This is a genomic window from Streptomyces sp. NPDC048442 (genome assembly GCF_040651475.1).
GTDB lineage: Bacteria > Actinomycetota > Actinomycetes > Streptomycetales > Streptomycetaceae > Streptomyces.
On sequence record NZ_JBEZKB010000002.1, the window covers coordinates 167,441 to 222,969 of the forward strand.

Below are 55,529 nucleotides of genomic sequence, written 5' to 3' on the forward strand. Positions count from 1 at the left end.
ACGGGCAGCCGACCCACGCCGCATTGACACCAGGCCCAATCTCCAGGACTGAAAACGCAACGCTGGGGAAGGCGCGTCAGCAGAGCACCGGACATCACGGGGGACGTCAGGTGTACGACAGAGACGGGTGGTGCGGACGGTGCATACGGTGCGTACGGTGCGGGAAGCAGCCGCGGCCATGACGGTGACCATTCCTTTCAGCGCCAGTGCGACGTACGACGGCGCACCCGGCACGATCGGTGAGGCACGGGATTTTGCCGCCGATTTCCTGGAGCGGGCACAGGCCCTGTACGGAATCCCGGTGACGCCGCGAATGTCCGGCACGCTGAAGCTCGTGGTCAGCGAGCTCGTCACCAACGCGGCGAAGTACGCGCCGGGCCCCTGCCTCCTCGACCTGTCGGTAGACCGGGACGGCCCAGACCGGGGCAGCCTCCAGGTCACCGTCTGGGACACCGACGACAGCCTCCCGCAGCCCGGCGCCCCCGACCCGGAACGGATCGGCGGCCACGGCCTGGAGCTGGTGCTCGCACTCTGCAGCAAGTACGACATCCAGCGCCTGGCGGGCGGCAAGCGGCTGCGGGTCCACCTGCCGCTGGACTGAGGCCCCCCGTCCCGACAGGCATGACCGGGACGGGTCGGGTAGTCGTAGAAGAACCACTCCCTCAACCGGAGGTGTTTCTTCCGTGCCGAACCCGCAGATCAAGGACGAGAAGACCTACCAGGCGCTGCGCCGCGAAGGCGCGGGCAAGGAAAAGGCCGCCCGCATCGCGAACAGCGCGGCCGCCACGTCCCGCAGCACTGTCGGGAAGCGTGGCGGAAAGTCCGGAAAGTACGAGGACCGCTCTAAGGAGGACCTCTACACGGAAGCCAAGAAGATCGGCATCGAGGGCCGCTCCCGCATGACAAAGGCAGAACTCATCAAGGCCCTACGAAGCCGCTGACCCGCCGCCCCACCGAGACCCAAGGCCGACCCACCGGACCGCCCACACGCGTACGACGGGGCGATACGGGACGGGGCCGCGCGCTGCGGCCCGGGGGCCGCGAGCCGCCGAGCCGGACGCCGCAGGCCGGGGCCGGGCGCCGCAAGCCGGGCACCGCGAGCTGCGGGCCGGACACCGCGAGCTGCGGGCCGGACACCGCAGGCCGCGGGCCGGACGACGCCGGGCCGGGCACCGCGGGCCGGACGCCGTACGCCGCAAGCCGCCGGACCGGACACCGCAGGCCGGGGGCCGGACGCCGCGGGCCGCAAGCTGCGGGCCGGGCGCTGCGAGCCGCCGAGCCGGGCACCGCAAGCCGCAGGCCGGGCGCCGGGCGCCGCCGGGCCGGGCGGGCCGAGGACCGGGCACCGCGAGCCGCCGGGCCGGACGCCGCAGGCCCTGCGCCGGACGCCACAGGCCAGGCGCCGCAAGCCGGACGCCGCAAGCCGCCGGGCCGGACACCGCAAGCCGGGGGGGCCGGGCACCGCAAGCCAGACGCCGCAAGCCGGGCGCCGCGCGCCGCCGGGCCGGACGCCGCAGGCCAGGCGCCGCAAGCCGGGCACCGGACGCCGCGAGTCGGGCGCCCGCGAGCCGGGCGCCGGGCGCCGCGAGCCGGGGTGGCTGTCGTCCGCGTCCTCGCCGAGCTACCGCGCCCTCGCCCAGCTACCGCCCGCTCACCCGCAGCCGTACCTCCTGTTCCTGGTCGCCCGATGCCGATCCCTCGTCGGAGATCCCGAAGGCCGCGCCGAGTACCTCCCGCACGCGGGTCACCTCGTGCGGCACGCCCTGGACGGTGACCGTCGCGGGGCCCGACAGCGGTGTCGGCGCGGGCAGCTTGCCGTTCCCGTCCGAGCCGTCCGCCTCGAAGACCGACGTCCACACCGTCGGCCCCGCCCCGGGCACCTCCCGCGGTACGTCGTCCGGCCCCCGGTCCGTATCACCGAACCCGGCGGCCAGGACCTCGAAGACGGCTCGGGCGTCCTGCGCCGGGCAGTCGGTGACAGTAACGGTTACCTGCATGATTCCTCGTTCCTGGTGGTCGGTCGGGTCCACCTCGTGGAGCCGGTTCACGCCCTGCGGATCGCTTCTCCGGGCAGCCGATGCCGAAACACGCGAACCGTCATACCTGCACCTACCTGCACGGTTCGTATCACCGTATACCTGCGCAAACCACCCCACCTCTGCGCGGAGTAGGGTAATGGAAAGTTAAAGTTGATCAGAATTGCCCGTTGAACCGCGCCCTTTTTGCCCGCGTATTCGAGCTTCCATGGAGGCCCTCATGGGAACCCGCCGCTCCACCCTCCCCGGCATAGGCACCCAGTACGACTTCACCACCGAAGGCGGGCGGCACCTCTCCGTCGTCGTGCACAACGACGGACGCCGGTTCATCGGCTTCTACGACCGGGACGACCCGGACGCGTGCCAGCAGGCGATTCCGCTCTCCCAGGACGAGGCCACCGCGCTCGCGCACCTCCTCGACGCCGCCCCGATCGACGCGGTACGCACCGACGGCATCGACCTCGTCACCGAGCACATCCCGGTGACGTCCAGGTCCCCGTACGGCGGCAAGCTGCTCGGCGACACCAAGGCCCGCTCCCGTACCGGCGCCTCGATCGTGGCCGTACTGCGCAGGACCAGCGCGCACCCGTCCCCCGAGCCCGGCTTCCGGCTCGCCATCGGGGACACCCTGGTGGCGGTCGGCACCCGCGAGGGCGTGGACGCACTCGCCGACATCATCGCGGGGACCGCCTCCGGCGCCACCGCCGACGAGGACTGAGGGCGTAGAGAACCGTGCACGACACCACCGCCCTCCTCATCGAACTCGGCGCCGTCATCCTCGCGCTGGGGATCATCGGGCGCCTGGCGGGCCGTATAGGCCTGTCCCCCATCCCCCTCTACCTTCTCGCCGGACTCGCCTTCGGCCACGGCGGGCTGATACCCCTCGACGCGAGCGAGGACTTCACCGCCGTCGGCGCCGAGATCGGCGTCATCCTGCTGCTGCTCCTGCTCGGCCTGGAGTACAGCGCGAGTGAGCTGGTCAGCAGCCTGAAGACGCAATACCCATCGGGAATCGTCGACTTCCTCCTCAACGCGGTGCCCGGCGCGGTCGCCGCCCTCGTCCTGGGCTGGGGCGCGGTCGGCGCGGTCGCCCTCGCGGGCGTCACCTGGATCTCGTCGTCCGGCGTCATCGCCAAGGTCATGACAGACCTGGGGCGCCTCGGCAACCGCGAAACCCCTGTCATCCTCGGCGTCCTCGTCATGGAGGACCTCGCGATGGCGGTCTACCTGCCGCTGTTGACCGCCATGCTGGCGGGCGTCGGACTGGCGGGCGGCAGCGTCACCCTCCTCATCTCGCTCGGCACGGTCGGCCTCGTCCTGTACGCGGCGCTGCGGCACGGCCGCCTGATCAGCCGGGCGGTCTCGTCCGACAACCCGGAGATGCTGCTCCTGGTGGTGCTCGGCCTCACCGTCCTGGTCGCGGGCCTCGCCCAGCAGCTCCAGGTGTCGGCGGCGGTCGGCGCGTTCCTGGTCGGTATCGCACTGTCGGGCGAGGTCGCGGAGGGCGCGCACAAGCTGCTCGCCCCGCTCCGGGACCTCTTCGCCGCCGTCTTCTTCGTCTTCTTCGGCCTGTCGACGGACCCGGCGGACATCCCGCCCGTACTCCTCCCTGCGCTCCTCCTCGCGGTCGTCACCACGCTCACCAAGATCGGCACGGGCTGGTACGCGGCCCGGCGCGCGGGCATCGGCAGGCGCGGACGGCTGCGGGCGGGCGGCACGCTGGTCGCGCGCGGCGAGTTCTCGATCGTGATCGCGGGCCTGGCGGTGGCCACCGAACCCAGGATCGGACCGATCGCGACCGCGTACGTACTGATCCTGGTCATCATCGGCCCACTGGCCGCCCGCTGGACGGAACCCCTGGTCACGCGGGCGCAGGGCCGCCGCAAGCCGCCGGTCGCGGGGCCGCCGACGCTGGAGGACATGATCGCGGCGGAATCGGCGGAATCGGCGAAGTCGGCGGGACAGGCGCAGCAGACGTCGCGGTCCTGACGTACGCGGCCGTCGCCTCCCGGCCCCGCATCCCTCGATCAGACGCATTCGCGTAACCGCTCGTACAACCGAAAATTCCTTAGAACTCCAAGGTCACAGAGCTGCTCGCCACCCGGTGGGCAGCTCTGTCCACTTGCGCTCCGTAGTCGAAATATTGCGATAAGTGATCAGCCTTCGGACGGTGGAGGTGAGCACTCCGCTCCCTTCGCACCTCCGAAAGGACCCTCTTCATGCGCATGTCCCGGAAAGCCGGCCTCCTCGTCTCGACCGCAGTGTGCGGCGCCCTCGCCCTGGGCACCGCGGGCCCGGCATTCTCGGCCGTCAACAACCTGTCGGTGGCCACGGAGGCCGCCGCACCCGAACCCGTACCCGCCGCACCCGTGCCCGGCGCGGAGGCGCTCCTCGCACAGGCGAAGACGCTGGGCGACGCCGGCGGCGTCCTCAAGCCGGTCACCGACCTGGTGAACGCCGTGCTCAAGGCGAAGGACGGCAAGCTGCCCCCCGCCGAAGCGACCAAGCTCGGCGCGGCGGTCAAGGAAGCGCTGGACAAGCTCGCCAAGGCCGCTCCCGCGCCCAAGGCCCATGCCGCACCCGACCTGAAGGCACAGGCGGCCAAGGACCTCCAGGCCAAGGTCACCGCGCTCCTGGCAGCGGTCGCGAAGGGTGACCTGAAGGCGGTCGCCGCCGGGGTCAAGGAGGTCCTCACCGGCACCGTGAACGTCCTGGTCGCCATCGTGCTCGGCGGCGGCCTTCCGGCCCCGGACCTCAAGGGCCTGCCGAAGCTCCCGACGCTGCCGGGCGTACCGGCGCTGCCTGCTGCGCCCGCGCTGCCTGCCGCACCGGCCGTGCCCGGCGTGGCCGCGGCGCCGGCACTGCCTGCCGCGCCCGCGGTACCGGCCGCGCCGGCGGTACCGGCCGCACCGGCTGCCGTACCTGCCGCACCTGCCGTACCTGCGGCACCTGCGCTGCCCGCAGCACCTGCGGTGCCGGCCGCGCCTGCCGTGCCGGCCCTCTAGGACCGACCGGCTCGGCAACGCAGCAGCGACAACAACGACGAGGGCCCACGCGGACGACCGCGCGGGCCTTCGCCGTTCCGGCTCTTAGGGCGCCTTTAGCTCACTCCCTGTTAGGTTCTACAAGTCTGTAGATTTTACAGCTACACCCCTGATGTACGCCCCTGACGACGGAGACACTTCATGGCCCTGTGGGACCGCCTCAAGGAAACCGCCTCGACGATGCAGACCCAGCTGGAGTCGAAGAAGAACGAGCTGAAGAGCGGCTCGTTCCGCGACGCGAGCATGGCCATGTGCGCGCTGGTGGCGGCGGCCGACGGCACCATCGACCCCTCCGAGCGCCAGCGCGTGGCGAATCTGATCGCCACCAACGACGTCCTGAAGAACTTCCCCGCCGACGACCTCCAGCGCCGCTTCAACGACTACGTCGGCAAGCTGACGGCGGACTTCGCGTTCGGCAAGGTGAGCATCCTGCAGGAGATCGCCAAGGCGAAGAAGAAGCCGGCGGAGGCGCGTGCGGTCGTCCAGATCGGCATCGTGATCGGCGGCGCGGACGGCGACTTCGACAAGACGGAGCAGGCGGTCGTCCGAGAGGCGTGCTTCGCACTGGACCTGCCGCCGCACGAGTTCGACCTGTAACCGCTCCCTCATCTTCGACCTGTAACCGCTTCCCTCATCCTTCGCGGTACGTACACGGAGGCCGGGCCCCTTCCCAGGGACCCGGCCTCCTCCTGCTGTGCGGCCTCAGCCTCCTGCTGTGCCTCAGCCTCCTGCTGTACGGCCTCAGCGCGGAGCAACCGCCTCCAGTTCGTCCACGCTCCCGGCCATGATCACCCGCACGTGCTCGGTCAGGTGCTCGACGGGCCAGTCCCACCAGGCGAGCGCCAGCAGCCGCTCGATGTCCTCGTCGCCGAACCGCTTGCGGATCAGCCGGGCAGGATTCCCGCCGACGATCGCGTAGTCCGGCACGTCGGAGGTGACGACGGCCCCGGTGGCGATGATCGCGCCATTCCCGATCCGTACGCCGGGCATGACGGTGACCCCGTTCCCGATCCAGACGTCGTGGCCGACGACGGTGTCACCGCTCACCGGAAGGTCCATCAGCAGGTCGACGTGCGGCGCCCAGGCCCCGCCGAGCGACGGGAACGGGAAGGTGGACGGGCCGTCCATCCGGTGGTTGGCACCGTTCATGATGAACCGCACGCCGGTGGCCAGCGCACAGAACTTCCCGATCCGAAGCCGCTCGGGCCCGTAGTGATAGAGCACGTTCCGCGTCTCGAAGCCGGTCGCGTCGTCCGGGTCGTCGTAGTACGAGTAGTCCCCGACCTCGATGAGCGGCGAGGTCACCAACGGCTTGAGCAGCACGACACGCGGCTGACCGGCCATGGGGTGGAGCGTGCCGGGGTCGGTGGGCGGGAGTGCGCCGGTGGGGCCGGCAGGGGTGGGGGAGTCGATCACGGGGTGGCTCCTTGCTCAAAGGTCGTACGGGTGGATCGGTGAATCGGCGAATCGGTACTGCGGGGTCGAGTCGGATCGGCTCGTGCCCGGGGCCGGACTCAGGGCCGGACTCAGGGCCCGAGGCAGCGCCGGACTCGGCACCGGCATCCCCTACACCTCCGGACGTGGGCTGATGTCCCGGGCCTCGCCCGGCGCACGGCCGCGCCGCGCGTCCTCAAACGCCGGACGGACTGAAGACGCCTGCCTTGAGGGGGCACCGCCCCGACAGCCGCGCTCGGCACCGCACCAACCCCCGGCGCAGTCCTCATTCGGCGGCTCCCCCTTCAACTCCCGGCGCGGCATAACAATGCACGCCGACGAGCTCCCCCGCACCCCAGTTCTGCTCGCCCGAACCGATCCTTCGCCACCCGATCCGCTCGTAGAACGCGACAGCGCCCGTGTCAGCGGCCACCACATCCAGCACGGGCCATACCCCCAACTCCCGTGCTGCACCAGCCACTTCGCGCGTCAGCGCGCGCCCTGCGCCGGTCCCCCGCCCCTCCGGCGAAACGAACAGCCGCCCCACCACCGCGACCTCCCCCTCGCCGTCCCAGAGCCCGGGGGCGACATCGCCCTCCCCCGCCCGCGCCAGTACGGCGTGCCCCACCACGCGACCGTCCGCCGCCGACCGGGCCACCCAGGCCCCGAGCTCCCCCTCCACCACCAGCCAACCCGCCGCGTCCACCGGCCAGTTGCGCGGGTACCCGCTCGCCTCGTGCACCGCACGCAACACCCGTACGCACGCACCGAGATCGGCATCCGTCCGACCCCGCACCACCACATCAGTCACATCAGCCACGTCAGCGCTCATCCAGCCCATGGAATCACCCGCACCGCACACCTCAGAGGGCCACCCCGTGTTCCCGCAGCCACGGAAGCGGGTCGATGCCCGACCCCAACTGCGGTGTCACGCGCACCTCGAAGTGCAGATGCGGCCCGGACACGTTGCCCGTACGCCCGCTCAGCCCGATCACCTCCCCCGCCGCCACCCGCCGCCCGGTCCGCACCCCGAACACCGACAGGTGCGCGTACTGCGTGAAGTAGCCGTTCGGGTGCCGCAGGATCACTTGGTTGCCGAAGCCGTCCCCGCACCCGAGGAAATAGACCGTTCCGGCCCCCACGGCCCGCACGGGCTCCCCGTCGAAGACGGCGAAGTCCTGACCGGTGTGCCGGTGCTTCCAGCGCCCTCCCGACTCCGCGAACCCCGACGACATCGGCGCGGGATCAACGGGCTTCACCCACTGCCGCGCAGCAGCCCGGCCGCGCGACGACGACGGGGACGGGGACGACGGCGAGGACGGCGGCGGCCCGAGGGGCTCCACCTCCACCCCGCTCCCGCACGCGGGCCCGGGGGCCCCACCGGCCGGCGCCCACCCGCCGCCCGTCTTCCCCGCCCGTCCGGAAGCGGCAGCCGCAGCCGCAAATGCCGTCCGCCGAGCCGCCTCCGCCGCCCGCAAACGCTCCTGCGCCTCCTCCAGCTTCCCTTCGATCCGCTCCCGCGCCCCCGCCTGCCGGGCCAGTTCGCCCTTCAGCGTCCAGAGCACCCGCGCCGACTCCACCCGGTCCCGCGCGAGCCGCGCCCGGGACTCCCGTACACGCGTCATCAACGAAGCGGTCGCGTGCCCGCCCCGCTGCGCCAGTGCCACCCGTTCCATCAGCTGCTCGGGCGATTCAGCGGTCAGAAACCGCAGGGTGTACCCCGTCCCACCCTCACTCCCGCCCCCACCACCCCGGTACTGACTGCGCGCCAACGCGCCTACGACTCCCCGGAGTTGACCCAGCCGCACCGCCTCCGCGGCCTCCGCGTCCCGCAACCGCCGGACCTTCCCCCGCCCCCGCTCCACGGCCTTCCGTGAAGCCTCGTGCGCCTTCACGGCCACGGCCGCCTCCCGGTACAACCGCTGCACCTCGGCCGCCTCGGGCACAGGCTCGCCGCCGTACCCGCTCCCACTCGCCGCCACCACGAGAGCGCCCGCAACCGCCACCGACACCGCACACCTGCGTGTGAATTCGACTCGTCGCATTGACCGACCTTGACCACCAGGCACCCAATCAGCCCCGCACCGGCCCGAAAGACGCGCACGACGGTCACTCCGGTGCAGCAACGGAAGCGCGGACCGATGCCCCGCGACCGCCCTACGGCAAGGCCGCCCAGCCGCCGGACGGATCGTCGAGCCACACCCGCTCGCCCTCGGAAGTCACCGTGAGCCCGAAGCGCTCATGCCCCGGCCTGCCCGCCCCCTCCCACCACGCATACGCGCTCTCCACCTCGTCCCACAGCCGACGCGGCCCGTACTGCCACACACGTGCGCTCCGCCCCCTACGGAACTGAACGCACGCCCACGAGCGACTCCCTTCGGTGCCGTACCACCACACCGCCTGGTTTCCCTCCTCGTCCGCCCGGTCGACAGTGCGCAGAAAGTGCGGCACTCGCACCCCCAGCACGAAGGCCCACGGATCGAACTGTGCGCTGAGCACGGCAAGTTCACGCGGCAGGTCGCTCCCCGACTCGTCGCCGTCCGTGACGCCGCCGCCGACAAACTCGTCGTGCACCACCGCCGGCTGCCGCTGAGCCCTGAGCTTCATGAATTCGACGGGCCCCATGAAGGGCCCGGAAGCACTCGCACCGTCGTCGGCGACCACGAGGCGGACCACGGCGTCTCCGTTGGCGTAGTTCACCCCCCAGGGCGCCACGACCACACCCCCGGGCAGGGTCTGCCGTACCCACGCCCAGGGAACACTCCGCACTCCCACGGTCGCCACGACCCGGTCGTAGCCGGCACCGGATCCGTCCGGGTCGCCCTCCGCCCCGTCACCGCACACCACCCGCACCGGCATCCCGAACCTTCCCAGCGTCCCCCGCGCAACCTCCGCGACCTCCTGGTCCACCTCCACCGAGACGACGTTCGCGGCTCCGAGGCGATGGGCGAGCAGGGCCGCGTTCCACCCCGTACCCGTACCGATCTCCAGCACCCGGTCACCACGTCGTACGCCCAGATACTGGAGCATCCGGAACACCACCGACGGCATGGAGGCGGAAGAGGTGGCCACCTCGCCCGGCTCACGGCCACCGTGCCGGCCGTCGTCCCACTGCGTGACGATCGGTACGTCCGCCCCGGCATACGCCTGCCACGGCCCCGGCTGCTCGGCCCGGCTCACGGGGATGCTCCTGCCCGTCGCCATGTCCCAGGGCCAGATGAGCTCGGGGAGGAAGGCGGAGCGGGGCACGGCCTCGAAAGCGGGGGCCCAGTCGGGGCTGAGCACCCCGGCCGACACGAGGGCACGCTCCAGCTCGCCCATCTCCTCAACCGCCCTTCGGCGTCTGGGGGTTGGGCACTCCAGGGCCTCCGTCAGGAGTCGGCCCCGGATTCGGCGGCGGATTCCACGGTGTGCCCGGCAGCTTGTCTCCGCCGTCACTCTGCACGACTGCCACTTCTCGCTCCCTGTGCTCGCATGCCATATGCACTCGTACGGTCTTACCGCCTGCCGCGTCCGTTCGCAGGAACCAGCTCAACTCACCCAATCTGCCCACCAGACGGAGCCCCCGCCCGCACTCGCCGCTCTTGCCCGGCGGTACATCCGCGCCCTTGCCCCTCAGGAACCCGGCCACCGGGTCGGAGACGTCCACCAGCAGCCCGCCGTCCTCCAGCACCGCAAGCCGCAGCCAGGCGACACGATTTCGGACACGGGCGTGCCGGACGGCGTTCGTGACCAGCTCGGAGACGACGAGGACCGCATCGTCGATGTCGCCCGTCCAGCCGAGGACGGTCAGGCAGGTGCGGACCCGGGTACGGGCGAGGGCCACCGCGCGCGGCTTCAGTGCGCACTCGGTGGACCACTCGCGCACGACCGGCGGGAGGAGGGTGGGGGCAGGGGCGGGGGCCGGGGCAGGGGCGGGGGCAGGGGTGGCGGGTGAGTGGAGCACGTTCCGGACCTCGTGTTCGTGGGGGTGGGGGCGGAGCGAGGGTCAGGCTTGTTCGTCCGTACGGAGAACTCCGTATCGGGTGACGGCGCAGGCCACCCTGTGGAGGACCTGCGCGTCGACGAACACGCTGTCCCGGGCGGGGCGGGCCAGCCACGACACAGGAGCCGTGTTCCCGGACCAGGCGGGGACCTTGACGAAGTCGCCCGCCCGCCCGTCCAGCCGCTTGACGCCGGGCGGCCAGCGCAGGCCCGTACCGGCGCCCGGCTCGGTGAGGAAGTGCACGACTCCGTACGGGCCCGGGTCGCCGACGATCGCACCGGGCGCGTTGCCCGTCGCCACGAGCAACGCGTCGACGATCTCGAAGGCGAGCTGCCCGATGACACGGACCGCACCGAGATACACCCCCACCTTCGCGGGTGCATGTCCGAACACCGGTGCCCATGGCGGAACGAAGGGTGTTCGGTCTGCTCTCAACTCGGCCTGGGTAGCGGTGAGTTCAATACCGGCAGGTTCGCTCATCATGGGTGAAAGCGTGTCAGCGGCCGACTACCGTCGGTACTCCAGCCGACCCGTAGAAGTGAACTTGCGGCTCGGAGAGGAATCCGATGCGGCCCGGGTGGGGAGCCTTGAGACCCCGTTGCGGGTTTGGTGAGGCGCACTGTGGGAGGGCGGAGACACATGGGAGATCAGAGCAACGGCAATCGCGGGAAGCCGCTCATCTGGAAGGTGTTCGGGCTTCAGCAGAAGGCACTGCGTGTCCATCGCGGGGTGACCCAGGAGCAGTTGGCGGCACTGACGGAGCGGAAGTACTCCCTGTCGACCGTACAGAAGGTGGAGTCGGGAACGCTGCGGCCCCAGCCGGACTACGTCGCGGACGTGGACAAGGCGCTGGGCGCGGACGGAATGCTCATCGCGCTGAGCGAGGAGCTGACGAAGCCGGGCTATCCGGAGTTCTTTCAGGAGTACGCGGACACAGAGGCGCGGGTACAGCGGCTCTATACGTACGGCGCGCACACCATCCACGGACTGTTGCAGTCCGAGCAGCACGCCAGGTCGGTACTCACCGCCCGCGTTCCCTTGCTGGACGAGGACGACATCGAGACTCGTGTCAGCGGGCGTCTCGAACGACAGGCCCTGCTCACTCGAAAGCCTGCGGCGACGCTGTGCTTCGTCATCGAAGAGCATGTGCTCCGCCGTCCGATCGGGGGGCCGACCGTCCACAAGGAGCAGTTGGACCACTTGGCGGCCTGCGCCCGCATGCGCAACATCTCCATCCACGTTCTACCGACCGATGTAGACACCCACGTTGGTCTCGACGGGCCCATGACCCTGTTGACAACCGACGAAGGTCGGTCCGTGGTCTACGTGGAGTACCAAGGCGGCGGGTCCACCTTCTACGCCAGCCCCAAGGAGGTGGACGCACTGGAGCAGCGGTATGCAATGATCCGATCGCAGGCCCTTCGGGCACCGGAGAGCGTGAAGTTCATCGAGGAACTGGCAGGAGCGCTATGAGCAACGTGCCCCCGAACTCGGCTTGGTGGAAGTCGAGTTACAGCGGCAACGAAGGCGGCGAGTGCGTCGAAATCGCCCACGGCTGGCACAAGTCCAGTTACAGCGGCAACGCGGGCGGCGAGTGCATCGAAATCGCCACCTGCACCTGCGCCGACGTCCACGTCCGTGACAGCAAGCTGGGCGACGCCTCCCCCACCTTCGACGTGAAGCCCACCACCTGGGCGGCATTCGCGTCCTTCGCGGCGGCCCACGCCGTCTGACCCGTACCGCCCCCGCAGCAACGAGGACCCGACAGGAGCGCCATGACTGATTTCACGCCCCACTCAGCCTGGTTCAAGTCGAGTTACAGCGGCAACGAGGGTGGCGACTGCGTCGAGGTCGCCCACGGCTGGCACAAGTCCAGCTACAGCGGCAACCAGGGCGGCGACTGCATCGAAATCGCCACCTGCACCTGCGCCGACGTCCACGTCCGTGACAGCAAGCTGGGCGACGCCTCCCCCACCTTCGACGTGAAGCCGACCACCTGGGCGTCGTTCGCGTCCTTCGCGGCGGCCCACACCGTCTGACCCGTACCGCGTACGAACGGGGTCCCGCCAATGTTGGTGGCGGGACCCCGTCGCGCACTCACGGTAGCGAAGACCTTCTCCCCGCCGGGGGACATGACCGAAAGCAGGTTGCCCCACATGGCATGCCGTATCAGTGAGCTCGTGCTCGAATGCCGCGACCCCGAGGCGCTGGCGCGCTTCTGGTGCGAGGTCCTGGACTTCGTCGTACTCGATCGCGAGGAGGGGGCCATCGAGATCGGACCGCGCGAAGGGTTCGGCAACGCGCAGCCGACGATCGTACTCAGCCCCCACGACGAGCCGAAGAACGAGAAGCAGCGCCTGCACATCGACGTCAGCGCCACCGACCGCGACCAGGACGCCGAACTCGAACGCCTCCTGGCCGCCGGAGCCGTGCCCGCCGACGTCGGCCAGACCGGCGAGGAGTCCTGGCACGTGCTCGCCGACCCCGAGGGCAACGAGTTCTGTCTGCTCAGGGCCCGCATCGCCCAACTCTGACGGGGCTACGCGAAAGTCCCTGGTCAGCGGCCCGGAAATGCATTGCCCGTACGGAAGAACGGTTGTTACTCTCACGCCGACGCGAGAGGCGCGTGATCAGCGGGACAGGGAGGTTGATGAATATGGCTGCCGTCGCCCGTCATCAGCATGCCCTCGTCCGGCCCGCGCGATAACCGCGATAACAGAGCGCGGCCCGGGTCGGTCCCCATCGACCAGGAGAATCACATGACTTCCTCTTCCGCTCCTTCCTCCTCCGCGCCTGCCTCCTCCGCGCCTGCCCATGCCGACCTTTCCACCGAGCGTCTGATCCTCCGGTCCTGGTCCGCGAGCGAGGCCGCCGCGGTCCTCGACGGCACCAGGTCCAAGTCCTGGGCGGACGACTTTCCCGCCGACGGCGACCGTGTGATCGCGGGCCTCTTCGCCCGCTTCCCGGACTGGCTCGGCGAGTACGGCCACCGTCTGATCATCGAGCGTGAGAGCGGCGCGGTGGTCGGCTCGATCGGCCTGTTCTGGCCGCCCAGCGAGGGCGTACTGGAGATCGGCTACGGCATCGTCGCCTCCCGCCGCGGCCGGGGCTACGCCCCCGAGGCCACCCGGGCCATGACGGAGCTCGCCCTCGGCGCGCCGGGCGTCCACACCCTGTGCGCCAACGTGGAACTGTCGAACCCGCCCTCGGCCCGAGTGCTGGAGAAGGCCGGATTCCAGCGCTGGACCTCCGACGAGACCACGGCCCGGTTCAGGATCACGAACCAGGACCAGTAGCAGGGCGACCCCCGCCCCGGGGGGCAGCCCTCAGAAGGGCGGTTCGGGGTACGAGGTCGGGGCGGCGGGCGCCCACCCACCGCCGCCCTGTTCCTGCTGGAGGTGGGCTTCCAGCTGGGGGTACGCGCGGCGGCAGGAGCCGCAGAGGGTTTCGTCGGCGACGGGCCGGAAGGCGTGGGTGCCGGGGCCGTCGCACTCGACGAGAGCTCTACCGGGGGCGGCGGGGGCGCCAGGTGGGACGGCCGACGGAGCAGGGGCGGCGGCACGTGCCGCGTCGGCGGCGGCGAGTCCGGCCACGTCCGGGACGTTCCTGCGCAACCGGGTGGTGACGAATCCGGCGGCGTTGAGGATCGGCCCGTCCGGGAGGTCGTGGCTCAGGGCGTGGTGGATCTCCCAGGCGGGAATGCCGCTCTTGAGGCGTTCGGCGATGTTCCCGGCGAGGTAGCGGACGTTGCGGAAGGTCATCCGGAGGTCGGAGCGCTCGCTCTGGAGCTCCCGCAGAATCCGCTCGGCAAGCGCGAATTGAGGCTCTTTCTCGATCTGCGGAGTGCTTGCTTCCGGTTGCTCCGCCCGCACGGTCTTCTGGGGCGGGCGGGTGGGAGATGTCTTGCTGTTCGTCTTGGTAGTACCGGTAGAACCGCCGAGGCGCCGAACAGTCGGTCCACCGACCGTCGGTTTCGATGCACCCGGAGAGGCGCCCTGAGATGCACCCGGAGATGCACCCGGAGAGGCGTCACCCCGGCGCAGGGCCGCGAACTGCTCGTCCGTAAGAGGGACGTTGCTCACCCACTGCTCGGTGTACCAGCGCCCCTTCGCCCCCTGCGCACGGTGGTCGTGGACGTACCCGAACTGGACCATTTCCTTCTTGATCCGCTTGTACGTCCCGGGCTTGATGCCCAACTTGGCCGCGTAGGCACTGAGGGACTTGTACTCGTCGCACGGCCGCAGCCCGCCCACATACCCGAGGAGCAACCGTGCGACGGGATCCATGGCGGTATGCAGGGTGAGGGAGTGCGCAACCTTGTTGAACGCGCGATCGGGCGAGATAGCATGCAGAAACATCGCGGGGGCTCCTTGCGCCTCGGTGGTGAGGCCCTCGCCCGGTGTTTGCCGCACCGACGGGGGCCGCTCTACGCGCCGTACCGCACGCGGAGAGTGATGACCCGGTCACCGTACCGCACCAACTCCACTCTCTGTGACGGAACTTGACATCCCCGCCCGCCCGCGTCGGGCGAGCACGCCGAGTCGACCTTGAGACCGGTGCGTGCCGACCTCGACGGCTACGTCTGGGGCCTGAAGTGGCACTGCCTGTATCCGGGCGCGCAGGTTCTGCCGGAGTTGGAGTCCACCCGGCGCTGGTCCCGGGAGGTCGGGATCGACTTCCACGAAGTACTCATCGAGACCAACGCGCACCGGCTCCACCTGACCTTCTCCGACCTTCAGGTGAGTGAACTCCCGGTCGGGTACGCCCCGTTCACGACGGACTGAGCGGTCGGGTGCGCTGTTCTGCGAGATCAAGGTGCTGCGGCGGATGATCGGAAATGTGGGGGCGATGTGGGGTTCGCTGCGTAGCGGCAGGTCGTAGTGGCAGAGCGGCGTCCGAATGCCGCCGGTCTTCGTCGGCCTGCTTGGTCATGCTGGCGGCATGACCCATGTGGAAGCTTCCTCACCTACGGACTCGGTGTCCGTCCTCAACGGCATGTACGCGGCCGAGGCCGAGTACCTCTCGGCCGGAGGCCCCGGGAAGGCCTCGTTCAGGGTGCTGGCGCCCTTCTTCTCGCCCGACGTGGTGCTGCATCAGGCCGATTCGCTCCCGTACGGAGGGATCTGGCGCGGACACCGGGGCATGGAGCAGTTCTTCCTCGCGATGAGTCGCGCGTGGGAGTCGTTCGACATCGCGGAGCGGCAGTTCCTCGCCACCGGCGACACGACGGTGGTGCTCCTCCAGGTACGGGCGCGGGCTCGGGCCACCGGGCGCGAGCTTGCCTTCCCGCTGCTGCAGACGAGCAGGGTCGAGGACGGGCAGATCGTCGAGGTCCACCCGTTCTACTGGGACGCCGCCGCCATCGCCGACGCCTGCCAGACCAGCGTGTAGCGCCAGAACAGACGGCGGCGCAGCCGGGCGCCTGGCAGGGCGCTGCGGGCGCCCCTGGCGATCTCCGCGAAGCTCATGCCCGCCGGGCGTACGGGGGCCGTCATCGACGGCGGGCGCGGCACTTTGCGGCCCTTGTTCTTGAGGTACGCCATCACGACGTTCGCGGGCACGGCAGCCGTGCCGATGAGATGGTCGACGAGCGACTCCGGGCGCGCGACACCCACGACGATCAGCGTTCCGCCGGGGGCGAGGTGGTCGCGGAAGCGGGCGAGCGCTTCGGTGAAGGGGAGGTGGTGCAGGACGGCGACGCAGGTGATGACGTCGTACGGGCCGGGCGGAATACCGTCGGCCATCGCGTCCCCGACGGTGAACGTCAGCGAGGCACCCGCCCGGGTGAGCTCCCGTGCACGGGTGACCATCGCCGGATCGGCATCCAGCCCCACCACCGGACCCTCGGCACGTACGGCCAGCCGCCGGGCCAGGTCACCGCTGCCCGAGCCGACGTCCAGGGCCCGGTCGAAGCGCTGGGGGAGCCGGCGCAGGATCCACCGGTGGTAGTGGGCGTTGTGGTCCCACGGCCGGGCGACGTGAAAGCGGTCCAGGGCTTGAAGGAGGCGGGGCGGCAGGGTGGGCAGGGTGGGCGTCATGACCATGCACCGTATAGAGGGTGGTCGTGCGCCACCGCGTAGCCGTACGAGGACGACCGTGTAGCCGTACGAGCGATGATGGCTCATACGGCTACACGGTCCGCCGCGTTTCCCGAGCTCCCCTACGCCCCGGCCAGCCGGTCCCGTACCCGCTCCGCCGCTGCCCGCAGCAGCTCTGCGATCCGGGGGTCCCGGAGGCCTGAGCGCCTTCAATGCGCCACCTTTGTCAAGTCCGCTTGTAGGGGACCCGGGCTTGTGCGCATCCTGGGGTCCGGTGAAGGAAACGCTGTTCAGAAGTGATGGGGCATGGCCGTGTACAGGCACGGGGAACTGACGGCACTGATCGACTCGTTGAATCCCGACGGGCCCGGACCTTCGCCGCGCTGGACCGCTCACTGCGCCGAACTGCTCGACCTGGACGGGGTGTCCGTCTCCACGCGGAGCCACTCCTCCGAACTGCTCTGGTACAGCAATGAGTTGAGCGCCCGGCTCGACGATCTTCAGTTCACTCTGGGGGAAGGGCCGAGTGTCGAGTCCACCAGGGACGGGGCTCTGTGCCTGGTCACCGACGTGCGGCGCACACCGCACACCTGCTGGCCGGCCTTTGTCCCCGCCGCCACCGAACTCGGTGTGCAGTCAGTGTTCGCCTTTCCGCTGCGGCTCGGTGCCATCCGGGTCGGGTCCATGACCGGGCACCGGCGGGAGGCCAGAGGGCTCTCGGAGGAGTGCGTCGACGCCGCGCTGAGGATCTGTGACGCGCTCACGGTGTTCCTGCTGTCCGCCGTACGTCCACATGACCGCGAGCCTCCGTATGACGGCGGGGCCGCGCCCGTGCCCGTCGGGGGCGGGCACCCGGGCGGACACCCGGGCGAACGTCCGAGCGGACATCCGGGCGGACATCCAGGCGGTCTGCACCGGGCCGTCGTGCACCAGGCGACCGGAATGCTGAGTGTCGACCTTGGCGTGGAACTCACCACCGCCCTCGACCGGTTGCGCGCCTATGCATTCGCGCAGGACAGGCCTATCGTCTCCGTCTCCCGCGACATCGTCGCCAGAAGACTCAGGCTGCCCGACGACCGGCCCCGGCCCCGGCCGCGCGGAGGCCGGGGCGGGGACTGACTGAAGGGCGACGGCCGGGGCACAAGAAAATCGGGGGAGCCGGAAACTCTGGGGCACCGTGGGAACTGTGGCAATCGAGGAAGCCGAAAATGAGCCGGGAACATGAAATGACGCTCGCCGACACCTTCGTAGAACTGGCGGACACCCTCGTCGAAGAATTCGACATCATCGACTTCCTTCAGCAACTCTCCGTACGCTGCCGCCAGTTACTCGACGTCTCCGCCGCCGTGGTACTGCTCGCCCCGGAGGGCGAACCGCTGCGGCCCGTCGCACCCTGCGACCCCGGAGACGAACTCGCCGAACTCCTCGACATCACCGCCGACGAGGGGCCCGCCCTCGACTGCCACCTTGGGGTCGCCCCGCCCCCGCCCGGCAACTTGACGCGCGTCGACCTCTCCCGGGCGCCGGACGACCGATGGGCCGTCTTCGTGCCGCTCGCCCGGCGGGCCGGGTACACCTGGGCGAGCGCGCTGCCGCTGCGGCTGCGCGGGGAGCGGCTGGGCAGCCTGCTGCTGCTCCGTACCGGCCCCGGGCCGCTCACCTCCGCCGACGTACGGATCGGGCAGGCGCTCGCCGACGCCGCCGCCATCGGCCTCGTACACGAGCAGACCCTGCGCGCGCACCGTGCCACCGGCATCCAACTGCGCACCGCCCTGCACAGCCGCATCCTCATCGAGCAGGCCAAAGGGGTACTCGCCGCCCGGCTGGAGGTCGGGGTCGACGAGGCGTTCACGGTGCTGCGCAGTCATGCGCGCAGTAACAGCCGACGACTGACGGCGGTGGCGCGCGAGGTCATCGACGACGGGTTGGTGCCGGTGGCACAGGGGCGGTGAGGCCGTGAGGGTGCGGGGATGCGGGGATGCGGGCCGGGGGCAGCAGGAGCGGGTTCAGGAGAAGCGGCGCAGGTGTTCTTCGGTGGGGCGGAAGCGTTTCGAGCAGTTGCCGCACCACCAGCGCCAATGGTGCTCGTCCGTCTCGCGGATCTCGGCCCGGGTGTCCTTCCAGAGCAGTCCCTGACGGCAGTTGGGGCAGGTCGGCGGGATCGGCGGCGGGGACGGGACGGTGCGGGCGTTGACGCGGGCTTCGGTACGGGCGTCGGTGCGGGCGTCCGTGCGGGCGTCGGTTCGTGTGGACATCCCGGCAGAGTGCACCTCCGTGAGGGTCCCGTGGGGTGGATTCGTGAAGGGGTCACCCCTTCGGGGACGGCGCGCGCGGCCCGGCTTCGATTAATCGCTCGACAGTTGCCACCGGCACGGGGACCATTCCGCTCGATGACAACTGAGCAGACAGACCCGAAGGCAACCGCCCGTACCAACAAGCCCGTTGCCTGGGACGAGCGTTCCACTCTGACGAACCATCTCGACTATGCCCGGCGCACCGCCTGGGAGAAGTGCGCGGGCGTCTCCGCCGAGCACGCGGTGGCCGCCCCGCTGCCCGGCTCGCCGCTGATGTCCCTGTGGGGGCTGATCAGCCACCTGCGCTGGGTCGAGCACTGGTGGTTCGACGTGATCTTCCTCGGCAACGAGGACGAGGGCCCGTGGACCGACGAGGACCCCGACCGCGAGATGCGGGTGGTGGACGGGGTGCCGATCGACGCGGTGATCGCCGAGTACGCGGAGAAGTGCGTCGCGTGGGACGCGCTCGTCGCCCGGACCGACCTGGACGCCCTCGCCGTACGGCCGCTCGGGGACGGCCGGCAGCCGACCATGCGCTGGGTGCTGATGCACCTCGTCGAGGAGATTGCCCGGCACAACGGGCACCTGGACATCCTGCGGGAGCTGGCGGACGGGACGACCGGGGACTGATCGAACGGGGGTTGACCGGCCCGGGACTGATCACGTACTGGCGAGGGCTTCCGTCGGTGGGAGCCTGGCCGCCCGTACGGACGGATAGACGCCCGCCACCACTCCCACCAGCACCGCGCCGCCGATGCCGCCCGCGACGCCGGCCGGCGGGACGACCGGGGGCCAGCCCTGGTAGAGGGCGTAACCGAGGGTCGCGGCGACGCCCAGGATCGTGCCGGCCAGGCCGCCGAGGGCGGAGAGCGCGACCGACTCGGTGAGGAACTGCCCTCGGATCTGGCCCCTGTTGGCGCCGAGCGCGCGGCGCAGCCCGATCTCCTTCCTGCGTTCCAGGACTGAGATGACCATGGTGTTGGCGACGCCGATGCCGCCGACGAGGAGCGCCACTCCGGCGAGGCCGAGGAAGAGCGCCGAGAACGTCGACTCCGTGGCGCGCTTGGCCAGCAGGGCGTCCGAGGGGCGGCTGACCTGGATCAGGCCCGGGGTCTGGGGGTTGAGGGTCGGCGCGAGTACCGCTCGTACGTCTTCGAGTGCCTCCTCGCGGACCTGCGCGTACAGGACGGTCGGGTGGCCGTCGAAGCCGAGCCTCGCCTTCGCCGCGTCCCAGCCGACCAGTACCGAGCGCTCGACCTCGGGTGACAGCGGCATCGCTTCGAGGACGCCGACGACCGTGAACCACGTGTCGTTGATACGGACTTGGGGTGCGGCGCCAGGCGGTACGGCGGGGATCCCGAGGCGGGCCGCGGCCGCGTGGCCGAGTACGGCGGTCGGGAACTTCTGCGTCGTCGCGTCGAGGAAACGGCCGGACTGGACGCTGCCCCTGAGGGTGGTGAGGAGGTTCAGTCTGGTGGCGAGGACGGTCAGTCCTGAGGTGTCGTTCTCGCTGGTCCGGTCCGAACGGCGCACCAGGGCATGGGTGTTGGCGACGGCGCTCGACGACTCGACCGGGCCGATCCGGTCCGTCATGCCGACGGCCTGCTCGGGGAGCTTGACCGGCGGCTCCTGGTCGGGCATCGGCTCGGCGCGCAGGGTGTTGGTGCCGAGTGCGGACAACTCCGCCATGAGGGCCTTCTGGCTGGACGCCGGAATGCCGACCACGACGATCATCGTGGCGATGCCGATGGAGATGCCGAGGGCGGACAGCGCGGCACGCATCTTGCGCGTACGGATGCCGAGCAGTCCGAGGCGGAGAAGGTCGCCGGGGGAGAGGCGGACGGGCTTGGTGCGGGCCTTGGGACTGATGCGGGACTTGGGACTGATGCGGGATGCGGACTTCGGCTTCATCGGAGCGGGCTTCCCGTGTCTGCGATCAGGCGGCCGTCGAGGATCTCCACGCGGCGCGGCAGCGAGGCCGCGATGTCGCGGTCGTGGGTGATGACCGCGATGGTCGTGCCCTCGGCGTTGAGGGCCCGCAGGAGGTCCATGACGGCACAGCCGTTGGTGGTGTCGAGCGCGCCGGTCGGCTCGTCGGCGAGGACCAGGGCGGGGTTGTTGACCAGCGCACGGGCGATGGCAACGCGCTGGCGTTCGCCGCCGGAGAGCTGGTGCGAGAGGTGGCGGGTGCGGTGGCCGAGGCCCACGCGCTGGAGTGCCTCGGCGGCGAGGGCGTTGCGCCTGCGGCGGGGGACGCCGCCGTAGAGGAGACCGGTCGCGACGTTCTCGGTGGCGGAGAGGCCGTCGGTGAGGTGGAACTGCTGGAAGACGAAGCCGAGTTGGCGGGCGCGGAGGGTGGAGAGGGCACGGTCGGAGAGGGCGGCGGCGTCCACTCCTTCGATCTCGACGGTGCCGGTGGTGGGGAGGTCCAGGGTGCCCATGATGTTGAGCAGCGTGGACTTGCCGGAGCCGGAGGGGCCGAGGATGGCGAGGAGTTCGCCCTTGTTGATGGTGAGGGAGACGTCGGCGAGGGCGGTCACACCGCCGGGGTAGGACTTGGTGGCGTTACGGACCTGGAGGACCGGGGGACCGCTGGGGAGGGGGACCGCCGGGGCAACGAAGGCGAGGGTGTCGTCGTCGGCGGACGGTCGGGAGGCCCCGCTCGCTCTGGCGGAACGATTGTCCACAGCTGGGCGGGAGGGAGCGCTCGTGGCGGGTGGAGCACTGCCCGCAGCGAGGGGTTCCGCGCAGTTCGGCGGCGACTCGCTCACGACGCAGTCACCACCTTGGTGCCCTCGGAGAGGGTGGCGGACTTTATCTCGACCAGGCCGCGCGAGAACATGCCCGTCTCCACCGCCACCAGCTTGTTGGTGGCGGCCAGTTGGACCGCGTAGCCGCCCTCGCGGAGGGCCGTCAGAGCGCCCACCGGGACCGTCAGGACATTCTTGTGGGTCTGGGTGGTGAAGCGGACCGTGACCGATGCCGCGTCCAGGTCGTCGACCTTCGTGCGGTCGGAGAGGAGGACGGTGACGTCGAGCTTCTGGGGCGCGTTCGGCGTGCCCGCGCCGCCCGCCCCGCCCGCTCCCTTTTCCTGGGTGGCCGCGCGGCCGATTTTGTCGACCCGGCCCTCCGCCTCCGTACCGTTCGGGAGTACGACCGTGACCTTGGCGCCCTTCCTCACCTGGCCCGCCTCCGTCGCGTCGACCGGGACCGTGACGGCCTTCGCCATCGAGGAGACGGTGAGGACGGGTTCGGTCGCCTCGTCGCCGAGGCCGGCGGTGACCGCGCCGATGCGGACCTCGCCCGGGAGGACCTGTACGTCACCGACGGCCAGGGTGCCGGTCGGAGCCATGCCGATGTACTTCTGCCAGCGCTTGAGGGCGGCGGAGAGGGACGGGGTGAACTCGCCCTCGTCGTCCGCCGTGCGGCCCCCGGCCGTCGGGGAGACCGCCGAGTACCCCGGCTTCGGCTGGGCCCCGATGTCGTAACCCAGGGCCCGCAGGTTGTCCGCGACCATCTTCACGTCGCGCCCGCGCAACGGCTTCGACTTGGCGTCCTTGGGCGGGGTCAGCGTGCGGTAGAGCGGGGTGGCGCCGGTGAAGGCGATCACCGGGCGGTCGTCGACCCAGAAGAGGGGCTTGCCGCGCTTGATCGTGTCGCCCTCTGCGGGGAGCTTGGTGATCAGGCCCTTCTTGCCGCTCTTCAGCGTCTTCTCGGCGCCGAAACCGAGGGTGCCGGGGAGCTCTTTGGTGTCGGTCAGGTCTGCGCGGGAGACCGCGGCCGTCTGCACCTTCGGGGTGTTGGCCTTGGCCGTGCCGTCGGCCTTTCCGCTGCCGCCGAGCACGAACGCACCGACGGCGACGGCCGCCACCGCGACGACGGCGACGGTGATCAGGAGGGGCTTGCGGCGGGAGGGGCGAAGCTCGGGACCGAGGTCGGGGGCAGGGCCGGGGTCAGTGACGGGGCCGAGGTCAGCGCCAGGGCCGAGGTCAGCGCCGGGGCCGAGGTCAGCGCCGGGGCCGAGGTCAGCGCCGGGACCGGGGTCAGCGCCGGGGCCGAGGTCAGGGCCGCGGCCGAGGTCACCGCCGGGGCCGAGGTCACCGCCGGGGCCGAGGTCAGGGCCGGGGCCGGGCTCGTAGCCGGGCCGGCTCCCCGTCCCGCCGTCAGTTCTTGTCACCGAAGGCCTTCAACTTGCAGTCGTTCTCGACCTTGCGGGACTGCTCCGGCGGCATTTTCGGCTGGGCCGTGTAGGTCCAGCCGGTGTTGCCCGGCAGGGCCTTCACCGGGACGCCGTTCTTGTTGATGCAGCGCACCCACTCGGTGAAGTTGTCCTGGTAGCGGGGGTTGGTCTTCGGGTCCAACTCCGGCGCCATCAGCGGCATCTTGATCAGACACTTGTCGTACGCGGCCTTGGGCTTGGGCGGGCCCTCCTCGGGGACCTCCCCGCTGCCGACCACCATGCCCTGCCGCATCTTGACGCCGTTGTCCTTGAGACAGGCGTTGTACGTGTTCCACATGCGCTGGTCCTCCTCGTCGGAGGTGTCCAGGCGGCGCTGCGGGCGGCCGGACTCGGCGGCGTCGCGCTTCGCCTGCTCGGGCGACTTCGCCTCCTCGGAGGCACCACCGCCTTCACCGGCACCGGCGTCCTTGCCCTTGTCCCCCTTATCCCCCTTGTCCAAGGACGCGACGTCGGACTTGCCCTCCGCACCCTTGGCACTGTCGCCCGTACCCCCGCCCCCTCCCCCGCAGCCGGTCAGCAACGACAGGGACACAAGGACGGTGGCGGCGAGGAGCGAACTCTTCCCGGAACTCAGCGAAGTCGGCATGGGCGCCATGCTCCGTACTCCGTATGAAGAAGTTGTCAGGCCCGGATAGCGATCGCGTTGTCCTCGCGCCCGAGGAGCCCCCGACGGCAGCGGAACCGGCGGCGACCTGCCTACGATCACGCAGTGAGCGCATATGTCCTGGTCGCGGAGGACGACGAGAAGCAGGCCGAGCTGGTACGCCGCTACCTGGAGCACGAGGGTCACACCGCCGCAGTCGTGCACGACGGGCGGGCCGCCCTCGAGTCCGTCCGGTCGCACCCGCCCGACCTGCTGATCCTCGACGTGATGATGCCGTCCGTGGACGGCCTCGACGTGCTGCGCATCCTGCGCCGGGAGACGGGCACGCCGGAACTGGCCGAGCTGCCGGTGCTGATGCTGACGGCCCGTTCGACCGAGGACGACCTGCTCCTCGGGCTCGATCTCGGGGCGGACGACTACCTGACGAAGCCGTACAGCCCGCGCGAACTGATGGCCAGGACCCGCACCCTGCTGCGCCGCGCCCGCGTCCGGGCGGCCGCGACACCCGTCCCGGACCCGAACCCGGAGCCGGAAGTCCTGCGGGTCGGGAACGTATCGGTGGATCCGGTACGGCACGAGGTGCGGGTCGGCGGGCAGGTCGTCGAGGTCACCCCCGGCGAGTTCCAGCTGCTGGCCGCGATGGCGGCGGAACCGGACCGGGTGTTCACGCGGCAGCAACTACTGGGGACCATTCACGGTTCGCCGCGCTACATCACGGAGCGGATCGTGGACGTGCACGTGATGAACCTACGAAAGAAAATCGAACCCGAACCCCGCAAACCGGCCCACCTCCTAACGGTATTCGGCGTCGGCTACAAACTCACGGCGGCCGGACACGGGGGCAGCAAGCAGGCGGACGACGACCCGACCAACGCCAGGCACGCGGACGGCAGGCAGACGGGTGCCAGGCTTGCGGACGGCAGGCAGGCGGGTGCCAGGCTCGCGGACGGCAGACCTACGCGCGGCGGCCCCACCGACAGCAGGCACGCGGACGGCAGCCCCACGGACGGCAGGCTCGCGGACGGAGGCCCAACCGGCAGCAGGCTCGCGGACGGCAGGGCCACGGACGGCGGCCCAACCGGCAGCAGACTCGCAGACGGCGAAGCCGCTGGCGGCAGCCTCACCGACGGCAAACTCACGGACGGTAAACCCGCCGCCGGCCGCCCCACCGACAGCAGGCCCACACAAGCCAGGCCCACGGGCAGCAGGCTCACCGACCCCAGCCCCACCCCCGGCAATCCCACTCACCCCAGCCCGACCGACCCCAGCCCCACCGACAGTCGGCCCACTCACCCCAGCCCGACCGACCCCACCCCCACCAGCCCCCTCCATGCCCCCTGACCCGAAACGGCTGCCCCTTCGCAGTCGACTCCTGGCTCGTCTGCTCGCCGTCTCCTTCCTCGTCGCCGTCTGTTCCATCGCCGCCACCGCGTGGCTGGCCGTGCAGGCCACCACCGGGGCGATCCGTCAGGAGCGTGGGCAGGCGCTCGCCGAGGATGCGCGGATCTACGACACCCTCCTCGGCATCGCCGCGCGCGGCCCCCGCTGGGCCGGTGCGGCGGGCGCGGTGCGTACGCTCGCCGCGTCCAGCGGTCACCGGATCGCGCTCACCTCCCACGACGGCAGGGTCATCGCCGACTCCGCCCCCGGCCGGCCCCTCCCCGACCGGCCGTCCGCCGTGGTCGACCCGCTCGCCGTGGACCGTGCCCTGACCCCGGACGGCACCGCGCCCGGCACCGCGCCCGGCGCCGGGACGACGAACCCCGGGGGCGTGGGCGACCGGCCCACCGGCCCCCGACCTACCCTCCCGAGCCCCGTGACCGGCACCCCCGGAGTCGTCCACCCCGGCGGCACCAACGGCAGAGCCGCCGCCCCCGTCCCCGACACCCGTATCGACCCCCGCGCCGCCGGACCGTACACACTGCCCCGCAAGGAGCACGACGCCCTGCGGCAGTACGCCGGAAGCCGCGCCGCCTGCCTGCGCCGGGCCGGTTTCGACGCGGTCGTCGACGAGAGCCCGGCGGGCCGGCCGTACGTCCGCGTCCCGCACGACCCGAACCTCGCCAGCGCCCAGACCTGCGAAGCCCCCCTGCTGAACGCCGCCACCCCCACCGAACGCAAGGCCCTCGACGCCCTGTCCGCGACGATCGGCGCCTGCATGCAGCGGCGCGGCCTGAGCGGCGGGATCATCATCCGTCCCGACTTCACCTGGGACCCCACGCTGCCGCACGGCGCCGCCTCCCAGCAGACGATCTCCGAGTGCGTGGCCGCCGGCCGCAAGGAGCAGCTCACGCCGTACGTCTCGCCCGCCGCCGTCCTCTACCTCAGCGACCCCGCCGACGACCGCACCGCGGGCCCCGGCTTCGCACTCTCCTCCGGCGGTACGTGGCGGATGGCCGGCGCCGCCGCCCTGGTCCTGCTGGTCACGGTCGCCGTGACAGCGCTGGCCGCGTCCCGTCTCGTACGGCCGCTGCGGGCCCTGACCGCGGCCGCACAGCGCATGACGTCGGGCGATACTCCAGGTGCTCCAGGTGCTCCCGACACCCCCGGCGCCCCCGGGCACGCACCTCTCCCGCCCGCCTCCACCAGCGGCGAAATCGGTCAACTCACCGATGCCTTCAACGAGTTGAACGCCCACCGGGCCGCCCTGGAAACCCAGCGCAAGGCCATGGTCGGTGACGTCGCGCACGAGCTGCGCACCCCGCTCGCCAACATCAGGGGCTGGCTGGAGGCCGCCCAGGACGGTGTCGCCGACGTCGACGCCGCCCTCATTTCCTCCCTCCACGAGGAGGCACTCCAGCTCCAGCACATCATCGACGACCTCCAGGACCTGTCGGCGGCCGACGCGGGCACCCTCCGCATGCACCCCGAACCGCTGGACCTCGCGGTCCTCCTCGACCAGGTGGCGTCCGCGCACGGGGCGCGGACCGAGGCGGCGGGCGTACATCTCTCCGTACGGACCCAAGGGCCGACGGAGTGGACGGCCGACCCGGTCCGGATGCGCCAGGCCCTCGGCAACCTGGTCTCCAACGCGGTGCGGCACACCCCGGCGGGCGGCTCGGTCACTCTGCACGCACGTCAGTCACCGGCCGACGGCGTGCACCTCTCGGTCTCCGACACCGGCGTCGGCATCGCCCCCGACCAGCTCCCGCACGTCTTCGACCGGTTCTGGCGGGCGGAGAAGTCCCGCAGCCGGTCGACGGGCGGCAGCGGGCTGGGGCTGGCGATCGTACGGAAGCTGGTGGAGGCGCACGGGGGGAGGGTGGGCGTGACCAGCGAGGTCGGGCGGGGGACGACGTTCGCCATCGACTTCCCGGCGGGCGGTCCTGAGCTGCAAAAGCTGCGGGAATAGTTCACCGGGGCCACCCGTTGACGGGTTTGTTCAACATTCAACAGACTCACGCGGAGGTGGCCCCCATGGGCGCGATGCAGTTCGGAATCTTCACCGTCGGCGACGTGACCCCCGACCCGACGACCGGCCGCACCCCGACCGAGTACGAGCGGATCAAGGCGATGGTCGCGATCGCGCAGAAGACGGAAGAGGTCGGCCTGGACGTCTTCGCGACCGGCGAGCACCACAACCCGCCGTTCGTCCCCTCCTCCCCCACCACCATGCTCGGCTACATCGCCGCCCGCACCGAGCGCCTCATCCTCTCCACCTCCACCACCCTCATCACCACCAACGACCCGGTGAAGATCGCCGAGGACTACGCGATGCTCCAGCACCTGGCCGACGGGCGGGTGGACCTGATGATGGGGCGCGGCAACACCGGCCCGGTCTACCCGTGGTTCGGCAAGGACATCCGCCAGGGCATCCCGCTCGCCGTCGAGAACTACGCGCTCCTGCACGAGCTGTGGCGCAAGGAGGTCGTCAACTGGGAGGGCAAGTTCCGCACGCCGCTCCAGTCCTTCACCTCCACCCCGCGCCCTCTCGACGGCGTCCCGCCCTTCGTCTGGCACGGCTCCATCCGCTCCCCGGAGATCGCCGAACAGGCCGCGTACTACGGCGACGGCTTCTTCGCGAACAACATCTTCTGGCCCAAGAACCACTTCCAGAAGCTGATCAACTTCTACCGGGAGCGGTACGCGCACTACGGCCACGGCACCCCGGAACAGGCGGTCGTCGGGCTCGGCGGGCACGGCTTCATCCGGAAGAACTCGCAGGACGCCAAGCGCGAGTTCCGCCCCTACTTCGACAACGCGCCGGTCATCGGACACGGGCCGTCGATGGAGGAGTTCATGGCGGAGACACCCCTCGCCGTCGGCTCCCCGCAGGAGTTCATCGAGAAGACCCTCACCTTCCGGGAGAGCTTCGGCGACTACCAGCGCCAGCTCTTCCTCGTGGACCACGCAGGCCTGCCCCTGAAGACGGTCCTGGAACAGCTCGACATCCTCGGCGAGGAGGTCGTACCCGTACTGCGCAAGGAAATGGCGAAGGACCGCCCGGCCGGCGTCCCGGACGGCCCGACGCACGCAGCCCGTGTCGCGCAGTCCCTCACCGCACTCACCGACAACCAGGAGGAGGCCAAGACCTCATGACCACGAACCTGACCGTCGTCTCCGCGGGCCTGAGCGTCCCCTCGTCCACCCGGCTCCTCGCCGACCGCCTGACGGAAGCGGTACGGACCGAACTCCCGGACATATCAGTCCAGTTCATCGAGGTCCGCGAACTCGCCACCGCCATCGCGAACCACCTCGTCACCGGCTTCCCGAACGCCGCCCTGCGCAAGGCGATCGACGCGGTGACCGAGGCGGACGGTCTGATCGCGGTCACTCCGGTCTTCTCCGCCTCCTACAGCGGCCTCTTCAAGTCCTTCTTCGACCTGATCGACCCGGACGCACTGACCGGCACCCCGGTCCTGATCGCGGCAACCGGCGGGACCGCCCGCCACTCGCTCGCCCTGGACCACGCGGTCCGCCCGCTCTTCGCGTACCTGCGGGCCGTCGTGCTCCCGACGGCCGTGTTCGCGGCCTCGGAGGACTGGGGCGCCACCGGCGACAGCTTCACGGAGCACCTGCCGGGACGCATCACCCGGGCGGCGTCGGAGCTGGCGGTGCAGCTCCGGCAGCGGGCGGACCAGTCGGGCTCCGTAACGGACTCGGACTCCGTAACGGACGAGGTCGTGCCGTTCGCCCAACAGCTCGCCGACCTCCGGATCAATTAATCCCCTCATGCCCCTCTTCACGTAGATTTGCCGCAATGGTCGGCTCTTCTGGGAGGCAGTCATGGCAACAGGCAGGATCGTCGTCGGCGTGGACGGCTCGGAGCAGTCCGTACGGGCGTTGCAGTGGGCCGCCACGCAGGCGGGACTGACCGGCGCGGAACTGGACGTCGTCACGGCCTGGGAGTTCCCGACCTGGGGCGGTCTGATCCCGGAGAACGCGACGTACGACCCGGAGAAGCAGGCCGCCCACATCCTCGCCGCCACCGTGAACAAGGCACTCGCCGTGCACGCGGCCACCTCCGCCACGTGCCACACGGTGAAGGGCAACGCGGCCGAGGCACTGCTGAACCGCTCGAAGGGCGCCGACCTGCTGGTAATCGGCGCCCGCGGCCACACGGGCCTGCGGGCAACGGTGATGGGCTCGGTGTCACTGCACGTGGTGCAGCACTCGTCGGTGCCGGTGACGGTGGTACGGGGCACCGAGCCAGGTCAACTCGGGGCACAGCCACAGGCGTCCGCCTCCGCTACCACTACCGCTTCTCCTTCCGCTTCCGCTTCCGGGGGCTGACCGGCGGTGCGGGCCACGGGACGCGGGGCGGGTGCGCAGCAGCCCCTGCCCTGCCAGGCGTCGCGGACCGCACTCGGCCACGACCGCGTCTACCCCTCCGACCCCTGGGCCTTGGCCCCCGCCGATCCCTCCGTCCCCCGCCCGAACGAGATCTCCACCCGTCGGTTCTTCTTCCGGCCCTCCTCGGTGGAGTTGGACGCGAGGGGATCGTCTTCGCTCTTGCCTGCCACCTCGTAGACGATCCCTGACGCGCCCAACTGCGCGGCGAGCGCCTTGTGTACGGCTGCGGCGCGCTGCGTGGAGAGGGTCTTGCCGTGGGCGTACGTACCCAGGTTGTCGGTGAAGCCGTGGACCGTGACCTTCCGCGGGCCGTTCTCCTTGATCTCCGCGGCGACCTCGGCGATCCGGGCGCCGGCGCGGCTGCTCAGCGCCGCGCTGTCCTTGGCGAAGAGGACCTCGGACTGGAGGGTCAGCTTGATGTCGTCGTTCGACTCCTCGCGCCCCGAATCGCCGGACAGATCCTCGGAGACCGAGAGGATGTCGACCACGACCGGAGGGGCCAGCTTCGCGCCGTCCTTCAGCTCCAGGACCGCGGCGTTCGGATCGACGGGGACGGGCGGCGGCTCGGGCGATGCGCTGGGCGAGGGTTCGGCGCGGGCCGCAGGCGCGTCGTACAGACCGAGAACAGTCGTCAGGCATACGACACTGAGCGCGCAGGCCGCGATCCGGGCGGCAGCGGTGCGTGCCGTCGTCACCGGCCTCACTGCGCGGCCGCGATCTTGACGGGGACGGTACCGAAGGTCGGCATGGCGAAGTCGACGTTCGTGGTGCCCTCCGGCGGCGCCGGGAACTGGACGTAGACCGGGGCCTTGGCGCCGGGCTGGAAGACCGTGTGGAACTGGTTGCACAGGCAGTTGCCCTGGGTGTCCCGCAGCGGGTAGTAGCGCTTCTTGCCCTTGAGGTCCGCCAGGGAGGCACCCGAGGAGGAGTAGCCGTTCTTCAGCGACAGGTCGTTGCCGCCGGTCCAGTGGTCGGTGTTCAGGGCCTCCTTGCCGTCGTTGCGCATCTCGCCGCGGACGGTCACCACACCGCCCTCGTACCGCTGCACGGAGTTGATGGTGAGCACGGCGCCGTTCGCGCCCTTCATCTCCAGACCCATGCCCTTGGGGTCTGCAGCGGCGGGCTTTCCGGCACCCGGCTTCTCGGCGGCGGCCGGCGACTTGCCGTCCGGCCCACCACCCGAGCCGGCACCCCCGCACCCACTCAACGAAAGCGTTACGATCGCAATGGCTCCAACGGCAGCCACCTTCGCCCCGACGTGTGCCATTCCGTGCCGACTTCGGCGCCCAATACCGGTACGACCCCGCACTTCACGCATCGCGCTTCCCCCTCATTCCCGTCCACTGCAACGCGTTGCACAGTAGCGCATGCGAACGCTGCATCCTGGTGGCATACATCGCGCACATGAAACCTCCACAGCAGCCCGGGATGAAGACTTCTCGCCCTGGGAGCACGGCAGTTGCCCCAGAACCGGCGAACAGGCCTCCAGGAGGACCCGAAGACGCCGGCGTCCCGCCACTGGCGGAAAAGTTTGCGGACGGTGGGCCACAGCAGGCCGTGCCGGACGGCGGCCACGGCGGCCACGGGGGCTCGCCGCAGCGTCGTAGCATCGTTCGGCATGAGTGAGGAAGCTATGCGGTTCGTACGGTTTCAGGGCACGGAGGCCCACCCCAGGGGGCACTTTCCGGGAGTGTTCGCGCTGGTCAACGGGCTTGCGCGGGAGGGGAAGCTGACGACGGACCAAGAGCCGTTCCGGCGTGCGAACAACGACTGGTACGACGCGGCGTACGCCGAGCCGTCGAGCGTTGATCCGACCGTCTACGACCATGCGGTCAACCCCGGCGCGGTCGCCTGGTTCAAGAGCACTTCGACGGAGCTGATCGGGCGCGTACCCGGCTACCTGGAGATCCTGGACGCCCACGGCGTGGAGTGCGTCGAGGTCCGTTCGGCCGCCGCGCCGGGGCGAGTTGTGTACGAGGACGAGTGGCAGGTCGTCGTGGTGCCGGACCGCGTCGGCGAGTAGCGCGCTACGCCGAGCGTTGGGCATACGCGGCCCGTATGCCCAACTCGACTGCACCTGAAGGGACTTGGGGGATTCCGACCAATCTTCTTCCGCCGGGTGTCAGGGCGTGTGCGAGTAGAAGGCGTAGTGCGCCGTCACGAGCATTCCCGCGAAGAGGACCAGGGCGTACACCACCGAGGTGAGGACGCTGGCGCCGCCGAGGCTGAAGAGGAAGCCCATCCCAGCGCCGAAGGGGACGGCGAACGCTAGCGCGCGCTGACCGGGGCCGAGGTACTTGCCGGCCTTGCCGACGCCGTACGCGATCGCGGCCATGATCACCCCGCACAGGACGCCGAGCCCTACGTTCGCCCAGGTCAGGGGGGAGCTTCCGCGTGCCATGAAGGCGATGTAGATGCCGTAGGCGACGCCCAGGGTGAGGGGGATGGCCCAGCTTGCACGCGAGGCATGCGAGGCGTGCGAGGCGTGTGCGGTGTTTCCTGATGTTCCGGTGACGGCGCCCCCTGCGCCCCGTCCCGGCATCGCTGCGTGTGCGCCCATCTCGACGACTCCTCGGTCCTCGAAGCGACCCCCTGCTCCCTCCAGGTCACACCCGCCGGCCGGGACCGGCAAGTGGATCAAGCGGGAGGGGGCGGGGGGGCGGGGGGGCGGGGGTGACCTGTGCGGGGGCGGTCGGAGGGACCGTCCCCCCGGGGCGGATGCCTCCCCGCCCCCCGCCGTTCGCCTCGCCGCCTCCCGGGGCGGATGCCTCGCCGACCCCGTTCCCCTCACCATTCCGGCGGCGTCCCGCTCGCGGGGCGTACCGTGCTGGCCTTGGCTGGGGCTATGCGCCGATTCCTTCCTCCCCTGCTGCTCGCCCTCGTCGCGCTGCTCGTGCCGGTGAACGCGGTCGCGGTGTGGGCGGATGCCGGGGTCGGGGACACCGGGCGGTACGTCGCCACCATGGCGCCGCTGGCCGACGACCCCGACGTACAGAGAGCGGTCACGGACCGGCTGACCGGCGAGATCATGAAGCAGATCGACCTCGGCCCGCTGCAGAACGGTGCCGAGCGGCTGCTCGGCGAGACGGCCCGTTCCTTCGCCGGTACGGACGCGTACGACAAGGCCTGGAACACGGTCAGCCGTATCACCCACGACGCCCTCCGCGACGCCCTCGAAGCCGACAAGGGCTCCGGTGACACCGTCACCCTCGACCTGGCGCCCGTCACCGCCGAGCTGAAACAGCGGCTCACGGACGACGGCGTACCGCTCGCCGGGCGCCTCCCGGTCGTCCACACCGACATCACCCTCCTCAGGACCGACCAGCTCGACACCTGGCGCACCGGCTACCACATCCTTGTTCCCGCCGCCCGTTGGCTTCCGCCGGTGACCGCGCTGCTGGTGGTGGGCGCGATCCTGCTCGCCGTACGGGGGCGCCGGCTGCTCACCACCGCGCTGGCCGGTCTCGCGCTGGTGGCCGGGGCGCTGCTGCTGGCACTCCTCCTCGCCGTCGCCCACAACCTGGCCCTGACGGACCTCCCCCAGGACGTCGACCGCGCGGCGGCCGAAGCCGTGTACTCGGCGCTCACCGGGACACTGCGTACGACGGCGTGGACGGTGGGAGTGGTGGGGTCGGTGGTGGCGGTGGTGGCCGGGGGCGCTTGGTGGCTGACGGGGCGGCGGGGTGGGAAGAGTGGGCCCGATCGCTGGGACGGCTGGGACAGCCGGGAGGAGGAACCGTTGGCCCGTTCGGCCCACCCGCCTCGCGATGCGGCCGGCAGCGGCAAAGGGTGGCCTGCATGAAGATCACACGTGCAGCCGGTGCTGCCCTTCTCGCCTCCGTCCTGGCCCTGTCCGTCTCCGCCTGCAGCGAAGACGACAAGTCGAAGACCGGGGACGCCGTCTCCAATGCCACCCAGAAGGCCGGGGAGGCCGCGGCGAGCGCCACCGCCAAGGCCGGAGAGGCCAAGGAGAAGGCCAAGGAGGCGTACGCGTCCGCCTCTGCCTCCGCCTCCGCCAAGCTCGCCGAGGTCAAGGACGGCACCGACGCCAAGGGCGACGTCAAGGCCGGTGACGTGAAGGCCGACGGCGACCGCTCGGCCGCCGAGATCACCGCCACCAACAAGACGGACAAGAGCGCGAGTTACACGGTCCAGGTGAGCTTCCGCGACGCGGACGGCAACCTCCTGGACACCGTCGTCGTCAGCCTCAAGGACGTCGCGGCAGGCAAGGACGCCACCGCCACCGCGCGCAGCAACCGCACGCTCCAGGGCGACGTCAAGGCGGAGATCGGGAAGGCACTGCGGCACTGAGCCGATCTTGCGGCACTGAGCCGATTTGCCGCCGCTCGTCCGGCCTCCGTCCGTTCATGGGTCTGATCCCCGTCCGACCCCGGACCGGCGCCTGTTGAGGGACACTGCGGTCGTCGGCGTACGCGAGACGTGGTGAGGGGAATTCCTTGGACACCCGAGAGGCACGCCTCGATCCGGACTCCATGGGCGGCCCGCCCCGGCCCGCCGTCACCCACCCGTGGCGGCGGGCCGCCGCATGGGCCGCCGGGCTGCTGCTCGCCGGTACGGGGACGGTCCTCGCATGCCGGGCCGCCGACGTCGACGGCATCACGCCGATTCCCCAACTCCTGGCGTTTCTCCCGTGGTTGCTGGTCCCGGCGGGTGCCGCCCTGCTGCTCGGCGCGTTCGCCCGGCGACCGGCGCTGGTCGGCCTCGCGCTCGTACTGGCGGCCGTGAACGGCTGGTTCCTGCGGCCGTACGGGGACCAGGACGAGCCGGACGCGGGCCGGGGGGCGGTCGTCGTGCAGCTGCGCGTACTCACCGCGAACGTCGAGTTCGGCGGGGCGACGGACCCACTGATCGCCGCCGTACGCCGCGAGAAGCCGGACCTCGTGTACGTCCAGGAGTGCAACTACCGCTGCTCGCGCGCCCTCGCCCGGGAGCTCCCGGCGGCCTCGTACCCGTACCGCAAGGTCGTCGAGGCGGGCGGCGCGGAGGGATCCGCGATCCTCAGCACCCACCCGCTGCGTCCGGCCCCCGGGATCGTCTCCACGCTGGCGATGCCGGGCGCGGTCGCCGTCGTCGGTGGCCGGCAGGTGCGACTCCAGCTCGCGCACCCGCTGCCGCCGGTGCCGCGGCACGTGAACCAGTGGGAGAGCGAACTGGAGGCGATCCGGGCGTACGTCGCCGCGGGGAGCGGGCCGACGATCGTGGCGGGGGACTTCAACGCGTCGCAGGACCACGCGGCGTTCCGACGCGTGCTCGACGCGGGGGCGGGGCTGCGTGACGGGGCCGCGCTCGCGGGGGCGTCGCGCACGCCGACCTGGCCCGCGAAGACGGCGCCGCCGCTGGGGGCGCAGATCGACCATGTGCTGGTCAGTGAGGAATTCGGGGTGCGGGGGGCGCGCTTTTTGGACTTTGCGGGGACGGATCACCGGGCGCTTCTGGTGGAGCTGGAATTGCGTGGGGGCGCTTCGCTGGAGGGGCGGTGAGGCGCCGCCCGAGGGGGGCGTTGGTGATCTGCGGCTGCGTCGTGGCTGGTCGCGCCCGCGCGGCGGAGCGTACATCCCGTACAGTCCGCGCCTCTCAGGGGGCGCGTCCGTGCGGGGCCGTTGAGCAGCTGCGGCGGCGTCGTGGCTGGTCGCGCAGTTCCCCGCGCCCCTATGGGGCGCTCCCGTGAGGGGCGCTCCTGTGAGGGGCGCTCCTGTGAGGGGCGCTCCTGTGAGGGGCGCTCCTGTGAGGGGCGCTCCCTTGTGGGGTGTAGTCCGTCCGGATGCGGGGAGTCGTATTCTCGATCACTCTGGAGGGACGCGAGCGAGAGGTGGGCGATCGTATGGATACCCCCGGGATCATCGGGCGGATCGACGAACTGGTGGCGGAGGAGCGGGAGTTGCGGGGGCGCGCCTCGGGGGATCCGGGTCTCGGTGCCGACGGGGCGGCCCGGTTGAAGGCCCTCGAAGTCCAGCTCGACCAGTGCTGGGACCTGCTGCGCCAACGCCGTGCCAAGTCGGAGTTCGGCGAGAACCCCGACGAGGCGGCAGTCCGGCCGCCCGGCGAGGTCGAGGGTTACCTCAGCTGACCGGAAGCCCGGACGGCACGCCGCACACGCCCCGCACGCCCCGCGCCGCCCGCCTCGCCCCGCCACCCTGGCTCCTCACCGGTCTGCGTCCGCTTCCGTCGCCCGGCACCCCCTGGGCCGCCCTGGTGCGGGCCTCGCTCGCGCTCGCGATTCCTCTTGCCGTCGGGCTGGCCGCCGGGCAGCCCGCGTACGGGGCGCTCGCCGCCATGGGCGGGCTCAGCGGTGTCATCGGCGACACCGCCGACGCGTACCGGATGCGGATCCTCAACATCGCCGTGCCGCAGCTCTTCGGCGCCGTCGGCGTCACCCTCGGGACGCTCGTGTACGGGCACGGCTGGGTGGCGGTCGCCGCCCTGACCGCCCTCGCCCTGATCTCCGGAATGATCTCCTCCGTCGGGGCGGTGGCCTCGGTCTCCGGCCTCCTGCTGATCCTCAACGCCGTCGTCGGCGCCGGCCTCCCGATGCCCGACCCCTGGTGGACGGCCCCGCTCCTGATGACCCTCGGCGGCCTCCTCGTCCTCCTCCTCACCCTGCTCGCCTGGCCGTGGCGCGGCGGCGCTCCCGAGCGCACGGCCGTCGCCGCGACGTACCGCGAAGTGGCCGCACTCCTCGAAGCGGCGGGCACCTCCGCCTACCCGGCCACCCGCCAGGACGTCTCCCGGTCCCTCAACGCCTCGTACGACCTGATCCTCGCCCGCCGCACCCGCGAACACGGCCGCCGCAGCCCCCTGGTCCGCGTACTCGCCCAGCTCAACGCCCTGATCCCGCTGATCGAGGCGGCCCCGGCAGCACACGTACAGGGGAAGCGGCTCCCGCCCGAAATCCCTTCTGCGGTACGGGTGCTGGCGGACGCGGTCGAGCGCGGCGAGCCGACCGCCGACCGCCGTACGGAGCACGCCGCGGAGCACGCCGCCGTGTCCGCCTGCCCCGCCCCCCGTACCCCCGCAGGCCACGCCGTCGACCACGCGCTGCGGCACGCGGCGACCGTCGTACTGGCCGAGGACCCGGACCCGTACAACATCGACGACCGGCTCGGCCGCCCCGCCGCCCTGCGCATCCGCGTCCGGCGCGCGCTGCGCAACGTGCTGCGTTCGGGCGCCTCCTGGCGGTACGGGCTGCGCCTCGCGGTCTGCATCGGGCTCGCCCAGTGCCTGGTCTCGCTCATCGAGGTGCCGCGCTCGTACTGGGTGACGCTCACCGTCGTCTTCGTCATGAAGCCGGACTTCGGCTCGGTGTTCTCGCGGGCCGTGCTGCGCGCGATCGGCACGGCGGTGGGCCTGGTTCTGGCCGCCGTGGTCCTCTCCGAGCTGAGCCGGGGCTGGTGGGACGTACCGGTGATGCTGGTGCTCGCGGCCCTGATCCCGCTCTTCTCGGTGCGTGGCTACGCCTACCAGACGGCCGCCATCACCCCGGTGATCCTCCTCCTCTCCGACCTCCTCAACCACCAGGGCTTCGGCCTCGTCCTGCCCCGCCTCTGGGACAGCCTCATCGGCTGCGCGATCACTCTCCTCGCGGGCTACCTGCTGTGGCCGGAAACCTGGCACACCAGGGTCGGGAGCCGCCTCGCGAAGGCGGTCCACGACACGGCGGACTACCTGGCCCTCGCCTTCGCCGACCCCCCGAACCCCGCGAACCGCACGCGCCGCACGCACGCCCGCCGCACCCTCTACAAGGACCTGATGACCATCCGCACCGAATTCCAGCGCGCCCTCACCGAGCCCCCGCCGATGGGCCGCAGCGCCGCCGCCTGGTGGCCGCTGGCCATCGCGGTGGAGCGCATCGTCGACGCGACGACGGCCGCCCGGGTGCGCGTGGACCACGGGGCACCGCCGCCGCCCGCCCCGGAGGTCGCCGCCCTCACCGCCCAACTCCGCGATCTGGCAGAGGGGTTGACCACCGCGGCCACTCCGCCTGCGGTACGTGAGGACCGCCCCGGCGCCACCGAACCCGCCGACTACCCCGAGGCCGGGGTCCTCGCCCCGCTCCACCAGGAGGTCCTGGCGGCGCGGGCGATCGCGACACCGGGAGCCTGACCCCGCACTCCCTGGGCCCGCACTCCCTGGGCCGCCCTCCGCCGTGGGGCCCTCACCGTGGGGCCCTCCGCCGTGAGGCCCTCCGCCGTGTGGCCCGTACGGGCGCTCCCCGGATGCGACCGGCCCGCCCCCTGCCCATGCTGGCCGGAACGGCGAAGGACGACAGGGCGCGGCGAAGGGTCGGCACACAGTGGCAGTACGGGCGCGGGTGCGAGTGCGGACGTGGGCGCTGGTCACGGCCCTGTCCCTCGCGCTCATCTCCTGCGGCGGCGAGGACAAGGACGGCGCCGGCGAGCCCGCCAAGTCCTCGGGGCCGCCCCCCGTACCCGCCCCCAAGGCGGACTGGCGGGACTGCCCCCTCACCGGCCAGCCCACCCGCGAGTGCACCACCCTCAAGGTCCCGGTCGACGCGGCGAAACCCGGTTCCGGCACCCTCGACCTGGCCGTCTCCCGCCTCCCCGCCACCGACCTCAAACGCCGTATCGGCGCGCTCGTGATGGACCCCGGCGGTCCGGGCCTGCCCGGCCTCTACACCACCGCGAACCTCCTCCCGCCGCAGATCCGCGCCCTGTTCGACGTCGTCGGCTTCGACCGGCGCGGGTCGGGCGCAAGCACGCCCTTCGACTGCGGGGAACCGGCGGGAGCGGTACAGAAACTCGAAGAGACGGATTTCGCGGACCTCACGAAGGCGGACGTGGTGGACCCGACCGCGGTCGAGAGGTCCGCCAAGGAATACATCACCAAGTGCCGTGCGAAATATGGTGAGTTGACGGCACACCTCGGCAGCCGCGACGTCGTCGCCGACCTAGAATCCATCCGGCTGGCCCTCGGCGAGGACAAGCTCAGCCTCCAGATGGTCAGTTACGGAACCCTGGTCGCCCAGGAGTACCTGCGCGAACACCCCGACCGGGTGCGCGCCACCGTCCTCGACGGCACCCTTGACCCGGCACTCACCGGCCTGGCGAAGGAACTCGCGGGCGCCGTCACTCTCGAAGAGGCGTCCGCCACCAGCGGCATGACCGAGGAGGAGAAGGCGGACGCGCAGCTGCGCGCGCGGACGGCCGGTTTCCGGTCCTGGTGCAGCGGGTCGGGCCCCGCAGAGTGCGCGATCGCCCCGAAGCCGGAGGAGGTCCTCAAGGCGGTCTCCGGCAAGACCCCCGACCTGCTGAAGGCCGCCGACGCGGTCATGGTCGTCCCCTCCGACTGGCCCGGCTTCAGCCGCGCCGTGGCGAAGGCGCAGGACGCTGCGGCGGGCGACAAGGCCGCGTACGCCGATCTGAAGTCGTACGCGGTCAAGGGGTTCCCGAAGGACGTCGCCGCCGCCCTCAAGAGCCCCGGGCACGGGGGCGGCTTCGACCAGGCCGTGCGCTGTCAGGACTACGCGTGGCCGGAGACGACCGCCGGTTTCCTCAAGGAGGTGACGGACACCGCGACGAGGACGGGCCTGAAGGACAACGCCGCGTACACCGCCTCGGTGTACGCGGTCTGCCCCTCCTGGCCGCGCTCCGGCACCCCGCTCGGCCCGATCGCCGCGAAGGCGGCCCCGAAGCCCCTGGTCCTCAACTCCGAGCACGACGTCCGCACCCCGCTCGCCGAGGCGAAAGCCGTCGCCGCACGCCTCCCGGCCAGCCTGGTCAGGGCCGCCGGCCAACTCCACGGCCTCGCCCAGTCGGGCAACCCGTGCGTGAACACGGCCGTACTGAACACCCTCGTCGAAGCCCGCACCCCGAAGGCCGGCACCTGCCCGGCGGCCTGACCCCGAGCCTGATCCCGAGCCCGCGCCGCGCCCGCCGGCCTGACCCCGAACCTCACTGCCTCACTTCCCCACTGCCTCACTGCCTCACTTCAGCAGCTCGTCCGCCCCCAGCCACAGGAACAGCACCCCGAGCAGTACGAAGCACCCGCTCACCCCGATCCCGAAGAGCTGCCCGAACAGCGGCGACCAGGCCCCGCCCTTCCCCATCACGGTGGCCGTCCCGGCCGGGTTCTTCCCCAGCCGGTACCGCACGGTCACGGCCTGCCCCCGCTCCATGAGGACCGCGTCCTCCTCGAACTCGCAGTACTGCCCGTCGGAGGTCGTGAAGCCGTACACGTGGTGGGTGAAGGTCCCCCCGTCACTCCCCTCGGTGCAGTACCGCCGCACGCAGGTCCCCTCGGCGGCCAGCCCCCCGAACATCGACCGGAGCCGCTCCACGAGCTGCCACACGAGCCACCCGCACAGCACTCCGAAGGTCGCCAGCAGGAACACCCCGAACCCAAGCATTTCCATGCCGGGCAGCGTAGGCGCCCACTGACCTGCACAAACGGTCAGGGTTCAGGGGCGCACACGCAGATCCGGCACGCGCGAGTCCAGCGGGATGCCTACCCTCGGGTGACCTACACCCCGATGTCGCGGCCGTCCTTGCGCCAGACCGAGACGACCGCCGGGCGGACCATCTTGCCGGGGCCGTCGGGCCAGGCCGAGCCCGGCTTTTCGGCGGTGGCGCCGTCGAGCTCGCCCGGGTGCTGGACCGCGACCAGGACGCGGCGGTCCTGGATCAGCGGGCCGCAGGTCTCGGCGCCCTTGGGGACGGTCAGGAACTGCTTCAGCTCGCCGCGGCGCTCACCTGCGGTGGCGACGCCGAACAGGCCGTCGTGGTTGCCGAGCTGGTTGCCGTCGGTGGAGATCCACAGGTTGCCGTGGGCGTCGAAGGCGACGTTGTCGGGGCAGGAGATCGGGGAGACCTTGTCCTTGGGGAAGCCCGCGAAGTACGTGGCGGGGTCCTTGGGGTCGCCCGCGACGAGGAAGAGGCGCCAGGAGAAGGAGTCGCCCGCCGGGTCGTCCCAGTGCTCGGCGAGCTCCAGGATCTGGCCGTGCTTGTTGAGGTTGCGCGGGTTGGCCTCGTCGGCGCCGGGCTTGCCGGGCTTGCCGCGGTCGGTGTTGTTGGTGAGGGCGACGTAGACGCGGCCCGTGCGCGGGGACGGCTCGACGTCCTCCGGGCGGTCCATCTTGGTGGCGCCGACCTTGTCGCCCGCGAGGCGCGTGAAGACGTACACCTCTTCGGCGCTCATGCCGGGGACGTGCGACTTGGTGCCGGTGGCGAGCGGGATCCAGGTGCCGGAGCCGTCGAACTCGCCGTCGTTCGGGAGCTTGCCCGTGCCGTCGATCTCGGCCGCCGGGGAGTCGCCGGTGAGCTTGGCGACGTACAGCGTGCCCTCGTCGAGGAGGGTGAGGTTGTGCTCGCGGGCGGCGCGCGAGTTGCCCTTCTTCATGCGCTTCGACGAGACGAACTTGTAGAGGTAGTCGAAGCGTTCGTCGTCGCCCATGTAGACGACCGGGCGGCCGTCGTCGGTCAGGCGGGGCTGCGCGGCCTCGTGCTTGAAGCGGCCGAGTGCGGTGCGCTTGCGGGGGGTCGAGTCCGGGTCGTACGGGTCGAGCTCGACGACCCAGCCGTGCCGGTGCGACTCCTGCGGCTCCTGCTTGACGTCGAAACGCTTGTCGAAGCGTTCCCACTTGCGCTCGGACGCGCCCTTCTGGATGCCGTAGCGCTTGTCGGTGGCGCTCGTGGCGTGGTCGGCGTTGGCGAAGTAGCCGTTGAAGTTCTCCTCGCCGTGGAGCGTGGTGCCCCAAGGGGTCGTACCGCCCGCGCAGTTGGCGAAGGTGCCGAAGACCTTGGTGCCGGTCGGGTCGGCGGACGTACGGAGGAACTTGCTGCCTGCCGCCGGGCCCGTCAGCTTCATCGGGGTGTTCACGGTGATGCGGCGGTTGAGGTGGTGGCGGGGGACCGCGGTGAGGCCCGCGCCGCGGCGGATCTCCTCGACCACGACGACGCCGAGGCCGTGCGCGGCCCAGGAGATCTCGACCTGGTCGCGGGTGGGGTTCTCCGGGTCGTAGCCCTTGAACATCAGGACTTCGTCCGTGTACTCGTGGTTGGCGACCAGGACCTGGCGGTCACCGCCCTCGCCCCGCAGGGGGAGGAGGGAGAGGAAGTCGTTGTTGTAGCCGAACTGGCCTGCCTGCGCCTTCGCCGTCTGCTTGTCCGGGTCGAAGGCGGGGGCGCCGCGCAGGATCGGGTCGCCCCAGCGGATGACGACGTTCTGCTCGTAGCCGGAGGGGATGCTGACCTTGTCGTCGGTGTTGGGGGCGACCGGCGTGAAGCGAAGGCCCTTGGCGCCGTCGGCCTTGGAGCCGCCGCCATTGCCCTTGCCGTTCCCGTTGCCGGGGCGGTGCTTCGCGGATTCCGCCGCGACCGCTTCGGACGTTCCGCCCATGGCGAGTGCGCCGCCCGCCGTCGCGGCAACCGTGACGACGGCTGCCGCCCGCATCATCGAGCGGCGGGACAGCGCCCCCGCGATGACGTCGCCGACGTACTCGTTGTCGCTGGTGTTCGGGACTTCCTGGAAGCAGGCGTCTCCGCAGCGGTAACGGCACGTCAGCGCGGAACGTCCGCCGGCGTGCGGCGACGGGTTGAGCAGCGGCAGCAGGTTGCGCACGTCGGTCCCCTCCAATGGGCGACCAGGCCGAATCTGTTTTCGGTTTGCCTGGCCGGATGTCTTTCGGCCGTGACACTAGGGCGCCCACAGGGCGCACCCGGGGCACGCCGGATGAACGAGGGGTGAAGTCCAGCCGACCGGAAGAACCACCGGCACCACGAGCATCTGCGGTACGGGGATCGGGGGCACGGGACCAGGGGTACGGGGTCAGCGCGCGGCGCCCACCAACGCCTGCCCCTCGGTCTGGTCCACAGCCTCCGTGACCGCGACCGGCTCGACCGGCTCGACCGGCCCGGCCAGCTTCTTCGGGTCCCGCATCATCGCGAAGGCCACGACCGCCGCCACCAGCACCCCCGCCGCGCTGATCAGGAACGTCGTCCCCATCCCGGAGGTGAAGGCGTCCCTGGCGGTCCTGGCGAGTGCACCGTCTCCGGTACGCGCCGCCAGCGCCAGGGCGTCGCTGAGGGAGTGCCGCGCGGCTGCCGGAGCGGTGTCCGGCATCGAGGCCGCGTACCCGGTGGCCAGGATCGAGCCGAGGGCGGCGACGCCCAGGGCCGCACCGGCCTGCTGGATCGTGTCGTTCAGCGCCGACCCCACACCTGCGTGCTCGGCCGGAATCGCACCCATCAGGGCGGTGATCGCAGCCGGCATGGCCAGACCCGCACCGGCCCCGATGGCGACCATGCCGGCCGCCAGCATCAGGTAGCTGTCACCGGGGTTGAGCGAGCCGAGGAGAACGAAGCCGCCGGCCAGGACGACCAGGCCGATCGCGGCCATCGCCCGGTTGCCGATCTTCTGACCGATGGTGGCGCCGATGGTGTTGAAGGCGAGGGCGGCGATCGCCATCGGGATGAAGGAAGAACCGGCCTCCGTCGGCGAGTAGCCGAGCACGAACTGCACGTACTGGGTGACGACCAGCAGCAGCCCGCCGTTGCCGACCTGTACGAGAGTGAGGGAGAGGCTCCCACCTGCGAAGTTGCGGTCGCGGAAGAGCCGCAGCGGGACCATCGGCTCGTCTGCCTTCAGCTCCCAGACGACGAAGGCGGCCAGGCCGAGTACGGCGACGGCGAGCGAGATCAGGGTGGAGGTGTGGGACAGACCGCCCTTCGGCAGCTCGTTGATCGTCCAGACCAGGGCCACCATGCCGACGACGGACAGCACCGCACCGATGGGGTCGGCCTTCTTCCAGGGCCCCTTGGACTCCGGCATCAGGAAGACCGCCGCGAGGATCGCGAGGACCACGACCGGCACGTTGATCAGGAAGACCGCACCCCAGGAGAAGTGGGTGACGAGCGCACCGCCGAGCACCGGACCGCCGATCAGCCCGAGCATCGAGACCGAACCCCACACCGCCATCGCCTTGCGCAGCTCGTCGGCGGCGAAGACGTTCATGAGGATGGACAGCGTGCTGGGCATGACCAGGGCGCCGCCCATCCCCATCACCGTACGTGCGGCGATGAGTTGGGCCGGGTCGGAGGCGAACGCCCCTGCCAGCGAGGCGAGTCCGAAGAGCCCGAGCCCGACGATCATCACGCGGCGCCTGCCGAACCTGTCGGAGAGGCTCCCCGAGGTGAGCAGAAGTCCGGCGAAGACCAGGATGTAACTCTCCAGCACCCACTGGATGTTCTGCGGACTGGCGCCCAAGTCCTCACTGAGGGCCGGGACTGCGACGGTGAGCGCCATGTTGTCGACGACCAGCACCAGGGTGGCCAGACACAGCACCATCAGGATGATCCAGCGACGCGGGTTGCGCGCCGAACTCGCTTTTTCTGCCGCTGACTTGAGCTCTTCCATGACCAACCTCCGTTGTGCGACGCCCCCTTGAGGGCGAGGCGTACGACGTGCTCTCGTTGCGCACACTGTACGCACTGCGCACGGTGTGCGCAACGAGTAAACGGTGTGCGCTACGGTGGATCGCAGAGAGATGCAGAGACATGCAGCGACGAAAGGGAGGCCCTGGTCATGGCGACGAGCGACAAGTCACCGCAGCCGATCGCGTCCGTGTGGACGCGCCCGCGCGCCAAGCAGCGGGAACAGCTGAGCCGGGAGCAGATCGTCGCCGAGGCGGTGCTCCTGCTGGACGCCGACGGCATCGAGTCCTTGAGCATGCGAAAGCTCGGCACCCGTCTGGGCGCCGGCGCGACATCCCTCTACCGGCATGTCGCCAACAAGGACGAGCTCATCGAACTGGTCGTGGACGAGATCTACGGAGAACTCGAAGTCCCCGCGGTGAGCGCGGAGCTGGACTGGCGGTCGGCCACCGTCCGCAGTGCGTACAGCGTGCGGTCAATGGCGATTCGCCACCCGTGGATGGCTTCGGTACTGGGTCAGGTGGGCCTTGTCCACCTGGGGCCGAACGTGATGCGCATGACGGAACGGCTGGCCGATGTCATCTCGTCGGCGGGGTTCGCCGGCGAGGAGGCCGACCTGGCCCTCAGCGCGGTCTTCTCGTACGTCATCGGGTACGCGACCAGCGAGGCCGCGCAACTTTCGTTGATCGCACGCAGTGGGTTGAGCGAACAGGAATGGATCGAGAGCCTGACCGACGCCTCGGCACAGGCCACGGAGAATCTTCCGAGACTGCGGGAGGGACGGGACAACTACCGGGGACGCACTCCCGACCAGATCCGGGGCGAGAAGTTCGACTACGGACTTCAACGCGTCCTGGACGGACTGGAGTTCAGACTCGGTTCACTTCGTACGGAGGATTAGCCGGCCGGTCCGGTCGTGCGGAGGACTGGCCCGTGCGGGTCGTGCGGGTCGTGCAGGTGATGCGGGTCGTTCAGCTCGTGCGGGTCGTGCGGGTCGTGCAGGTCATGCAGGTCATGCGAGTCGTTCAGCTCGTGCGGGTCGTGCAGGTCGTGCAGATGATGCGAGTCGTGCGGGTCGTGCAGGTCGTGCCGTACGGAGAGTTAGGCGGCCGTCTCGTAGTCGGCGCGGTCACCCTGTGCACGGACACCCTGCGCGCGGTCCAGCGCCGGGACCTGCCGTACCGACGGGGAGCCGCCGTGCGCCTCGGCCCGGATGCGCTGCTTCATCGTGGGCGGCACGGCACGCGTCGGCAGCTCCGCCGACCACCGCGCGGAGAGCGGCGCCCCGGCCGGCCGTTCCGCTCCGGGGAGGTGGCGCGCGCCGGCGGGAGCCGCCGACTGCTGCGCGTCGGAGGAGTTGTCCGCCGTGGCGGCCGGGGCAGTGGCGGCGGCCGGGGCGGCGAAGCCCAGCATCGCGAGGAGCGCGACAATCGCGCTGATCAGTGCGGTCCACATCGTCTTCATGGCACAGCTCCCTCGGGGAAGGTCGAATCCGGGATGTCCGGTTTTCGTACTTTCCTCATGATGCGGATGACGCACGAGATGGCACGGACCGCCACCCCGATTCGCTGTTCTTCGGACAAACGCCACCCGTGCGGAGCAATCGACGGCTAGAAACGTTGTCCAGGGGGCCGTGGAAGCCACTGCTCCGGCCGTGCCCGGGCGGCCGCTAACCTTACGTGTCACCCCTGGTCAGGGATCAGTCCCTCCAGTACGGACATACAACGCACCCCACTCACTCGAAAGGCCTCGCCCATGGGCATTCGGAGCTTGCTGCGCAAGGTGTTTGGCGGCCGAACGGAACAGCAGGACGAATCCTCGGCGGTGTCGTCGACGCCGTCGGTGCCGTCCCAGGCCGAGCGCACGCAGGGAGCCGTCGAGACGGCCGAAGCCCCGGAGAAGGCCTCGAACTCTGCTGCGGAGAAAGCGGGTTCTGCTTCTCTGGCGGCGGATCTGGTGGCCGAGGCGTTCGACAAGGCCAAGCAGAGGCCTGCGGAGCCCAAGGAAGAAGAGGCCCCCGCACCTGTCGTGTCCGCCGAGGGCCAGGTTCCGGCCCAGACGGACCGCGACTCGGCGCCCGAGGTAGCGGCGGCGCCGCTTCCCGCCCCGGAAGAAGTACTTGAGGAGCAGGAAGCCTCAACTCCCGTCATCCCGGAGCAGGTTGAACCCGAGAAGGCCGCGGCTGCCGCAGAGGAAGAGCCGGAGCCGGAAGCGCTCACCGCCGAGCCGGAGCCCGTTGTCGTCGCCGAGCCCGAGCCGGTCGCTGCCGCTGCCGAGCCCGAGCCCGAGCCCGTAATCGTCGCCGTCGAGCCCGAGGCCCTGCCCGCCGAGCCCGAGCCCGAGCCGGTCGCTGCCGCCGCCGAGCCCGAGCCCGAGCCCGAGCCGCAGGCCGTCACCGCCGCCTCCGTCGTCGAGCCCGCCGCCGCCCTCACCGCCGCCCAGGTCAAGGCTCGCGCGCCCAAGGTTTCCGCCGCTTACCGTGCCGCCGGGACCGTACTCAAGAAGGCGGAGCTGACCGGGGCGCGGGCCCGGGTGTACCTCGTGCTCGACCGGTCCGGGTCCATGCGTCCGTACTACAAGGACGGCAGCGCCCAGAAGCTCGGCGAGCAGGCGCTCGCGCTCTCCGCGCACCTCGGTGACAGCGGCGAGGTCCCGGTCGTCTTCTTCTCGACCGACATCGACGGGACGGGGACGGTCTCCCTCGACGACGTCGACGGGAAGATCGACGCGCTGCACGCCGGGCTCGGGCACATGGGGCGTACGAGCTACCACCGCGCGGTGGAGGAGATCGTCGACCACTACGAGAAGAACAGTGGCGAGTACGAAGGCCCCGCCCTCGTGATCTTCCAGACGGACGGCGCCCCGGAGGCCAAGGGTGCGGCGACCGCCGCGCTCGCCGAGGCCGCCCGGCTTCCCCTCTTCTGGCAGTTCGTCGCGTTCGGCGAGAACGACGCCAAGGGCTTCGACTATCTGCGCAAGCTCGACGTCCCGAACGCCGCCTTCTTCCACGCGGGCCCGGCCCCCGCCGACCTCACCGACGCCGCCCTCTACAAGGGGCTGCTCGCGGGTTCGGCGGAGTGGCTGAAGGGCTGACCCGTAGCAAGACAGAAGGCAGACAGAAGGCGAGGGCCGTCCCGGTCGGGGCGGCCCTCCGCTTATGCAGGTGAGGAGCCCGCCCCGTAACACTTAAGATTTCTGCATGGCGGCCACTGGAACCGAGAAGCAGGGGGCGGCGGCGTACTACGTCACGACCCCCATTTACTACGTCAACGACGCTCCTCACCTGGGCCACGCCTATACGACCGTCGCAGGCGACGTGCTCACGCGCTGGCACCGTCAGCGCGGCGAGAAGGTGTGGTACCTCACCGGCACGGACGAGCACGGTCAGAAGATCATGCGCACTGCCGAGGCGAACGGGGTCACGCCCCAGGAATGGTGCGACAAGCTCGTCGAAGAGGCTTGGAAGCCTCTCTGGGAGCACCTCAACATCGCGAACGACGACTTCATCCGGACGACGGAGAAGCGTCACACGGACCGCGTGCAGGAGTTCGTCCAGGATCTCTTCGACAAGAACGAGATCTACAAGGGCGGGTACGAGGGTCCGTACTGCGTGGGCTGCGAGGAGTACAAGCTCCCCGGGGATCTCATCGAGGCGGAGGACGGGACGAAGCTCTGTCCCATCCACAAGAAGCCCGTGGAGATCCTCAAGGAGGAGAACTACTTCTTCAAGCTGAGCGAGTACGGCCCGAAGCTGCTGGAGTTCTACGAGGCCAACCCGGGCTTCATCCAGCCGGAGTCCGCGCGCAACGAGGTCGTGAACTTCGTCAAGCAGGGGCTTCAGGACCTGTCGATCTCCCGGTCGACCTTCGACTGGGGCGTTCCGGTCCCGTGGGACGACAAGCACGTCATCTACGTCTGGGTCGACGCGCTGCTGAACTACGCGACGGCGGCCGGCTACGGCTCCGACGAGGAGAAGTTCAAGGCCGTTTTCCCCGCTGACGTGCACCTGGTCGGCAAGGACATCCTGCGCTTCCACGCGGTGATCTGGCCCGCGATGCTGATGGCGCAGGGCCTGCCGGTACCGGGGCGCGTCGCCGCCAACGGCTGGCTGATGGTCGGCGGCGAGAAGATGTCGAAGTCGAACCTGACCGGCATCAAGCCGCAGGACCTCACCTCGCACTTCGGCGTGGACGCCTACCGCTGGTACTTCCTGCGGGCGATCGCCTTCGGCAGCGACGGCTCGTTCTCGTGGGAGGACTTCACCGCCCGGTACACGAGTGAGCTGGCGAACGACTACGGCAACCTCGCCTCGCGCGTCGCCGCCATGGTCGGCAAGTACTTCGGCGGCACCCTGCCGGAGGCGACCGCCTCCGGCGACGCCGAGAAGGCCGTGCAGGAGGGCCTCGCGAAGGCCGTCGCCGAAGCGGACCGGCTGATCGGCGAGGAGCTGGACTTCCAGGCCGGCATCCTGGCGATCTTCGACTTCGTGAAGCAGGTCAACGGCTACATCACGGAGCAGGAGCCGTGGAAGGTCGCCAAGGACGACTCGGACGAGGGCCGGGCGCGTCTCGCGACGATCCTCTACACCTCCGCCGAGTCGCTGCGCGCCATGGCCGTACTGCTGAATTCGGTGATGCCGGAGACGTCCCAGAAGCTGTGGGAGTCGCTGGGCGCGGAGGCGGCCGGGCTCGGTGCGCTCGCGGACCAGAAGGTCCAGGACGCGGGCGTCTGGGGCCGGCTGCCGGTGGGCGCGACGGTGACGAAGGGTGCGGTGCTGTTCCCGCGCCTGGAGGAGAAGCCGGCCGCGTAGGCGTCACTCACGTCGTAGGCGGGGCCCGGGGTCGTGACGATCCCGGGCCCTTCGTCGTATGTACGGGCATGTCGGGCAGGCTCAAGTGGGCGCGCCCCACCGGGACTTGGCCCTACGGCGGTCTGGCAGACTCGCTCGCACCAGTAACTTGGGTCACAGCGGGGGGAACAGCACATGTGGGGTCGCGGGACCGTGCTCGGCGGCCGGTACACGCTGGGCGAGCGCATCGGCGGCGGTGCGATGGGCGAGGTCTGGCGGGCCGAGGACGGGGTGCTGGAGCGTTCCGTCGCCGTGAAGATCCTGCTGCCGAAGCTCCTGGAGGAGGCGCAGTTCGCGGCCCGGTTCCGGCGGGAGGCGAAGGTACTGGCCTCGCTCAGCCACCCGGGGATCGTCGACGTCCACGACTACGGCGAGCAGACCGGCGCGGAAGAGGGCGACGACCGCATCGCGTACATCGTGATGGAGCTGGTCGACGGGCAGCCGCTGGACGAGGTCCGTGAGGACGAGGGGCCGATGCCCGTGGGGCGTGCGCTCGGCATCGTCGCCGAGGCGCTCGACGCGCTGCACGCCGCACACCGGGGCGGGATCGTGCACCGGGACCTCAAGCCGTCGAACCTGATGCTGCGCGAGGACGGCCGGGTGACCGTCACCGACTTCGGCATCGCGCACAGCAAGGCCGCGTCCCGGCTGACCGCGTCGCACGCGGTGCTCGGGACCGCCCTGTACATCGCGCCGGAGCAGGCCGAGGGCATCGCGACCGTACCGGCTTCCGATCTGTACTCGATGGGCGTCGTGACGTACGAACTGCTCACCGGGGAGCCGCCGTTCACCGGCGAGACGGTCCTGGAAATCGTACTGAAGCACATCCGGGAGCCAGCGCCGGAACTGCCCGAATCCTTTCCCGAGGCGGTACGGGCGTTCGTCGCGCGGGCGATGGCGAAGCTGCCGGAGGACCGGTACGCGGACGCGGCGGTGATGGCGGCGGCGGCGCGGAGGGCGGCGGGAATCGCGGGGGAGACCTCGGGGGCCGATCTCGACCCTGCGCCTGCGCCTGCGCCTGTGCCTGTTCCTGCGCCTGTTCCTGCGCCTGCGGCTGTTCCCGCACCTGCGCCCGTGCCCGTGCCTGCGCCCGCTCCGGTTCCGGTTCCGGTTCTCGTGTCGGGGCCGGCTGCGACCGCTGTTCCGGCGCGGGCTGCGTGGTGGAAGCGACTGCCCAAGCCGGTGATCATCATCGTGCCCGTGGTGCTGGCGACGGCCACGGTGACCGTGCTCAACATCGCGCTGACGCCGGACAAGCGGGTCGCGGGGGCTCCCAGCCCGGGATCTTCTGCCTCCACTCCCGCCGGAAAGACCCCTGACGCCCTGCCTCCGGCGTCGCCGGCCGCGACCCCGAAAGCCTCGGCCACCCCCACCAAGCCCGCGAAGGACGGGGACGGCAAGGCCGAGGACAACGCCGCGAGCGGTGACGGCATCGGCAGCAGCAAGGGGAAGCCCGGTACGGGCGGCAAGGGCTCGGACAGCGGCACAGGTTCCGGCTCCGGCTCCGGTTCCGGCTCCGGCGGCTCCGTCCCCAAGCCGCCGCCGCCCGCCGCCGGCAAGCCCGCCAATTGCGGCGGTGACGGCTGGGGCGCGATCACCAACGTCGGCAGCGGCCGGAGGATAGGGCTCGCCGAGGCCTCGTCCACCAGCACCGGCGTCAAGGTCGTCTCGGGTGGCAACACCCAGCTGGGGTGGGTGCAGGGCGGGAACCAGTTCCCCGAGTTCCACGCCTGCAACCTGGCAGGGAACGCGATGGGCCTCAAGCAGGCCCCCGCCTACGACGAGAAGACGGGCGTCGTGCTCGCCGAGTCGAGCGGCTACTCCGGCTACGTCACCGGCTGGAAGACCACCGCGGCGGGCGGCGGCGCGCACCAGATCAACTACTACGTCGGCGACGGCTGTGTCACCGACGTCGGCGCGGGCCGCCAGCTGGCGGTCGAAGCCTGCACCCCGGGCAACAAGTCGCAGCTGTGGCGGCTGCCGTAGGGCCCGGCCCGGTTCACTCAGGAAGAAGGGCCCGGGAACCTTTCGGTTCCCGGGCCCTTCGTCCGTCCGCGCCGGGCTCAGCCGCCCTCTTCCGGCTCGGCCAGCCAGCTCGTCGGCTGCCCGGTCCGGGCCGCCACCGTCTCGAAGTCACGGTCGTAGTGGAGCAGTACGAGGCCGGAGAGTTCGGCCGTCGCGGCGACCAGGAGGTCCACCGGTCCTGCCGAGCGGTGCTCCCCGTTGTCGGTGAGGAGCTGCTGGACCTCGCGGGCGCGGACGTAGATGCCGTCGGGCATGGGCGTCCAGCTGAACAGACGCCGCAGCCGCTCCTGCTTGGCATACCGGTCTGCCCCGGAACGCGCGGAGTACAGCATCTCCAGCTCGGTCAGATCGCAGAGCGCGATCAGCCCGTTGTCCAGCGCCTGCCCCCAGCGTTCGTCGAACTCCTTGCTGGTGAGGAGCCGTACGGCAGCTGAGGTGTCAATGACGTACGCAACTGTCACCCGCGGTAGTTCCTCTTGTCCAGGAGGATGTCGAAGTCCCCGCGCGCGCCCATCTCCCTCAGCTCCGCCAGCGCTATGGCACGGCTGCGCCGCTTGGCCACCTCCAGCAGGGCGGTGTTCACCGTGTCCTTCTTGGTCTTGGTGCCGAGCAGCTCCGCCGCCTCGGCCAGCGCCTCGTCATCGACCTCTATCAGCAGCTTCGACATGACGACCTCTTTCTATAGACGCGACGGATTCAGCTTATATACCCACGTCCGGGTCGTCCAGAAATGTGTCAACAACAAAGCCCCTGGTCACTCCGGAGAGTGACCAGGGGCTCGGCGTGCGGCTACTGCTGACCGACTACTTCTCGACCGGCTTGCGCAGCTGGATGTTCAGCTCGCGCAGGCGGGTCTCGTCGAGGACGGTCGGGGCGCCCATCATGAGGTCCTGGGCGTTGCCGTTCAGCGGGAAGGCGATGGTCTCGCGGATGTTGGGCTCGTCGGCGAGGAGCATCACGATGCGGTCGACGCCCGGGGCGATGCCGCCGTGCGGCGGGGCGCCGAGGCGGAAGGCGCGCAGCATGCCCGCGAACTCGTGCTCGACGGTCTCGCGGTCGTAACCGGCGATCTCGAAGGCCTTGAGCATCAGCTCGGGCTCGTGGTTGCGGATCGCGCCGGAGGACAGCTCGATGCCGTTGCAGACGATGTCGTACTGGAAGGCCAGGATGTCGAGCGGGTCCTTCTCCTCCAGGTCGGCCAGGCCGCCCTGGGGCATCGAGAAGGGGTTGTGCGAGAAGTCGATCTTGCCGGTCTCCTCGTCCTTCTCGTACATCGGGAAGTCGACGATCCAGCAGAACCGGAAGACGCCCTCCTCGAAGTGCCCGGCGCGCTTGGCGGCCTCGACGCGCACCGCCGACATGATCTTGGAGACCTCGTCGAACTCGCCCGCGCCGAAGAAGATCGCGTGGCCGGGAAGAAGGGAGAGGCGGTCGGTGAGCGCCTTGACGTCTTCCTCGGTGAGGAACTTGGCGATCGGGCCCGCCAGCTGGCCGTCCTCGCCGACGCGGACCCAGGCCAGGCCCTTCGCGCCGTGCTCGACCGCGTAGTCGCCCAGGCCGTCGAAGAACTTGCGGGACTGACCGGCCGTGTCCGGGACGGGCAGCGCGCGCACGTGCTTGCCGGCGAACGCCTTGAAGCCGGACTCGGCGAAGACGTCCGTGACGTCGACCAGTTCGAGCTTGGCGCGCAGGTCGGGCTTGTCGTTGCCGTACTTCAGCATCGACTCGCGGAACGGGATGCGCGGGAAGGGGGAGGTGACCTCGCGGCCGTTGCCGAACTCGGTGAAGAGCTCGGTCATCAGCTTCTCGATCGGCTGGAAGACGTCTTCCTGCTCGACGAAGCTCATCTCGACGTCGAGCTGGTAGAACTCGCCCGGCGAGCGGTCCGCGCGGGCGTCCTCGTCGCGGAAGCACGGCGCGATCTGGAAGTAGCGGTCGAAGCCCGAGATCATCAGCAGCTGCTTGAACTGCTGCGGGGCCTGCGGCAGGGCGTAGAACTTGCCCGGGTTCAGACGGGAGGGGACCACGAAGTCGCGGGCGCCCTCGGGGGAGGTCGCCGTCAGGATCGGGGTCGCCATCTCGTTGAAGCCCAGCGCCACCATCTTCGAGCGGATCGAGGCGATGACGGACGAGCGCAGCATGATGTTGCGGTGCATGCGCTCGCGGCGCAGGTCGAGGAAGCGGTACTCCAGGCGCCGCTCCTCGTTGACGCCGTCGTCGGCGTTGATCGTGAAGGGGAGCGGGTTCGCGGCGCCCAGCACCTCGACCTCACTCACCTCGATCTCGACCTCGCCGGTGGGCAGCTCCGGGTTCACGTTGTCCGCGCCACGGGCGGAGACCTTGCCGTCGATACGTACGACGGTCTCCTTGGTCAGCTTCGCGAGGGCCTCGTTGGCGGGGGTGCCGGGGCGGGCGACGAGCTGGACCAGACCGTAGTGGTCACGCAGATCGATGAAGAGGATGCCGCCCAGGTCTCGGCGATTGTGCAGCCAGCCGCTCAGCCGGACGTCGGCGCCGACGTCGGTGGCGCGGAGCTCGCCGCACGTGTGGGACCTGTACCGATGCTGCATCGTTCATCCAATTCTTCGCGAGATTCTTCGCGAGACAGGCGGGAATCAACTTCGGTCAAGGTTACCGGGCGTGCGCACCCCATTTTTCGGGGCCGGGGCGCGCGACTGTTTCACGTGAAACGGTGCGTCTTCGCCCCGAGCGGCCGTCCCCCGCGCGACCTGGAAGGATGTGCCCATGCGCACCGAGGACGTGCTGGCCGCGATCGACACGGGCCTGTGGCGGTGGGACAACGCCTCCGGGACCGTTGCCTTCGACGCCGAGGCGGCCCGCCTTGTCGGCCTGCCCGCCGAGGAAGTCACGCTCACCGAGTCCGCCGTACGGGCCCACTTCCACCCCGTCGACTGGAACGAGATAGACGGCGTCGTCGCCCTCGCCGTCGCCGAGGGCACCGTCGCCGAGGCCCGGCTGCGGGTCATGTCGAAGGACGGGCGCCAGGTTCTCCGTACGGTACGCAGCCGGTCGAAGCCCTTCACCACGGAGAGCGGCGACTACCAGCTCATCGGCACCATCCAGGAGGTCGCCGAGCCCCCGCCCGGCACCGCCGCCCGCACCCCCGTGACCGGCGACTGGCGGCGCTCTCGCGAGGCGTTCCTGCTGGACGCGGGGCGGGCGCTGGCGGAGGCGCGGTCCACGGCGGAGGTACTGCGGGTGGCGGCCTCGCTGTCGATGCCCGGGTTCTCGCCCGAGGGGCTCGCGGTGTTCGGGGTGGCGGGGGACCGGCTGACGACGATCGGGCACCACGGGCACAACCCGGGCGACGAGGACCCGTTCCGGGACATGCCGCTGGACACGGACTATCCGGCGGCCGAGGTCGTCAGGACCGGGCGGGCCATCTATCTGCCGACGCCGGAGGAGTACCGGAGCCGGTTCCCGGCGACCTGGCCGATGGCCGAACCGTTCGGGCGCAGGTCGTGGGCGTATCTGCCGCTGATCGTGGCGGGGCGGACGATGGGCGCGTGGATGGCGGGGTTCGCTCATCCGGTGGCTTTCACTCCCGACGAGCGGTCGGTGCTGACGACGGTCGCGCGGATGCTGGCGCAGGCGCTCGCGCGGGCCGGGGTCGAGGAGTCGGAGCGGGCCCTCTCGGCGGGGCTGCAGCGTTCCATGATGCCGACGCTGGGGCCCGCCATCCCCGGCATGACGGTGGCCGCGCGGTATGTACCGACCGGTGGCGGGCTCCAGGTCGGCGGCGACTGGTACGACATGATTCCGCTGCCGTCCGGGCGGGTGGCGCTGGTCATCGGCGACGTACAGGGGCACGACGTGCGGGCGGCCGGGCTGATGGGGCAGCTGCGGATCGCGCTGCGCGCGTACGCGTCCGAGGGGCACCGGCCGGATGCGGTGCTCTCCCGCGCCTCCCGCTTCCTGCACGGCATCACCGACACGTACTCCCCCGACGACCACTCCAGCCCGCGCTTCGCGACCTGTCTGTATCTGGAGGTCGACCCGGTGGACGGGACCGTGGAGCTGGCGCGGGCCGGCCACCCGGAGCCCGCCGTGCGGATGCCGGACGGCACTGTTCTCGTACGGACGACGGCGGGCGGGCTGCCGCTGGGCATCGATGCGGACACCGACTACCCGACGACGAGGCTCGCCCTGGAACCCGGCGAAACACTCATGCTCTGCACGGACGGGCTGATCGAGACGGGCGGCCACGACCTTGACTCCGGCTGGGCCAGGCTCCGTACGATCCTGGAGAGCCACCCGGAGCCGGATCTGGAGACGCTTGCCGACGCCCTCGTACAGGCGGTGCACGGGCCCCCTTCGCACCACACCACCGGCCCGCTGTCCGACCGCCGCGAGGACGACATCGCACTGCTGCTGCTGAGCCGGGACGGAGTGAGTGCGACCGCTGCCGCGTCGTCGGTACGGTCCACCGCGGTGACCGTCGCGCAGGCCGAGCCCGAGCGCATCGCCGGCACCCGCCGCCAGCTGCGCGAGCTGCTGCACGACTGGGCCGACGAGGACCAGGTCGACTCGGCGGTGCTGATGGTCTCCGAGATGGTGACCAATGTGCTCGTCCACACGGACGGCGACGCCCTGCTGACGGCCCGCGCGACCGGGATCGTCGGCACCCGGCGGCTCCGGGTCGAGGTCACCGACGCCAGCGACGAGCTGCCGCACAAGCGGCGCCCCGGCGAGATGGCGTCCTCGGGGCGCGGGCTGCTGCTGATGGAGATGCTCGCGCACAAGTGGGGGGTGGACCCGCGC

The 55,529-nt window shown here is 70.8% G+C and carries 56 protein-coding genes and 1 pseudogene (1 of these 57 cut by a window edge); 33 read left to right on the forward strand and 24 right to left on the reverse strand.

Annotation, left to right across the window (positions count from 1 at the left end; translation table 11 throughout):
• The first annotated feature begins 157 nt into the window (after positions 1–157).
• Positions 158–601, forward strand: a complete 444-nt coding sequence (locus tag AB0D18_RS04535; RefSeq protein ID WP_362412659.1) for an ATP-binding protein — start codon at positions 158–160, stop codon at positions 599–601.
• A gap of 82 nt (positions 602–683) precedes the next feature.
• A complete protein-coding gene (locus tag AB0D18_RS04540; protein ID WP_362412662.1) occupies positions 684–941 on the forward strand; it encodes a Rho termination factor N-terminal domain-containing protein in 258 nt (85 codons plus the stop codon).
• A 699-nt stretch (positions 942–1,640) separates the two neighbouring features.
• Here the strand turns inward: AB0D18_RS04540 and AB0D18_RS04545 are convergent.
• Positions 1,641–1,997 (reverse strand): hypothetical protein, encoded by a 357-nt coding sequence (locus AB0D18_RS04545; protein ID WP_362412665.1) that lies wholly within the window; start codon positions 1,995–1,997, stop codon positions 1,641–1,643.
• 259 nt (positions 1,998–2,256) lie between these two features.
• On the opposite strand from AB0D18_RS04545, the gene AB0D18_RS04550 reads away from it, so the two are divergent.
• From AB0D18_RS04550 to AB0D18_RS04565, 4 genes are all read left to right on the forward strand, one after another.
• Positions 2,257–2,754 carry a TrkA C-terminal domain-containing protein gene (locus AB0D18_RS04550; protein ID WP_362412668.1) on the forward strand — a complete coding sequence of 166 codons (498 nt, stop codon included), beginning with the start codon at positions 2,257–2,259 and terminating at the stop codon, positions 2,752–2,754.
• A gap of 14 nt (positions 2,755–2,768) precedes the next feature.
• Positions 2,769–4,025: a cation:proton antiporter gene (locus AB0D18_RS04555; RefSeq protein ID WP_362412671.1), complete on the forward strand. Its 1,257-nt coding sequence runs from the start codon at positions 2,769–2,771 to the stop codon at positions 4,023–4,025.
• Positions 4,026–4,261: 236 nt separating this feature from the next.
• Positions 4,262–5,041 (forward strand): hypothetical protein, encoded by a 780-nt coding sequence (locus AB0D18_RS04560; protein ID WP_362412674.1) that lies wholly within the window; start codon positions 4,262–4,264, stop codon positions 5,039–5,041.
• Positions 5,042–5,221: 180 nt separating this feature from the next.
• A complete protein-coding gene (locus AB0D18_RS04565; protein ID WP_362412677.1) occupies positions 5,222–5,677 on the forward strand; it encodes a TerB family tellurite resistance protein in 456 nt (151 codons plus the stop codon).
• 144 nt (positions 5,678–5,821) lie between these two features.
• On the opposite strand, the gene AB0D18_RS04570 is transcribed toward AB0D18_RS04565, so the two are convergent.
• The 6 genes from AB0D18_RS04570 to AB0D18_RS04595 form a co-directional block, all read right to left on the reverse strand.
• A complete protein-coding gene (locus tag AB0D18_RS04570; protein WP_362413413.1) occupies positions 5,822–6,424 on the reverse strand; it encodes a CatB-related O-acetyltransferase in 603 nt (200 codons plus the stop codon).
• A 376-nt stretch (positions 6,425–6,800) separates the two neighbouring features.
• Positions 6,801–7,334: a GNAT family N-acetyltransferase gene (locus AB0D18_RS04575; protein WP_362412680.1), complete on the reverse strand. Its 534-nt coding sequence runs from the start codon at positions 7,332–7,334 to the stop codon at positions 6,801–6,803.
• 43 nt (positions 7,335–7,377) lie between these two features.
• Entirely contained in the window at positions 7,378–8,559 is a 1,182-nt protein-coding gene (locus tag AB0D18_RS04580; RefSeq protein ID WP_362412683.1) for a M23 family metallopeptidase, read from the reverse strand.
• 112 nt (positions 8,560–8,671) lie between these two features.
• Positions 8,672–9,835 carry a methyltransferase domain-containing protein gene (locus tag AB0D18_RS04585; RefSeq protein ID WP_362412686.1) on the reverse strand — a complete coding sequence of 388 codons (1,164 nt, stop codon included), beginning with the start codon at positions 9,833–9,835 and terminating at the stop codon, positions 8,672–8,674.
• 4 nt (positions 9,836–9,839) lie between these two features.
• The gene (locus AB0D18_RS04590) at positions 9,840–10,460 is read right to left on the reverse strand and encodes an ATP-binding protein (RefSeq protein ID WP_362412689.1); all 621 of its coding nucleotides are present in this window, start codon (positions 10,458–10,460) and stop codon (positions 9,840–9,842) included.
• A 42-nt stretch (positions 10,461–10,502) separates the two neighbouring features.
• A complete protein-coding gene (locus AB0D18_RS04595; RefSeq protein WP_362412692.1) occupies positions 10,503–10,982 on the reverse strand; it encodes a hypothetical protein in 480 nt (159 codons plus the stop codon).
• Positions 10,983–11,138: 156 nt separating this feature from the next.
• Here AB0D18_RS04595 and AB0D18_RS04600 point away from each other — a divergent pair, with 156 nt between their 5' ends.
• The 5 genes from AB0D18_RS04600 (at position 11,139) to AB0D18_RS04620 (ending at position 13,795) form a co-directional block, all read left to right on the forward strand.
• Positions 11,139–11,972, forward strand: a complete 834-nt coding sequence (locus AB0D18_RS04600) for a helix-turn-helix transcriptional regulator (protein WP_362412695.1) — start codon at positions 11,139–11,141, stop codon at positions 11,970–11,972.
• On the forward strand, positions 11,969–12,232 hold the full coding sequence (locus AB0D18_RS04605; RefSeq protein ID WP_362412698.1) for a DUF397 domain-containing protein: 264 nt from the start codon (positions 11,969–11,971) through the stop codon (positions 12,230–12,232). Before AB0D18_RS04600 ends, AB0D18_RS04605 begins: the two co-directional genes overlap by 4 nt.
• 42 nt (positions 12,233–12,274) lie before the next feature.
• Positions 12,275–12,538 carry a DUF397 domain-containing protein gene (locus tag AB0D18_RS04610; protein ID WP_362412701.1) on the forward strand — a complete coding sequence of 88 codons (264 nt, stop codon included), beginning with the start codon at positions 12,275–12,277 and terminating at the stop codon, positions 12,536–12,538.
• A gap of 117 nt (positions 12,539–12,655) precedes the next feature.
• Positions 12,656–13,033, forward strand: a complete 378-nt coding sequence (locus tag AB0D18_RS04615) for a VOC family protein (protein ID WP_362412704.1) — start codon at positions 12,656–12,658, stop codon at positions 13,031–13,033.
• A 225-nt stretch (positions 13,034–13,258) separates the two neighbouring features.
• Positions 13,259–13,795, forward strand: a complete 537-nt coding sequence (locus AB0D18_RS04620) for a GNAT family N-acetyltransferase (RefSeq protein WP_362412707.1) — start codon at positions 13,259–13,261, stop codon at positions 13,793–13,795.
• A gap of 30 nt (positions 13,796–13,825) precedes the next feature.
• Here AB0D18_RS04620 and AB0D18_RS04625 read toward each other — a convergent pair whose 3' ends face one another.
• Positions 13,826–14,857, reverse strand: a complete 1,032-nt coding sequence (locus AB0D18_RS04625) for a hypothetical protein (RefSeq protein ID WP_362412710.1) — start codon at positions 14,855–14,857, stop codon at positions 13,826–13,828.
• A gap of 198 nt (positions 14,858–15,055) precedes the next feature.
• On the opposite strand from AB0D18_RS04625, the gene AB0D18_RS04630 reads away from it, so the two are divergent.
• A complete protein-coding gene (locus tag AB0D18_RS04630; RefSeq protein ID WP_362412713.1) occupies positions 15,056–15,283 on the forward strand; it encodes a hypothetical protein in 228 nt (75 codons plus the stop codon).
• Positions 15,284–15,440: 157 nt separating this feature from the next.
• Positions 15,441–15,890 (forward strand): nuclear transport factor 2 family protein, encoded by a 450-nt coding sequence (locus tag AB0D18_RS04635; RefSeq protein WP_362412716.1) that lies wholly within the window; start codon positions 15,441–15,443, stop codon positions 15,888–15,890.
• Here the strand turns inward: AB0D18_RS04635 and AB0D18_RS04640 are convergent.
• The gene (locus AB0D18_RS04640; protein ID WP_362412719.1) at positions 15,842–16,537 is read right to left on the reverse strand and encodes a class I SAM-dependent methyltransferase; all 696 of its coding nucleotides are present in this window, start codon (positions 16,535–16,537) and stop codon (positions 15,842–15,844) included. The genes AB0D18_RS04635 and AB0D18_RS04640 overlap by 49 nt on opposite strands.
• 306 nt (positions 16,538–16,843) lie before the next feature.
• Here AB0D18_RS04640 and AB0D18_RS04645 point away from each other — a divergent pair, with 306 nt between their 5' ends.
• Positions 16,844–17,656 (forward strand): ANTAR domain-containing protein, encoded by an 813-nt coding sequence (locus AB0D18_RS04645; protein WP_362412722.1) that lies wholly within the window; start codon positions 16,844–16,846, stop codon positions 17,654–17,656.
• 89 nt (positions 17,657–17,745) lie between these two features.
• Positions 17,746–18,489, forward strand: coding sequence for an ANTAR domain-containing protein (locus AB0D18_RS04650; RefSeq protein ID WP_362412725.1), 744 nt, complete (start codon positions 17,746–17,748; stop codon positions 18,487–18,489).
• A gap of 54 nt (positions 18,490–18,543) precedes the next feature.
• Here the strand turns inward: AB0D18_RS04650 and AB0D18_RS04655 are convergent, their stop codons facing one another.
• Positions 18,544–18,792, reverse strand: a complete 249-nt coding sequence (locus AB0D18_RS04655; protein WP_362412727.1) for a hypothetical protein — start codon at positions 18,790–18,792, stop codon at positions 18,544–18,546.
• Between the two features lie 135 nt (positions 18,793–18,927).
• Between AB0D18_RS04655 and AB0D18_RS04660 the strand changes: the two genes are divergently transcribed.
• Entirely contained in the window at positions 18,928–19,461 is a 534-nt protein-coding gene (locus AB0D18_RS04660) for a DinB family protein (protein WP_362412730.1), read from the forward strand.
• A gap of 30 nt (positions 19,462–19,491) precedes the next feature.
• Here the strand turns inward: AB0D18_RS04660 and AB0D18_RS04665 are convergent, their stop codons facing one another.
• The 4 genes from AB0D18_RS04665 to AB0D18_RS04680 form a co-directional block, all read right to left on the reverse strand.
• Positions 19,492–20,742 (reverse strand): ABC transporter permease, encoded by a 1,251-nt coding sequence (locus AB0D18_RS04665; protein ID WP_362412733.1) that lies wholly within the window; start codon positions 20,740–20,742, stop codon positions 19,492–19,494.
• Positions 20,739–21,371, reverse strand: a complete 633-nt coding sequence (locus AB0D18_RS04670) for an ABC transporter ATP-binding protein (RefSeq protein ID WP_362413415.1) — start codon at positions 21,369–21,371, stop codon at positions 20,739–20,741. Before AB0D18_RS04670 ends, AB0D18_RS04665 begins: the two co-directional genes overlap by 4 nt.
• Positions 21,372–21,598: 227 nt before the next feature.
• Positions 21,599–23,008: a hypothetical protein gene (locus tag AB0D18_RS04675; RefSeq protein ID WP_362412736.1), complete on the reverse strand. Its 1,410-nt coding sequence runs from the start codon at positions 23,006–23,008 to the stop codon at positions 21,599–21,601.
• Complete coding sequence (locus tag AB0D18_RS04680) at positions 22,995–23,657, reverse strand: hypothetical protein (RefSeq protein ID WP_362412738.1); 663 nt, start codon at positions 23,655–23,657, stop codon at positions 22,995–22,997. The genes AB0D18_RS04675 and AB0D18_RS04680 overlap by 14 nt, the downstream gene beginning before the upstream one ends.
• Before the next feature lie 138 nt (positions 23,658–23,795).
• Between AB0D18_RS04680 and AB0D18_RS04685 the strand changes: the two are divergent.
• From AB0D18_RS04685 to AB0D18_RS04705, 5 genes and pseudogenes are all read left to right on the forward strand, one after another.
• Positions 23,796–24,500, forward strand: a pseudogene (locus AB0D18_RS04685) (response regulator transcription factor); the annotation flags it as partial.
• Between the two features lie 505 nt (positions 24,501–25,005).
• The gene (locus AB0D18_RS04690; RefSeq protein WP_362412741.1) at positions 25,006–27,027 is read left to right on the forward strand and encodes a HAMP domain-containing sensor histidine kinase; all 2,022 of its coding nucleotides are present in this window, start codon (positions 25,006–25,008) and stop codon (positions 27,025–27,027) included.
• A 74-nt stretch (positions 27,028–27,101) separates the two neighbouring features.
• A complete protein-coding gene (locus AB0D18_RS04695; protein WP_362413417.1) occupies positions 27,102–28,214 on the forward strand; it encodes an LLM class flavin-dependent oxidoreductase in 1,113 nt (370 codons plus the stop codon).
• Positions 28,211–28,840, forward strand: a complete 630-nt coding sequence (locus AB0D18_RS04700; protein WP_362412744.1) for an FMN reductase — start codon at positions 28,211–28,213, stop codon at positions 28,838–28,840. Before AB0D18_RS04695 ends, AB0D18_RS04700 begins: the two co-directional genes overlap by 4 nt.
• Before the next feature lie 61 nt (positions 28,841–28,901).
• Complete coding sequence (locus tag AB0D18_RS04705; RefSeq protein WP_362412747.1) at positions 28,902–29,408, forward strand: universal stress protein; 507 nt, start codon at positions 28,902–28,904, stop codon at positions 29,406–29,408.
• 89 nt (positions 29,409–29,497) lie between these two features.
• On the opposite strand, the gene AB0D18_RS04710 is transcribed toward AB0D18_RS04705, so the two are convergent.
• Both AB0D18_RS04710 and AB0D18_RS04715 read right to left on the reverse strand, forming a co-directional pair.
• Positions 29,498–30,172: an OmpA family protein gene (locus AB0D18_RS04710; protein WP_362412750.1), complete on the reverse strand. Its 675-nt coding sequence runs from the start codon at positions 30,170–30,172 to the stop codon at positions 29,498–29,500.
• Positions 30,169–30,675 (reverse strand): hypothetical protein, encoded by a 507-nt coding sequence (locus AB0D18_RS04715; RefSeq protein ID WP_362412753.1) that lies wholly within the window; start codon positions 30,673–30,675, stop codon positions 30,169–30,171. The genes AB0D18_RS04710 and AB0D18_RS04715 overlap by 4 nt, the downstream gene beginning before the upstream one ends.
• 411 nt (positions 30,676–31,086) lie before the next feature.
• Between AB0D18_RS04715 and AB0D18_RS04720 the strand changes: the two genes are divergently transcribed.
• Positions 31,087–31,491, forward strand: a complete 405-nt coding sequence (locus AB0D18_RS04720) for a hypothetical protein (protein WP_362412756.1) — start codon at positions 31,087–31,089, stop codon at positions 31,489–31,491.
• Between the two features lie 99 nt (positions 31,492–31,590).
• Here the strand turns inward: AB0D18_RS04720 and AB0D18_RS04725 are convergent, their stop codons facing one another.
• On the reverse strand, positions 31,591–32,028 hold the full coding sequence (locus tag AB0D18_RS04725; RefSeq protein ID WP_362412759.1) for a hypothetical protein: 438 nt from the start codon (positions 32,026–32,028) through the stop codon (positions 31,591–31,593).
• Positions 32,029–32,313: 285 nt separating this feature from the next.
• On the opposite strand from AB0D18_RS04725, the gene AB0D18_RS04730 reads away from it, so the two are divergent.
• The 6 genes from AB0D18_RS04730 (at position 32,314) to AB0D18_RS04755 (ending at position 39,345) form a co-directional block, all read left to right on the forward strand.
• A complete protein-coding gene (locus tag AB0D18_RS04730) occupies positions 32,314–33,270 on the forward strand; it encodes a hypothetical protein (RefSeq protein WP_362412762.1) in 957 nt (318 codons plus the stop codon).
• Positions 33,267–33,779 (forward strand): hypothetical protein, encoded by a 513-nt coding sequence (locus AB0D18_RS04735; RefSeq protein ID WP_362412765.1) that lies wholly within the window; start codon positions 33,267–33,269, stop codon positions 33,777–33,779. The genes AB0D18_RS04730 and AB0D18_RS04735 overlap by 4 nt, the downstream gene beginning before the upstream one ends.
• Before the next feature lie 182 nt (positions 33,780–33,961).
• Positions 33,962–34,969 (forward strand): endonuclease/exonuclease/phosphatase family protein, encoded by a 1,008-nt coding sequence (locus AB0D18_RS04740; RefSeq protein ID WP_362413419.1) that lies wholly within the window; start codon positions 33,962–33,964, stop codon positions 34,967–34,969.
• A gap of 341 nt (positions 34,970–35,310) precedes the next feature.
• A complete protein-coding gene (locus tag AB0D18_RS04745) occupies positions 35,311–35,556 on the forward strand; it encodes a DUF2630 family protein (protein WP_362412768.1) in 246 nt (81 codons plus the stop codon).
• Positions 35,557–35,639: 83 nt separating this feature from the next.
• A complete protein-coding gene (locus AB0D18_RS04750) occupies positions 35,640–37,589 on the forward strand; it encodes an FUSC family protein (RefSeq protein WP_362413421.1) in 1,950 nt (649 codons plus the stop codon).
• A 190-nt stretch (positions 37,590–37,779) separates the two neighbouring features.
• Entirely contained in the window at positions 37,780–39,345 is a 1,566-nt protein-coding gene (locus AB0D18_RS04755) for an alpha/beta fold hydrolase (protein ID WP_362412771.1), read from the forward strand.
• An 84-nt stretch (positions 39,346–39,429) separates the two neighbouring features.
• Here the strand turns inward: AB0D18_RS04755 and AB0D18_RS04760 are convergent, their stop codons facing one another.
• From AB0D18_RS04760 to AB0D18_RS04770, 3 genes are all read right to left on the reverse strand, one after another.
• The gene (locus tag AB0D18_RS04760) at positions 39,430–39,858 is read right to left on the reverse strand and encodes a DUF3592 domain-containing protein (protein WP_362412774.1); all 429 of its coding nucleotides are present in this window, start codon (positions 39,856–39,858) and stop codon (positions 39,430–39,432) included.
• 107 nt (positions 39,859–39,965) lie between these two features.
• Positions 39,966–42,062 carry a PhoX family phosphatase gene (locus AB0D18_RS04765; protein ID WP_362412777.1) on the reverse strand — a complete coding sequence of 699 codons (2,097 nt, stop codon included), beginning with the start codon at positions 42,060–42,062 and terminating at the stop codon, positions 39,966–39,968.
• Positions 42,063–42,269: 207 nt separating this feature from the next.
• Entirely contained in the window at positions 42,270–43,856 is a 1,587-nt protein-coding gene (locus AB0D18_RS04770) for an MFS transporter (RefSeq protein WP_362412780.1), read from the reverse strand.
• A 168-nt stretch (positions 43,857–44,024) separates the two neighbouring features.
• Here AB0D18_RS04770 and AB0D18_RS04775 point away from each other — a divergent pair, with 168 nt between their 5' ends.
• Positions 44,025–44,774 carry a TetR/AcrR family transcriptional regulator C-terminal domain-containing protein gene (locus AB0D18_RS04775; protein WP_362412783.1) on the forward strand — a complete coding sequence of 250 codons (750 nt, stop codon included), beginning with the start codon at positions 44,025–44,027 and terminating at the stop codon, positions 44,772–44,774.
• A gap of 200 nt (positions 44,775–44,974) precedes the next feature.
• Here the strand turns inward: AB0D18_RS04775 and AB0D18_RS04780 are convergent, their stop codons facing one another.
• Positions 44,975–45,337 (reverse strand): DUF6344 domain-containing protein, encoded by a 363-nt coding sequence (locus AB0D18_RS04780; protein WP_362412786.1) that lies wholly within the window; start codon positions 45,335–45,337, stop codon positions 44,975–44,977.
• Between the two features lie 291 nt (positions 45,338–45,628).
• On the opposite strand from AB0D18_RS04780, the gene AB0D18_RS04785 reads away from it, so the two are divergent.
• The 3 genes from AB0D18_RS04785 to AB0D18_RS04795 all read left to right on the forward strand — a co-directional run bounded on the left by AB0D18_RS04785 (position 45,629) and on the right by AB0D18_RS04795 (position 50,708).
• Positions 45,629–46,966, forward strand: coding sequence for a VWA domain-containing protein (locus tag AB0D18_RS04785; protein ID WP_362412789.1), 1,338 nt, complete (start codon positions 45,629–45,631; stop codon positions 46,964–46,966).
• 106 nt (positions 46,967–47,072) lie between these two features.
• Positions 47,073–48,683 (forward strand): methionine--tRNA ligase, encoded by a 1,611-nt coding sequence (gene metG, locus AB0D18_RS04790; protein WP_362412792.1) that lies wholly within the window; start codon positions 47,073–47,075, stop codon positions 48,681–48,683.
• Between the two features lie 174 nt (positions 48,684–48,857).
• Positions 48,858–50,708, forward strand: coding sequence for a serine/threonine-protein kinase (locus AB0D18_RS04795; RefSeq protein ID WP_362412795.1), 1,851 nt, complete (start codon positions 48,858–48,860; stop codon positions 50,706–50,708).
• A 77-nt stretch (positions 50,709–50,785) separates the two neighbouring features.
• On the opposite strand, the gene AB0D18_RS04800 is transcribed toward AB0D18_RS04795, so the two are convergent.
• From AB0D18_RS04800 to aspS, 3 genes are all read right to left on the reverse strand, one after another.
• The gene (locus AB0D18_RS04800; protein WP_362412798.1) at positions 50,786–51,208 is read right to left on the reverse strand and encodes a PIN domain nuclease; all 423 of its coding nucleotides are present in this window, start codon (positions 51,206–51,208) and stop codon (positions 50,786–50,788) included.
• Positions 51,205–51,414: a type II toxin-antitoxin system VapB family antitoxin gene (locus tag AB0D18_RS04805; protein WP_362412801.1), complete on the reverse strand. Its 210-nt coding sequence runs from the start codon at positions 51,412–51,414 to the stop codon at positions 51,205–51,207. The genes AB0D18_RS04800 and AB0D18_RS04805 overlap by 4 nt, the downstream gene beginning before the upstream one ends.
• Before the next feature lie 136 nt (positions 51,415–51,550).
• The gene (gene aspS / locus AB0D18_RS04810; protein ID WP_362412803.1) at positions 51,551–53,317 is read right to left on the reverse strand and encodes an aspartate--tRNA ligase; all 1,767 of its coding nucleotides are present in this window, start codon (positions 53,315–53,317) and stop codon (positions 51,551–51,553) included.
• A 175-nt stretch (positions 53,318–53,492) separates the two neighbouring features.
• Here aspS and AB0D18_RS04815 point away from each other — a divergent pair, with 175 nt between their 5' ends.
• Positions 53,493–55,529: the 5' portion of a SpoIIE family protein phosphatase gene (locus tag AB0D18_RS04815; RefSeq protein WP_362412806.1), read on the forward strand. It continues 69 nt past the right edge of the window; 2,037 of the gene's 2,106 nt are visible here — the first part of the coding sequence; it begins with the start codon at positions 53,493–53,495; the stop codon falls past the right edge of the window.

Bases quoted from the DNA above. Each gene is read 5' to 3' on its own strand.
- AB0D18_RS04760 (WP_362412774.1), bottom strand. From the start codon at position 39,858: ATGGAAATGCTTGGGTTCGGGGTGTTCCTGCTGGCGACCTTCGGAGTG.
- AB0D18_RS04745 (WP_362412768.1), top strand. From the start codon at position 35,311: ATGGATACCCCCGGGATCATCGGGCGGATCGACGAACTGGTGGCGGAG.
- AB0D18_RS04615 (WP_362412704.1), top strand. From the start codon at position 12,656: ATGGCATGCCGTATCAGTGAGCTCGTGCTCGAATGCCGCGACCCCGAG.
- AB0D18_RS04560 (WP_362412674.1), top strand. From the start codon at position 4,262: ATGTCCCGGAAAGCCGGCCTCCTCGTCTCGACCGCAGTGTGCGGCGCC.
- AB0D18_RS04545 (WP_362412665.1), bottom strand. From the start codon at position 1,997: ATGCAGGTAACCGTTACTGTCACCGACTGCCCGGCGCAGGACGCCCGA.
- AB0D18_RS04695 (WP_362413417.1), top strand. From the start codon at position 27,102: ATGCAGTTCGGAATCTTCACCGTCGGCGACGTGACCCCCGACCCGACG.
- AB0D18_RS04770 (WP_362412780.1), bottom strand. From the start codon at position 43,856: ATGGAAGAGCTCAAGTCAGCGGCAGAAAAAGCGAGTTCGGCGCGCAAC.
- AB0D18_RS04625 (WP_362412710.1), bottom strand. From the start codon at position 14,857: ATGTTTCTGCATGCTATCTCGCCCGATCGCGCGTTCAACAAGGTTGCG.
- AB0D18_RS04665 (WP_362412733.1), bottom strand. From the start codon at position 20,742: ATGAAGCCGAAGTCCGCATCCCGCATCAGTCCCAAGTCCCGCATCAGT.
- AB0D18_RS04720 (WP_362412756.1), top strand. From the start codon at position 31,087: ATGAGTGAGGAAGCTATGCGGTTCGTACGGTTTCAGGGCACGGAGGCC.
- AB0D18_RS04640 (WP_362412719.1), bottom strand. From the start codon at position 16,537: ATGACGCCCACCCTGCCCACCCTGCCGCCCCGCCTCCTTCAAGCCCTG.
- AB0D18_RS04775 (WP_362412783.1), top strand. From the start codon at position 44,025: ATGGCGACGAGCGACAAGTCACCGCAGCCGATCGCGTCCGTGTGGACG.
- aspS (WP_362412803.1), bottom strand. From the start codon at position 53,317: ATGCAGCATCGGTACAGGTCCCACACGTGCGGCGAGCTCCGCGCCACC.
- metG (WP_362412792.1), top strand. From the start codon at position 47,073: ATGGCGGCCACTGGAACCGAGAAGCAGGGGGCGGCGGCGTACTACGTC.
- AB0D18_RS04655 (WP_362412727.1), bottom strand. From the start codon at position 18,792: ATGTCCACACGAACCGACGCCCGCACGGACGCCCGCACCGACGCCCGT.
- AB0D18_RS04690 (WP_362412741.1), top strand. From the start codon at position 25,006: ATGCCCCCTGACCCGAAACGGCTGCCCCTTCGCAGTCGACTCCTGGCT.
- AB0D18_RS04550 (WP_362412668.1), top strand. From the start codon at position 2,257: ATGGGAACCCGCCGCTCCACCCTCCCCGGCATAGGCACCCAGTACGAC.
- AB0D18_RS04565 (WP_362412677.1), top strand. From the start codon at position 5,222: ATGGCCCTGTGGGACCGCCTCAAGGAAACCGCCTCGACGATGCAGACC.
- AB0D18_RS04605 (WP_362412698.1), top strand. From the start codon at position 11,969: ATGAGCAACGTGCCCCCGAACTCGGCTTGGTGGAAGTCGAGTTACAGC.
- AB0D18_RS04680 (WP_362412738.1), bottom strand. From the start codon at position 23,657: ATGCCGACTTCGCTGAGTTCCGGGAAGAGTTCGCTCCTCGCCGCCACC.
- AB0D18_RS04780 (WP_362412786.1), bottom strand. From the start codon at position 45,337: ATGAAGACGATGTGGACCGCACTGATCAGCGCGATTGTCGCGCTCCTC.
- AB0D18_RS04645 (WP_362412722.1), top strand. From the start codon at position 16,844: ATGGCCGTGTACAGGCACGGGGAACTGACGGCACTGATCGACTCGTTG.
- AB0D18_RS04785 (WP_362412789.1), top strand. From the start codon at position 45,629: ATGGGCATTCGGAGCTTGCTGCGCAAGGTGTTTGGCGGCCGAACGGAA.
- AB0D18_RS04620 (WP_362412707.1), top strand. From the start codon at position 13,259: ATGACTTCCTCTTCCGCTCCTTCCTCCTCCGCGCCTGCCTCCTCCGCG.
- AB0D18_RS04725 (WP_362412759.1), bottom strand. From the start codon at position 32,028: ATGGGCGCACACGCAGCGATGCCGGGACGGGGCGCAGGGGGCGCCGTC.
- AB0D18_RS04705 (WP_362412747.1), top strand. From the start codon at position 28,902: ATGGCAACAGGCAGGATCGTCGTCGGCGTGGACGGCTCGGAGCAGTCC.
- AB0D18_RS04580 (WP_362412683.1), bottom strand. From the start codon at position 8,559: ATGCGACGAGTCGAATTCACACGCAGGTGTGCGGTGTCGGTGGCGGTT.
- AB0D18_RS04735 (WP_362412765.1), top strand. From the start codon at position 33,267: ATGAAGATCACACGTGCAGCCGGTGCTGCCCTTCTCGCCTCCGTCCTG.
- AB0D18_RS04570 (WP_362413413.1), bottom strand. From the start codon at position 6,424: ATGGCCGGTCAGCCGCGTGTCGTGCTGCTCAAGCCGTTGGTGACCTCG.
- AB0D18_RS04595 (WP_362412692.1), bottom strand. From the start codon at position 10,982: ATGATGAGCGAACCTGCCGGTATTGAACTCACCGCTACCCAGGCCGAG.
- AB0D18_RS04795 (WP_362412795.1), top strand. From the start codon at position 48,858: ATGTGGGGTCGCGGGACCGTGCTCGGCGGCCGGTACACGCTGGGCGAG.
- AB0D18_RS04700 (WP_362412744.1), top strand. From the start codon at position 28,211: ATGACCACGAACCTGACCGTCGTCTCCGCGGGCCTGAGCGTCCCCTCG.
- AB0D18_RS04610 (WP_362412701.1), top strand. From the start codon at position 12,275: ATGACTGATTTCACGCCCCACTCAGCCTGGTTCAAGTCGAGTTACAGC.
- AB0D18_RS04650 (WP_362412725.1), top strand. From the start codon at position 17,746: ATGAGCCGGGAACATGAAATGACGCTCGCCGACACCTTCGTAGAACTG.
- AB0D18_RS04740 (WP_362413419.1), top strand. From the start codon at position 33,962: ATGGGCGGCCCGCCCCGGCCCGCCGTCACCCACCCGTGGCGGCGGGCC.
- AB0D18_RS04805 (WP_362412801.1), bottom strand. From the start codon at position 51,414: ATGTCGAAGCTGCTGATAGAGGTCGATGACGAGGCGCTGGCCGAGGCG.
- AB0D18_RS04730 (WP_362412762.1), top strand. From the start codon at position 32,314: ATGCGCCGATTCCTTCCTCCCCTGCTGCTCGCCCTCGTCGCGCTGCTC.
- AB0D18_RS04600 (WP_362412695.1), top strand. From the start codon at position 11,139: ATGGGAGATCAGAGCAACGGCAATCGCGGGAAGCCGCTCATCTGGAAG.
- AB0D18_RS04585 (WP_362412686.1), bottom strand. From the start codon at position 9,835: ATGGGCGAGCTGGAGCGTGCCCTCGTGTCGGCCGGGGTGCTCAGCCCC.
- AB0D18_RS04660 (WP_362412730.1), top strand. From the start codon at position 18,928: ATGACAACTGAGCAGACAGACCCGAAGGCAACCGCCCGTACCAACAAG.
- AB0D18_RS04635 (WP_362412716.1), top strand. From the start codon at position 15,441: ATGACCCATGTGGAAGCTTCCTCACCTACGGACTCGGTGTCCGTCCTC.